Origin of the sequence: Streptomyces sp. NPDC005774 (genome assembly GCF_042871645.1) — a bacterium.
In the GTDB taxonomy this organism is placed as follows: domain Bacteria; phylum Actinomycetota; class Actinomycetes; order Streptomycetales; family Streptomycetaceae; genus Streptomyces; species Streptomyces pratens.
Genome location: NZ_JBIAIV010000043.1, coordinates 1 through 57,671, shown reverse-complemented (window position 1 = coordinate 57,671; position 57,671 = coordinate 1). Strand labels below are relative to the sequence as shown.

Sequence of the window (57,671 nt, the reverse complement as noted above, 5' to 3'; positions counted from 1 at the left end):
GGTGCCCGCGACTCATCCGCCCGGGCACCACAGCCGCGCGTCTGCCGGATGGCCGGGGAGGAAGCGACAACTGTCGAGCGGCGAGCGTGGCTCCGTCGGCCAGAAGGGGCGGTTACCTCCTCGGCGCACTCGTCATCACATGGGTCTGGCCCATCAGCGTGGGGCAGCACATATCCAGCACATATGAGGCCGGGAAGCCCGGTGAACAGGTGAGAACCACACAGGGGAGTTTTCCCAGGCCAGACGCCACACCTTTGATGTTTACGCAGGTCACGGCCCCGCCCGGGGAAAACTCCTCAAGCGGGTGTCGCAGGTTCGAATCCTGCCGGGGGCACAGAAGAAAGGAACAAATCAGGACGGAGTGCAGCGACCACCGCGACCGTAGTCGACTGTCAGAAGCCGTCGATGGCTGGTTGACCAGACCACCAGTCCTGAATGACTGCTCAGCCGAGAGTTCGGGACGAAGAGGTCGTGAGTTCGCATCCCGCCACCCCGACGCCGGGCAGGGGGACAATCGCATGATCGCGACTTCCCCCTGTCGGGCTCGGGAGCCAAAAGGGCCGAACGAAGTTGATCAGGCCCGCGTCACCCTCTTCCCGGTCTTCGGCGCCCTTCCCCCGCTCTTCGGTGTGGAAGCTGAGGAGCGTGGTGGGCAGGGAGCGGGGCGGGTACCGGCGGACGAACCGGCCCCGTGACTGGACCGTCACCACATTTGACGCGGCCTCACGCCGTGGTGCGCGGCGAAGTCCCACGGCCGGCACACACGAGCTGATCCACCGGCTGCGCCTGACGGTCGAGGCTTGCGGACGGGCACCGCAGACCAGAACGCGAGAAGACCAGTGAGCGACGAGGCGTGGCCGGTCAGCCGCGTGCGAATTCGAGGAGGTCGGCGTCGAACCGTCCCGCGAACTCGGGAACCATCGACAAGCCGTGCGGAGCACCCGGGTAGACCTTAAAGGTCACGTCCTTGACGAGCTGCGACGATTTATTCGCGGATGCCACGATGGGAACGATCTGGTCGTCGTCACCGTGAATGATCAGCGTGGGGATGTCGAACTTCTTGAGGTCCTCAGTGAGGTCGGTCTCGGAGAACGCCTTGATGCAGTCGTGGGCGCCCACGATGCCCACCGTCATGCTCCAGAGCCAGAACTCGTCGCGGGTTCCCTGCGAGACGGTCGATCCTTCGCGGTTGGCGCCGTAGAAGGGAGCACTGAGGTCCTTGTAGAACTGGGAACGGTCCGTCAGCACGCCTTTTCGGAGCTCGTCGAAGACGTCGATCGGCAGCCCCTGCGGGTTCGCTTCCGTCTTGAGCATCAACGGGGGGATCGCGCCGAGCAGAACCGCCTTGGTGACACGACTGGAGCCGTGTCGGCCGATGTAGCGTGTGACCTCTCCCCCACCGGTCGAGTGACCGACCAGGATGACGTCACGAAGGTCGAGGGCCTCGATGACCGAGGCCAGATCTTCAGCGTACGTGTCGAGGTCGTTCCCCTTCCAGGACTGGCCCGAGCGTCCACCCCCGCGCCGGTCGTGGGCCACAACCCGGAAGCCGTTGTCCGCCATCAGCTTCAGCTGCGGATCCCACGCGTCCGCGATCAGTGGCCAGCCGTGGGAAAAGACCACCGGTGGGCCCGACCCCCAGTCCTTGAAGTAGATCTGTGTGCCGTCCTTGGCAGTGGCAAAGGCCATGATTGCCCCTCTAGCACTTGTCCGGAAATCCGCACTTCATGGGAATTCAGTGCCCGAGCCGCACTTGGAATGTCACGCCACGACCAACAGCGGACGCACGTGGGGGGGGCGACGGAGAGGCCTGCAGCGGAAGGCGGCCGATGAGCACGTCGTGCGTCCCACCCTACTCGGGAAGCTCCACCCCCGCTCACGGGTCAGCTTCCTACGGCCCTGAGCCACCGTCCGGGTCTTGCGGATCTCGAACATCGCACCCCTTGAGCTGGGGTGTTGCAACGATCGCTAGAACTCAAGGTTCGAACGGAGGGCCTGTTTCATGATCGGTGCCGCATGGATGCCATGGTCTCGGAGCCTTTGGCGTCCATGCCTGACACCAACGGGGGCGAACGACGGCACCTCACACGCCCCTGCACTGTGGAGCCGGCTTCTCCGAGGCGAGCAGGGCGCGCCGCACAGACTATGCCATACTTGAAGTATGGCAACCCGGAAGATCACCATCACCGTGCCGGAAGAGCTGGTGGAATCAATCAAGGAGCGCGTCGACGCACGCGGGGTGTCCGGCTACATCGCGGCCGCCGCCGCCCATCAGGACGCGATGGACCGACTGTGCGAGTTGGCCGACCGTCTCGAGGAAGAGCACGGCGCCGTGACGGACGACGAGCAGCAGGCAGCGCTGGACCGCATCGCCGCCATCGACGGCTGGCACGACGAACAGCGGTCGGCTTCGGGCGAGGTCGCGTGAGCCGCACCGTCCGAGCGAAGCTGCCCCGGCCACGGCAGCGCGTCTTCGTGTTCGACTCCGAGGCTCTCTCCAAGGCAGTTCAGGGCGATCGGGAGATGGCTGCGCTGATCAAGACGGCCCCGCGGCTCGACATCCCGATCGTCACCTCGGCCCTCACCACCCTGGAGGCATGGGACCCGCGCGAAGCGTCGAGGCAGGCACTGTGGAACTGGACGCTGTCCCGGATCCGCGTCGTGCACACGGACGATCAGGTGACCGCCATGGCACGCGACATGCTGAAGAACGCCGGCCTGCACGGGCACAAGCACGCCATCGACGCCGTCCTGGCGGCTGTGGCCGGGCGAGAAGCCGCACAGGGAGCCCAGGCAACCCTCTTCACCTCCGACACCGACGACATGAATCAACTCCTCGCGGGACACTCCGTGCGAGTCGAGAAGATCTGACGAGACGCCCGCACCCCACTCCGGCCACTCGTCGGCTCCCCGAGCAACCCATGTCTTCGTCGGGCGGCATCCACCGCACGTATTCAGCACACACGGGAATGGGAAGCACCGTGAACACGTGAGAACCACGGAGGAGCCTTTCCCCTGGTCAGACACCCTGCGGCCGATGAGATCCGCGTACTCCTGAAGGAGCGCCTCGACCTCCTCGTTGGGCCGGACCACGTCTCACAGTCTAGGAACCGACCTGTCCGGCATGCCAGTTGAGGGCATGCCCGGCGGCACTGCGACCGGACGGAGGCGGCCGCACCCTGAAGTGCCCTCCATGTCTCCAGGCCCCTCCGGCGCGCGAAGCCGTCGGCTCGAGGGTGTACTGGAGGTCAGGAGGATGCGCTCAACGAGAGGTCCGAGGCGCGCGCTGTCAACGACGACGTGGCGCGCGCACAGTGCATCGATCCCGATGAGCCGGCGGGGTCCGGGCCCGTGACCCGGAACTCCTTCCCACAGGTGGTGGTGTTTCCTTCGCGCCGATCCGTTGCACTGCCAGGGGGATCGGGATCTGTGCGCTCGCGTCGGCCGACGGTACCGCGGGCGACGGTGAAACGGGCGGCGGTGAAACGAAGCGGTGGCCGGAGTGGGACGGCTGTCTTTCGGGTGACGGCTCGAGCAGGGGAGAGCGCTGTGAGGGCGACGTTCGTTCTGGGACGGATCGCAGGAGTCCGGGTCGGCGTGCACTGGAGCGTGCTGCTCATCTTCGGCATCATCGTGTTCGGCCTGTCGCAGGGCCGCCTCCCGGAGACGCATCCGGGGCGGGCCTGGGCGCTGTACTGGGCGGCCGGCCTCTGTACCGCCCTGGTCTTCTTCGCCTCCCTGCTCGCACATGAGCTGGCGCACGCCGTCGTGGCCCGGCGCAACGGGGTCGAGGTGGACGACATTGTGCTGTGGCTCTTGGGCGGAGCGGCCCGGCTCAGGACCGAGGCGTCCAGTCCCGGCGCGGAGCTGAGGATCGCCGGCGTCGGCCCCCTCGTCAGCCTCCTGCTGGGCGGGCTCTTCGCACTCGGTGCCTGGCTGCTCGACCTGGCGTCCGGGCCCGGGATCGTGGTGGGGATGGTGGCGTGGCTGGCGGGCATCAACGTACTGCTCGCCGTCTTCAACGCGCTGCCCGCCGCCCCGCTCGACGGCGGCAGGCTGCTGCGCGCGTTCCTGTGGTGGCGCACGGGGGACCGGCTGCGGGCGACAGCCGGCGCGACCGCGGCAGGGAGGGTCCTCGGGTGGCTGCTGGTGGTCCTCGGGCTGATCGCGTTCATGCGGACCGGTGCGTTCGGTGGTCTGTGGCTGGCGCTGATCGGCTGGTTCCTCATCGCGGCCGCCACCGCCGAGGGGCGGCAGGCCCAGCTGCGCGGGGTGCTCGCCGGTGTCCCGGTGCGGGACGCCATGACGCCCGGCCCTCTCACGGTTCCCGCGGACACCACGGTCGCGGGCTTCCTCACCGGCGCGCGCTACCGCTACCGGCACTCGGCGTTCCCGGTGATCGACGACGGGGTCCCGGTCGGGCTGGTGACTCTCGACAGCGCCAGAAAGGTGCCGCAGGCCGAGGACCGCGCCGTGACGGTGAGGGAGGTGATGATGCCGCTGTCGCAGACCACCGTGGTCGGGCCGGACAGCCCGCTGGCGGATCTGCTGCCGCGCATGGCGCCGGGCGCCGGGCACCGGGTCCTGGTCGTGGATGACGGCAGGCTCGTCGGAATCGTCTCGCTCTCGGACGTCAGCCGAACGATGACCTGGCTGATGCGTACTGCCCCTGGGCGGCACGATGGTCTGTGACCGCGGGCCGGCACCTGGGCGGGCCGTGTCGCAGTACGCCGTATCGCTCATGCGGCGCACTGCGACGATTCGCGACTGCTCGTTGGTCGGGGCGTGGCAAGTCGGAAGCCACCGGTCCCGAACGAGGCCGGCAGGACAACCGCGTCCGCGGGCTACGCGGATCTACGAGACGGGCTGCGTCGTGCACTGGCGCGCAGCGAGGAGGCGTTCGCGCGGCGTCCGGGCTTCGCGGCTGCGGCCGGCCGGGGTGACGGGCTTCTCCACCCGCCGACGAGGGCGGAGGCTCACGGCGGGGACCTCGCCGCGGTCGTCACTTCGGCGCGTGTGCGAGGGCCGAAGACTGGCGCTCGTCAGCGGCGACCGTCGTCCCCGGCCCGACCCACCTGACCCAACCCGAATCGAAACGGCTCCGGCACCGCGGCTGGTGGCTGCCGTGACGCGCGCACTCCGCTGCGGACGTCACAAACCTCGGGTGCCTGACCACGTGCGCGGATGCCCGAACGCAGCGCACCGCGTTGAGCCGGGCTGGGCGGATTCTCCGGACTGGTGCTCGGCTCGGTCAGCCAGGGCCTCATGCACCATGCACCTTGCCCGGTCGTCATCGTGCCGCAGCCTGCCGGAGACGGTGCCGCCTGACCATCCTGCTACGGCAGTACCCGTCGGTGCGGCGGATACGTCAGCCCGCCCGGACACCGTGATCCGGGCTTGTCCGTCCCTTCCCGCGGCGCGCGCGGGCCGGCCGCACCGTCGATTCACGTGCTGCGGAGCGCCTGTCCGGCCTCGGGTGGCCTCCGGCGGCGGCTGGTCGGACGCGGCGTGCCGCCACAGCTTCGACGAAGCGGCCGGCCTCGTTGTCGGGGAGGCTTCGCGCGAGGTCGGCTTCGCTTCCCCGGGCCAGTGCATCAGCCGTCCTCCTCGGGTCGCCGTCGGCGGCCAGGCCGGAGCGGATCGCGTGGCAATGCGCATCTGTTCGCCGCGGGGGTGAGGATGGAGGTATGGGGCGGGTGTCGCCCGCCGTGTTCCTCCGGGACGAGGAGGTCGGATCGTGTTCTTCAGGGATCGTCGTGATGCCGGCCGGCAGTTGGCCGCCCGGCTGGAGCATCTGAAGGGGACCGAGGTGGTGGTGCTGGGGCTGCCCCGCGGAGGGGTGCCCGTCGCCGCGGAGATCGCGGAGGCGCTCGGCGCGCCGCTCGATGTCTGCCTGGTGCGCAAGCTGGGCGTGCCGTTCCAGCCGGAGCTGGGGATGGGAGCGATCGGCGAGGGCGGCGTGCGTGTGATCAACGATGACGTGGTGCGCACCGCGCGTATCACCCCGGATGAGCTGGCCCAGGTCGAGGCTCATGAGCGGGAAGTGCTGGAGAGCCGCGCCCGGCGCTACCGAGCAGGACGGGAGCTGGTCGGCACGGAGGGCCGCACGGTGTTGGTGGTCGACGACGGGGTGGCCACGGGGTCCACGGCGCGTGCGGCCTGCCAGATCGCCCGTGCCAGGGGAGCGGCACGGATCGTGCTCGCCGTCCCCGTGGCACCGCACGACTGGACCGCGCGGCTGGGCGAGGACGCCGACGAACTGGTATGCCTGCACACCCCGCGGGACTTCTATGCGATCGGGCCGTTCTACGCCGACTTCTCCCAGACCGACGACGATGAGGTCGTCGCCTGTCTGGAAGAAGCCGCGGCCCGTCCGCTGAGCACCCGCCGGACTGAGCCGCCTCACGCGGTGCCGGAGGACCCGGAGGTGGATGTGCAGGCCGGTGCGATGGTGCTGCGCGGGCAGCTGACGTTGCCCGAGAGCGCGGCCGGGGTGGTGCTGTTCGCGCACGGCAGCGGCAGCAGCCGGCACAGCCCGCGCAACCGGTTCGTCGCGCTCGGGCTGAACCGGGCCGGGCTCGGCACTCTCCTGTTCGACCTGCTCACCGAGGAGGAAGAGACAGACAGGGCCAACGTGTTCGACACAGGTCTGCTGGCCCGGCGGCTGGCGGACGCCACCGGCTGGTTGCGCGGTCGGCCGGAGACCCAGGGGCTGGCTGTCGGCTACTTCGGTGCGAGCACCGGCGCGGCCGCCGCGTTGTGGGCGGCCGCCGAGCCCGGCGCGCGGATCGCCGCAGTCGTCTCCAGGGGCGGCAGGCCCGACCTCGCCGGGCCACGGCTGTCGGCCGTGACAGCGCCCACGCTGCTGATCGTCGGGGGCCACGACGAGTTGGTGCTCGACCTCAACCGCGATGCACAGGCCCGGCTGCGCTGCGAGAGCCGGCTCGCGGTCGTCCCCGGCGCGACCCACCTCTTCGAGGAACCCGGTGCCCTGGAGAAGGTCACCGATCTGGCCTGTGACTGGTTCACCGACCACATGGCCCCGGTCCCGCATGCGGCAGGCTGAATCCTGAACGCGTGCTCCGGCCACGGGCGGGTGCTCGAGCGCAGCGGCACGATCTCTCTGATGACAGGCGAGCACCTGGTCACCGACCTCGGATGGGCAGCCCTCGCGCCTGCCGGAGTGCTCGTGTCAGTGCCCGCGCCCGCGAGGGCGATTCCGGTACGGATTCGACTACCGACAGCGCACACCACGCCACCATGACGGCGCGCGGTGCCTCGGTGCGTCGACCGGTGACGTCTGGTTTGCCTTCCCTCGCAGCGGCACCGGGGCCTGGCTGCCGTTTCGCGTTGGGCGGCGGTACCCCCGGCCACCGTCTCCGACAGCAGCCGGCGGTACCCCCGGCCACCGTCTCCGACAGCAGCCGACGGCATTCCTGGATGGCCGCGTCCTCGTCCAGGACTCCGAGCAGCGGGGCGTGCCATACGCACAGGGCCCGCACGACCGCGGCACGCAGGACGGCCTCCTCGAACGCGAAGTCGACGGCGGCGGCGGAGTGAGGGCTACCGTCGACCCCGACCACGAAGTACGGCGGCTGCTGGGTGATGTGCTCCGGCTCCGGTAGGACCACCACGGGGCAGGCGCGTGGGCGATGAGCGGCAGGGCGACGGCGGCGGACCCCGACCGTTCCGGGAAGCGTTCTCGTGCGCGCAGCGGCAACGAGGGCCGCGGAAATCCCGGGCAACGCCCTGGAGAAGCGCGACCAACCGGGCCGCGCATCGAGGCCCACAGCTCAGAGCGAGGTGTGAGGGGCCTCGCGTTTTTCGAACAGGGAATTCGACCGTCTCATTCACGCCGCGAGTCGCAGACCCTCGAATTCGGCATGCACTTCGCGTGGGCTACGGAAGCGCGTGGACGCGGCGTGCGACGGGTGTCATGATCACGCGGCGTCCGGCGTGCAGGGAGGGGAGGCTCTGCTGATAGGCGGGGTGAGTGGCCTGGACGGAGTTCAGGTAGGGCAGTACCACGGTCGGGGTGCCCATGCCGTACGCCTCGCACAGGATGCTCGGGGAGCGCCGGTCGTAGGAGCCGGTGAGCTGGTCGGCGGTGTGCCGGACAGGGGTGACGGCTTCGGTGGTGTGCTTTTCGTGAACCAGGACGTGGGCCTGGACACGGACGCTGGAGGCGAGGACCACCGGGTCGAGCGGATCTGCGCGACGGGGATCGTCGGGAATAGCCTGAAGAAGAGCGGCACCGGGAGGGGCGGACCCTCCCGGTGCATTCCCCTCGCCGGAGGGGACGCGAAACAGGGAGGAAGAGTCATGCCCTGGAACCTGAACGGCACGTACCTGGAGAGCTGCAACTGCGACGTGGTGTGTCCCTGCACCACCTCGGGTTTCGCCGCACCGGCCGACCACGAACGTTGCCAGGTGACCTTCGCGTTCCACGTGGACAGCGGGAACGTGGACAGCGTGGACGTCTCCGACCGCAGCGTCGCCGTCTTCATCGACGGGCCCCGGGTGATGGCCGAGGGCGGCTGGCAGGTGGCGTTGTACGTCGACGCTTCGGCCGACGACGGTCAGGCGGAGGCGCTGGGGAAGGTCTTCTCCGGTCAGGCAGGCGGGCCGATGGCGGCGCTCACTCCGCTCATCGGCGAGGTCCTCGGTGTGGAACGCGTCCCCATCGATTACCGCAACGACGGCCGCCGCCACGCCGCGCGGGTGGGCGACGCCATCGACATCGAGATCGAGGACCAGGTCGCCCCGCAGTTCGGCGAGGACGGTCCGGTGATGGGCCTGACCGGCATATTCCACCCGGTGAACAGCACGCTGACGATCGCCCGGTCCACCCGGGCGACGGGCGACGGCGTGTACGGCCGGTCCTGGGACTTCACCGGCGGCAACGGGCACTCGGCACCCTTCACGTGGTCCGCGTGACCGGTGGGCCGGTCACCGGCCGCCGCAGGGCGGGCCCCGCCGGGCTGCTGCTGGTCGCGGCGGCCGCCGCCTGGGTCTGGGTGGTGACGCGCTGGGGCGGCATGCAGGCGATGCCCGGCACCATGGGCCTGGGCCTGTCCGCTTTCCTGGCCGTGTGGACGCTGATGATGGCCGCGATGATGCTGCCCGCCACGGCGCCCGTCGCCGCGCTGTACGCACGCACCATGACCGTGCATCGGGCGCCGCGCATGGTCGTTTTCACGGTCGCCTACTTGCTCGTCTGGGCCGCGGCCGGGCTGCCGGCGTACGCGCTGGCCGTCGGCCTGAGCCGGGCCGCGAGCCTCCCCGCTGCGACGGGGACCGCAGTGGCCGCGGCCGTGTTCGCGGTCAATGGCGTCTACCAGCTCACGCCCCTCAAAGACCGCTGCCTGGCGAGATGCCGCTCGCCGATCGGGCTGATGCTGCGCTACGCCTCGTACCCGGGGCTCTCGCGCGATCTGCGTGCCGGAGCCCACCACGGGGCCTTCTGCCTGGGCTGCTGCTGGTCGCTCATGGTGCTGCTGGCGGCGTTCGGTCTGATGAACCTGTGGGCCATGGTGGTCCTGGCCGCCGTGATCACCGCCGAGAAGCTCGCTCCGGCCGGCCGCCTGGTGGCCCGTACCGTGGGTATCGCCTCGATCGCCCTGGCCGTCGCCGTCTTCTGGGTCCCGACGCTGGCTCCGGGCCTCACCGGTGGCGGTATGGCCGGGATGTGAGGACGGGCCGCCTCTCGGCTCCATCCCGCAGTAGACGTGGTGGTCCTGCTTTGCAGGTGGAGGCGGACCACCACGTCACACGTCGCCGTCTCTCAGTCGGACACGTACGCAGAACGGATTCGGCACACATGCGGCCGGGAAGCCGCGCGAACACGTGAGAACCACGGAGGGTTGATTTCCCGGGCCAGACACCGTGCGGCCAACGCTTCAGCAGGTCACAGCCCCGCCCCGGGAAAACTCCTCAAGCGGGTGTCGCAGGTTCGAATCCTGCCGGGGGCACCAGGAAGAAGGCCCCAGACCTATCAAAGTCCGGGGCCTTTCGGAATCAAGGCCGGCATGCCCTCAGCCAGCGGCCTTGGCGATGATGCGATCCATCTCCTCTCGGCCAAAGGCCCGCAGGGTCGTCGTACGGACGCTGCCCACTCCGCCAAGCTGCAGGAGCACCGCGGTGGCGGTTTCGTCGTCGGGTGCCTCGACAACGGCCACGAGGTCGTACGAACCGACGGTCCAGTAGAGGTTCAGGATCTTCGCCTCGAGCTTCTGCGTCGCTGCAGCGAAGGCCTCGGCACGCTTTGCGGTGTCCTTGTAGTTTCGGATCCCTTGATCGGTCCAGTTCAGCAACGTGACATACGTCGGCATGGTCTTTCACCTTCATGAGGGAACACATCGCGAGGTCAATCCTGAACATTGCGACCGAAACGCGCACAAGGTGTGCGCCCGAATGAGCAACAGCAGCCGATCACAAGTGGTTGATCACGGTGGCTGGAACCGGCGAAATTGCACTGTCCATGACACGCGCCATCCCCCTGTCGGGGCCACCCTCGACCGGCGTGAGCAGGTCCCGGGCGACACCCACCGGGGCTGCCCCGAGGTAAGCCGTCGAGTCGCGCCTCGGACGGTCAGCCCCCGTCGGATCGCCGCGTACGGCTCGACCTTGCACATCTGCGGCATGACCAGGACCTTTCACCAGGAACACCCCGATGCTGCCCTGGCAAGTACCCCAGTGCTGTCAAATTTCGTGAACATCACCCGCCCGTTCATTTGGGGTGCTTCCCAAACCCGTGAACAACTGACAGTGCTACTCGTGAACAGAGCCCCTCCCCCACCGTCTTGGATCATGGCCCCGAATGTCCTCGAGACGATCGGCGACGGCCCGGTCCCGGCCACTGGTCATGTGCTGGTGGATCAGCGCGGCCCGGAACTGCTGTGCCCCCTCCTCGTCATCGGCTCCCGCGTGCCGGCCCCGGTCGTGGAGGCCGGCGTGTCACCCGTGTGCCGAAGACTCGTGGAGGTGCCGCTCGGCCGTGACGCCCGCAGCTCCGGGCCGGCCTCCAAGGCGACTCGGCCCGGAGCTGACCAGCACGCGCTGCCGCTCACTGTCGGGACGGCGTGTTGTGGGTGACGAACACCGCCGTGGGCCCGGCGGCAGGGGAAGGCACAAGGGCAGGTGAACGGGCCGATGGCTCGGTGCGCCGCGCGACTGGGCAGGAAGACTGGGATGCTGAGTGAGGGAGCGCTGCCCGTGACGTGGTACTGACGGATAGGGGCGGTGAGCGCCATGCCGGATACCTACGAGAACGCTCAAGAACCGATTGTTCCCGTTGTTCCCGTCGTTCCCCTGGTTCCGGACGTCACGGACGTCACGGCTGTTCCGGATGTTCCGTGCGCCGATCCTCTGGGAGACCCGTTTCTGCGCACCAGGTTCGCCCTCCCCGCGAGACCCGCCACGTTCCTGCGGCGGCAGCGGCTCGTCGACCACCTCGACCAAGCTCTCGGGACGCCGTTGACACTGATCAACGGCGCGGCCGGGGCCGGCAAGACCCTGCTGGCCGCCGACTGGGCCTCCGGACTGCGGTCGCCGGTCGCCTGGCTCACCGTCGAAGTGGGGGACCGGCGTCCCGGGGTGTTCTGGGCGTACATCCTTCAGACGCTGCGCGCCTGCGGTGCACCGGCATCCGACGCGGTCGGAGCCCCTGCGGACGCTTCCGGGGTGGACCGCAGGCTGCTGGCAGCGCTCGCCGCCGAGCTGAACGATCGCGACCGGCCCGTGGTCCTCGTGCTCGACGAGTACGACTGCATGACCGCTCCGGAGATCACGGAGCAACTTGCGTTCGTCCTGCACCACGCCGGGCGGGGTCTGCACCTCGTCCTCGTCACCCGCACCGAACCACTGCTTCCGCTGCACCGTTACCGGGCGGCCGGCGAGCTGACGGAGATCCGCGCCGCCGAACTTGCCTTCACCCCCGAGGAGGCCGTCGCACTGCTGGAGCTGCACGGTCTGAGCCTTCCGGTCCACGCCGCGCGGGCCCTGGTGGACCGCACCCGGGGCTGGGCCGCCGGCCTGCGCCTGTCCGCCCTGGCCGCTCGGGAGAGCGCCGACCCCGAGCTCTACCTGAAGGAGTTCGAGGCGGACCACAGTACGGTCGCGGACTTCCTGCTGGCCGAGGTCCTCAAGGGTCAGACGCAGGAGACACAGGACCTCCTGCTGCGCGTCAGCGTCCTGAAGCGTTTCTGTCCCGATCTGGCCGACGCACTGACCCTCCGGACCGATGCCGAGCCCATTCTCGCCGGACTGCACCGCGAGAACGCGTTCGTCGAGCATCTCGGGCACTCGTGGTACCAGCTCCACCCGCTGTTCGGGGAGATACTCCGGGCCCATCTGCGCGTACGCCTGCCCGGGCTGGAGCCGGAACTCCACCGGCGGGCCGCGCGGTGGCTGCGTCGTTCCGGATTCCTGCCGGAGACACTCGCCCACAGCGCCGCCGCGGACGACTGGGATTTCGCCGCCGGTGCCCTCATAGACGACTTGGCGATCGGCCGGCTCTTCACCGGCCTGCGCTCGGACGACCTGGCCCAGTTGTTCTCCGCCATGGGGCCCGAGGCCAGGAGCCCCGCGGCGGATCTCGTGCGCGCCGCCCACGACCTGTCCCGGTACGACCTCGATCGTGGTCGGGCACACCTGCGCCACGCCGAGGAGCAACTGGCGGACGACGCGCCCGACCTGGCGGCCGCCCAGCTGAGCTGTGCGCTGCTCGAGGCACTGGCCGCCCGGCTGACCGGATGTCCTTCACGGGTCGAAAAGGCCGCCGAAGCAGCCGATGAACTGCGGCAGGAAGTCCCGGCGCACCTTCTGGACGAGCATCCCGAACTCACCGCTCTCCTGCTGACCCATCTGGGCTCGGCACGCCTGTGGGCCGGGCGTTTCGAGGACGCGCGCGCTGTCCTGACCACCGTGGCCGGAACTCCCGGCGGAGCCTCCACCGTGCTGCCCCGGGAGGAGTCGATGGGGCACCTGGCCCTGCTCGACTATCTGAACGGCTGGCTCGGCCGGGCGGAACGCAAGGCACTGGCGGCGCTGTCCGAGGCGGAGCGGGCCGGCCCGCCCCAGGCATCCGGCTCCGGCATCGGACGGCTGGTTCTGGCCGCCGTGGCTGTCGACCGCCATGAACTGGGCCGGGCCCAGGCCCTCCTCGACGAGACGGCCCAGCTCCCTTCGGTGACGCGCGACCCGGTGATGGCGGCAGGGCGAGCCCTCGCCACAGCCCGCCTCCTGCTGGCCAGGGGCAAGGCACGAGCCGCCGTCGAGGCGGCGGACCCGGCCGTCTCCACCGCCGTGGCCTCGCCCTGGGCGGCAAGCCATGAAATGCTCGTCGCCTCCGCCGCCCACCTGGCCGAAGGACGGCCGGACAGAGCCGCCGAGGTGCTCCAGGGAGTCTCCGGCGACCAGCCGGTGTGTGCCGTGGAGGCCGCGGCGATCCAGCTCGCCGCAGGGCGTCCCGGGGCGGCCGTCGACCTGCTCGACAGCATCCGCGCCGAAGGCCTGACCGGTCCGGTGGTGACCGTGGGGGCAGCACTGGTCAGGGCTCGGGTCGCGGAGGAAGCGGGGGACACCGCCACCGCCCACAGGCTCGTGGCACAGGCACTCCTCGGCGCCCGGCGGGAGCGGTTGCGGCGTCCGTTCCTCGATGCCGGAGCGTGGATCCGGCCTCTTCTGGCCACGGCTCCGTTGCACGCGCTGGCAGCGGGCTGGCTCACGCCCGGCCCGCCGCGACGCGGTGAGCCGCCCCGGACGGAGCCGTTGCCTCCGCTGCTCGTCGCGGCGGAGCTGAGCGGACGCGAGCACGACGTCCTGGAACGGCTGGCCCGGATGATGTCGACCGAGGAGATCGCCGCTGACCTCTACCTGTCGGTGAACACGGTGAAGACCCACCTCAAGAGCGTCTACCGGAAGCTGGCGGTGAACCGGCGCAACGAAGCGGTGCGCCGCGCGCGCGAACTCCGGCTGCTGTGAACGCGCGCCGGTGAAACCCGTCGGTGAAAGAAGCCGGCGCCCGTCCTCCCCACCGGCAGGACGTCACGGGGCTCGGCCCTTCCCCCGTGGCGGGTGAGGCACGGGGCGCGTACTTCGGATGCGATGGGAGGAGCGGTGGGACATGCGCCGGCCCACGGCCGGCCGACTCCACCGGCGTACCGGCCGACTCGGCGAGGTGGACACCGTGAAGCACTGGCGGGCTCTGATCGTCCTCGGTACGGCCCAGTTCCTGATGGTCCTCGACACCTCCGTCATGAACGTCTCCATCAGTCAGCTGGTCGAGGACTTCGACACCGAGGTCACCGCCATCCAGGCCGTCATCACGCTGTACGCGCTGGTCATGGCCGCTTTCATGATCATCGGCGGTAGGTTCGGGGACATCCTGGGGCGTCGCCGCATGTTCCTTCTGGGGCTGGTCGTCTACGGCGTGGGGTCGGCCCTGACCGCTGTGGCCCCCACGCTGTGGGTCCTCACGCTGGGCTGGTCCGTCATCGAGGGGCTCGGAGCCGCCATGGTGCTGCCGGCCATGGTCGCCCTCATCGCGGAGTCGTACCGCGGGAAGGACCGGGCTGTCGCCTACGCGGTCATCGGCGGGCTCGCCGGCGCCGGGATCGCGGTCGGCCCGCTGTTGGGCGGCTGGGTGACGACATATCTCACCTGGCGGCTGGTCTTCGCCGGCGAGGTCGTGGTCGTCGTGGCCGTCCTGCTGTGCCGTCGGGTGATCGCGACGCCCGTCCGGACCGGCTCGCCTCCCCGGCTGGACGGCGTCGGTGCCGTGCTCTCGGCGGCCGGACTGGGGCTGGGTGTGCTCGGCGTGCTGCAGAGCAGCACGTGGGGATGGGTGCAGCCCCGGAATCCTCCCTTCACCGTGTTCGGCTTCGCCCCGACACTGTTCGTCGTCGGCGCCGGAGTGGCCACCCTGGCCGTCTTCCGGTCCTGGGAACGGCGACGCGACGGTCGAGGCGCCGACCCCCTTGTGCATCTGTCCCTGCTGGGCAGGCCCGTGCTGCGGTCCGGCCTGCTGATGCTGCTGAGCCAGAACCTCATCCTGCTGGGACTGTTCTTCACCATCCCGCTGTACTTGCAGGTGGTTCAGGGGTTCGACGCCTTCCAGACAGGGCTGCGCCTGCTCCCGGTGTCCGCCACCATGCTCGTGACCTCCCTGTGCGCGTCCTCGCTGGGGCCGGTGGTGGGGCCGCGCCGGGTGGTCCGGCTGGCCCTGGTGATCCTGACGGCGGCCATCGTGTGGCTGCTGGCCACCATCGACCCGGTCATCGACGACGCGCAGTTCGCCGGTGCCATGGCCCTGCTGGGCGTGGGCGTCGGCCTGCTCGCCTCGCAGCTGGGCAACGTCGTCCAGTCCAGCGTCGGCGACGAGGAACGCAGTGAGGCCGGAGGGCTTCAGTTCACGGCACAGAATCTGGGTTCGGCGCTGGGCACCGCGCTCATCGGGTCGATCCTCATCGGTGCGCTGGCCCACGTCCTCACCACACAGGTGGCGGACAACCCGCGGCTGTCGGAAGAGACCCGTGAGCAGGCCGGTGTCGCTCTCCAGGCCGGAGTCACCTTCGTCTCCACCGATCAGGTGCGCTCGGCGGCCGAGCGTGCCGGGTTGCCGCCGTCCGAGGTCGACGCCGTCGCGGACTCCTACGCCTCCGCGCAGCTGGACGGTCTGAAGGCGGCGATCCTGGCCACCGGCGGCATCGCGCTCGCCAGTTTCCTGGTCACACCGCACCTCCCGACCGCCCGGGAAAGCCGCCCGCGACAGCCGGATGCCGACGCTCCGGCCGGAGCGGCCGGAGCGATGCGCTGAGTCCGGAGGGAGTCACCGGTGTCCAGAGCAAGGACCGGCCCGGCCACGGCCCGCAGAGCGCGCCGGGCCGAGCACCGAGCCCGCGCGGACTACACGGGCGGCGTCTACGGATCCATGCTCGCGGCCTCCGTGGTGATCGGCGCCGGCTCCCTGGGCTCGTTCCCCCGCGCCGAGCTGGTGCTGTTGCTGCTGCTCACCGGCGTGGTGTTCTGGGTCGCGCACGTGCATGCCCAGTTGTTCGGGGCGCGCCTGGCACAACAGGCGCCCGACCGCCGGGTCGTGCTGCACGTGTGCCGCGACGAGTGGCCGATCGTCAAGGCCGCCGTCCCGCCGGCCGCCGCGGTGGCCGTCAGCCCGCTCCTGGGCCTGGACGTGCAAGGTGCCTTCTGGCTGGCTCTCTCCGTCGCCGTGGCCGGCCAGGTGGGCTGGTCCGTGGCCGCGGCGCACCGCGCCGGTGCTTCGCGGCGGCTTGTGGCCGTCACCGCGTCGGTCAACCTGTTGCTCGGTCTGCTGATCATCTCCTTCAAGATCGTTCTGAAGCATTGATCCGTGGCGTCCGTCGCCCGGCGGCGGGTCACCTGTACCAGGTGAGGCCCGAAGCGGCACGGAGGCGGACGATCGCAGGGAAAACGCCGTCCGCCTGTCCCAGGGAGTCCGTGGGAGGACAGCTCGTGCGCTACGAGATCCGAGTCGAGGGACACCTGTCGGAAACGCTGGCCAAAGCCTTCCCGGAGCTGGGCCACGTCGTGATGTCCGGCCAGACCGTCCTGTTCGGACCCGTCGTGGACGAGGCGCACCTGTACGGGCTGCTGGCGCGCTGCCGGTCACTGGGACTGCGTGTCGTGGAGATGCGGCAGCTACCGGAGTGACGGGACCCGGCGGTGTGCGGTACCGGATCGGCCTCCGGAGGACCGTGAAGCAGCTCGGAGCGGCGGGTGGCTTCCAGCGCCTCGAAGTCCCGCTCGTTCCGGTCGGCGCAGGCCGGTCGGCGCAGGACTGGGCGAACTCGGTGAGCGCGCGTCGAAACGGTCGCCGCCGCCCAGGTGGGCGGCGAGGTGGGCGGCGAGGGTGAGGGAATCGCCCGAGTGGGCGTGGGCCCGTGTCGGGGATGCCCCGCACAACCGGACGAAGGGGGAGAGCCGACCCGGCCCCGTGGTCTTCTCCGTTCGGCCGGAAGGCCGAGGGGACAGGCGCCCGGAGATTCCCACCCCCGCCGCCACGTCGGCGCCGACGGATCACCCGTGGGGGGTGAACCGGCACCCGGTGACAGGCGTAACCCTGGAGCGATCAGGTCCCTTGCACAACGCCCCTTCACACCCGGCCCTCCCGGGCCACCTGACAACTTACGGAGGAGCCATGACCATGCCGCGTGGTCCGGCATCGCGCACCGGAGAGGAACACCGACCCGACGGGACGGGCCCCGGCCCGAGAGACGATTCCACGTACGTACTCGCGCGGCTCGGCCGTTCATGGACCTGGCTCCTCGGCTCGGCCGTCTCGACACTGGTACCGGGCGTCCTGGTACTGGTCTGGCCCGAGGGGACCCTGCACGTCCTGGCCGTCCTCGTCGGCCTGTACCTGCTGGTGACCGGGGCGTTCCGGTTCGTGGCCGTCTTCGGCCGGGAGGAGCACGGTGAACGGCTCCCGGGGCTGCTCCTGGCCGTGCTGTACGTCCTGGCCGGGGTGCTGTGCCTGCGAAACCCGCTGCAGACCGTCGCCGCGCTCTCGCTGATCGTCGGCGTCGTCTGGCTCGTGTCCGGCATCCTCACCCTCTACACGGCCATCACCGCCCAGGACCTGCCGCACCGCGGCGTCGTCCTGGGTGCCGCGGTGCTCGGCATCGTCGCGGGGATCGTGGTGCTCGCCCTGCCGGCGGAGTCGGCCCTCGCCCTGACCCGGCTGCTCGGCCTGTGGCTCGTCCTGCTCGGCCTGGCCGAGGCGGCGGTCGCTCTCGCATGGCGGGCCGCGCTCCGAAAGGCACACACCACGGGGCCCCGCGCTCCCGCCGGGGCGGCCTAATGGGAGCTACGGAACCGGGGAATGCTCGGTTCCGTAGCCGCCGGCAGGTGAGCACTATCGCGGCCGGAACCAGTTGAGTTCTGGTGTCAGACCGTGCCCCTGCTGGTCGTCTCGGTGATCACGGCGTCGGTGGCGTACCTGTACGGTCCCGGACGCCCAGCCTGCGCCGTCCGCACGACGGCGCAACGGGGCACGACGGCCGCCGGCCGGGCGCCGCGCCGCGCCGGAATGCGCACCGGGTCCACCGGGCGCCTGCTGGCGGACCATCGGGCGTGGACCACCGGCTGCGCCTTCGCGGCCGGGGCGCCGGCGCTCTGGAACCACCCCACGGTCGGAGCGGTGGTGCTCGTCGTCGGCGTCCTCCTGGCGGTCCTGGCGGTCCTGGCGGTCCTGGCGCTCTTCTCGGCCACCGCTCCCCGTGGCCACGGGGAGTCCGCCCCCTGATCCGATGAGCCGAGGGCGGGAACCCGTCCGCCGAGGGCGCCTCACTCGGCGCGCACACTCACCCGCACCGGGTGAGGTCGCCCGGTGCTTGCCGTGGGCACGCTGAGGACGGCACAGAGCCGCTGCCGGGCGAGCGCCCGGGACGGAGGACGGACATGAGCGCACAGACCTACCTGGCGTACGACTACCCGCTGCTGAGCGCTTTCTGGACCATGTTCTGGTTCTTCCTGTGGATCATGTGGTTCGTCCTGCTCTTCCGGATCATCACCGACATCTTCCGCGACGACCGGCTGAGCGGCTGGGCGAAGACCGGCTGGCTGGTGTTCTGCATCGTCCTGCCCTTCCTGGGCGTGTTCGTCTACGTGATCGCCCGTGGCCGGAACATGGGCCGCCGGGAGGTCTCCCAGGCACGCGCGCAGCAGGAGGAGTTCAACGCCTACATAAGGAAGACCGCGACCGACGGCCGGCCCAGCAGTGTCGACGAACTCGCCAGGCTGTCCGAGATCCGCGACCGCGGCGCCCTCACGGACGAGGAGTTCCGCCGGGCGAAGGAACTGGTCCTGACCGGCCACGGCCCGGCGGAGCACGCGGACTCCACCGCCCGCACCCCCGGTCGCTGAGCACCCGCACACCACGAAACGAGGCGCGGGATGACCACGACGCACACCCGGCCGACACACCCGGCGAGGCAGGAATGGGCGACCGGCCTGACCGTCTTCGCGGCCGTGATGCTCTTCCTCGTCGGCCTGCTCGACCTCCTCCGGGGCATCATGGCCATCGCCGAGGACGACGTCTTCGTCACGACCCCCCACTACGTGTTCGAGTTCGACCTGACCGGTTGGGGCTGGATCCACCTCGTTCTGGGCGTGATCGCCGTGATCGTCAGCATCGGACTGCTCCGGACCGCGACATGGGCGCGCGTCACCGGCGTGGCCATCGCCGGACTCGTCATCATCGCCAACTTCCTCTCCATGCCGTACTACCCGTTGTGGTCGATCGTGATGATCACCATCTCGGGCTTCATCATCTGGGCCCTGTGCGTGGTCGAGCGCGGCAACCTCTCCGACCTGTCGGGGGAGCGCACACCGCGCAACGGGTGAGGCGGCCCCGGCACCGCGCGGACGGCGTGAGAGGACAGAGCCGGTGCGTGCCCGGGAGCGCGAGGAGAAGGGCCGACAGGTGGAACGGAACAGAGGTGACACGAGGAGACCGGACGAGGCAGGGGCCGCGACCGCACGCGAAGGCGGTGCCGGACGGGCCCGCCTCGCCCTGCTCGCCCTCCTGGGAAGCATCCTGGTGCCGCTCGTCGCCGCCGGTCTGCGGAGCGTGCTGTGGGTACTGGTCGGCATCGCGGGACTCGCGCTCGCCGCCGTCGGCGTGTGGTGGGCCCTGGCCCACACGGGGGCGCTCCGTGTCCTCGGGGCAGTCCTGTCAGTGGCGGCTCCGGCCACCGTGCTCGCCCTGTACGCCGCGTTCGGCATACTGGGGCCGGCTCTGTTGTCCCTGGCCCTGTGGGCACTGGCCGTCACCGCGGCACGTACGGCCCCGGCACACGGGCGAACCCTCTCCGGACAGGCTGTCGTCAAGGAACCCCACGCCCCCTGGATCCTCATGAATCCGCGCTCCGGCGGCGGCAAGGTGGGCCGTTTCCATCTGGCGGAGAAGGCGCGGGCGGCGGGCTGCAAGGTGGTCCTGCTCGGCGAGGGCCTGCCGGGCCAGGACGTCGCCGAGCTGGCCCGGCAGGCCGTCGCCGAGGGAGCCGACCTGCTGGCGGTGGCGGGAGGCGACGGCACCCAGGCATTGGTGGCCGAGGTCGCGGCGCGCCACGACCTGCCGTTCGTGGTGATCCCCGCGGGCACCCGCAACCACTTCGCCCTCGATCTCGGCCTCGACCGCGACGATCCGGCTGCAGCTCTGCAAGCCCTGACCGACGGCGTCGAACTCCGCATCGACCTCGGGTACGCCGCGGACCGGGTCTTCGTCAACAACGCCTCGTTCGGAACGTACGCGTCCGTCGTCACCGACCCCGCGTACCGGGATGCCAAGGCCCGCACGACCCTGCGCGCCCTCCCCGGCCTCCTCACCGGCGAGGCCGCGCTCAGGTTGCGGATACGGGCCGGCCGAACACGCATCGACGGGCTCCAGGCCCTGCTCGTCAGCAACAACCCCTACGGACGTGCCGTCGACGCGGCCCGTCCGGGGCGCAGGGAGCGGCTGGACTCGGGGCTCCTAGGCCTGGTGTGCGTGCGGGTCGGCAACACCGCTGAGGCGGCGCGAATCGTGCGCGGTCCGCGCTCCGGGGAGCTCGTCCGGCTGAACGCCGAAGAAGTCGTCGTCGAAGCCGGCACGGACACCCTCCCGGTCGGCATCGACGGAGAACACGTCGTCCTGCCGTCACCCGTCGTGTGCCGCAGCGCGCCCGGTGCACTCCGGGTCCGCGTGCCGCGCCGCCGCCCGCACACGCTGCGGGGCGGCGGAGCGACGGCCGACTGGCCGCGCGTGGCACGGTTGGCGCTGGGCCGTCTGTTCCCGGCCCAGGGACAGCACCGGATTTCCGGCCCAGGGCCGGCTCATGGCGTCCGCGACAGCTGACTCGGTGTCGAGGGGCTTGATTCCTCAGCCTTCGTGGGTCGTCTTCGGGCGGCGCGGCGATTCCTGGAGCGCTCGACCTTCCAAGCCGGTGATCACAGCCGTGCACCCCTACTCCTTCGCCTGACCCCACGCACGCTCCCGCCTCTCATATCGTTGCGAATGCGGCCACGCCAGGAAAGGCACGACCGGCCGCGGTGCCCCATGGCGCCCTCGGTGGCGCGCCATGTACGGAGAGAGGACGCTGGACGCGAGGGCACCCTGAGGGAGAGGCATCCCATGACCCGGACCAAAGACCACAAGGCCCATACGCCGTTCTTTTCCCGTCCCGGCGTCCGCCGCCTCGCACCGTTCGTTCTGATCACCGCGATCGCTCTCGTCTTCATCTTCGAGAACCGCGCGAGTGTCGAGATCCGCCTTCTCATTCCGATGGTGACCATGCCCCTGTGGGGCGCCCTCCTCATCGCCTGGGGCCTCGGCATGCTCGCCTGTGTCTTCACCGTGCGTCGACGGTCGGACCGGCGCTGACGACAGCCGGGGCAAGTCCCTGCGCCGTCTCGCTTTCCGCCGGCCCTCGCCGGAACGGATTCAGCGCACATGAGGCCGGGAGACCCCGCGAACACACGAGAACCACGGGAGGATGTTTTCCCAGGAAAGATTCCCCAAGATTGACGTTTCCCCAGGTCACAGCCCTGTCCAGAGAAAGCCCCTCAAGCGGGTGTCGCAGGTTCGAATCCTGCCGGGGGAACAGGGAAAAGGGCCGGTCCAGGAGGGTTTCCTCCCAGGCCGGCCCTTCGTCGTTCCGGGCGCCGCGCCACGCACGTGCCACTACGTCCGCTCGGCGCCCTCTCCGGAGGAGCCCGATGCCGCTCCCCCACCGCCCCGGACCATCGCACCGAGCCGGTCGGCGATGGCCCGGTCACGGTCACTGGTCATGTGCTGGTGGATCAGCGCGACCCGCGGGCTGCTGTGGCCCGTCCGCGTCATCAGCTGCCGCGTGCCGGTCCCGGCCGTGGAGGCCAACATGTTGCCCGTGCGCCGCACGTGTGGAAGCGCACGGTGTTGCCCCGTGTGCCGCAGCCGGGGAAGTGCAGCTCCCGTGGTGGGACAGCGCCCGTAGCCGCATGCCGGAGGAAGGGGCCCTTCCCCGTGGTCATCGCGCCGGTGTTCCCCGAAGACGGGTCCCGGGCCGCCGCGGCCCCATCGGTCAGCAGGCGCCGGCCGGTTCGGAGGTCTGGCAGATGTTGTTGATGAACTTGTTGTCCTTCCCCTTCTCGTCGCGGGTGACCAGGTCCGCCGGGAGGTTGCCCAGCACGAGGTTGTCGCGGACGACGTTCCTGTCGTTGGAGACGCCGTCCATGCTGCCGAACACGACGATCCCGCCGGAATACGGCGAGTCACCCACGTTGTCGCGGACCATGTTCTGCGTCACCAGCGCTTTCTCCGTACCGACGAGGACGATGCCGACCCCCTGGAGGTGGGGCAGGCGCGCGGCGGCAGGGCAGTATGCGTTGTTCTCGTAGACCGCGTTGCGGCGGACGGTCAGGTCGCCCGCCGTGCGCGGCAGCACGACGAAGACACCTGCGCAGTTCTCGGTGATGACGTTGTGTTCGACGGTGAGGTTCCCGAGCCGGCGGGTGGTCATGCCGACCCGGTTGCCCGTCAGTCGGTTGCCGCTGATCACCGTGCCACGGGTGTCGAGGGTCTTGCTCTCCGCGTCGGCCTCGAACACGTTGGCGGTGTAGAGTCCGGCGTCGCCGTTGCCGCTTGCGGTGTTGTAGCGGAACGAGCCGCGGGTGGAGCGATCCTGCGCGATGCCCCACTGGCCGTTGTCCCGGGCGGTCACCCGGTGGACCTGCAGTTGGTCGGTGCGCGTGGCCGAGACACCGTTCTTCTTGAACCCTTCGACGGTCAGCGACTGGATCCGCACCCCGGTGACGGGGTGTTCGTCCGTGCCGGTGACACAGATGCCGTCCCCCGCCTTGGCGCACGCACTCCCTGCCTCCTCCTTTCCGGGCACGATCACGGTCTGCTCGCCCGCGCCCCGGAGGGTCAGCGGCTTGGTGATCGTGACGCTTCCGCGGTAGGTGCCCCGCGTCAGGACGATGGTGGCTCCGGGGGTGGCCGCGTCAACGGCCTTCTGGAGGGACTGGCCCGGACTGATCATTTGCTCGGGTCCGCTACGGGCGGAGGCGGCCGGAGCGAGGGCACCCATGCCGATGACGAGGGGTGCGATGGCGCAACTGAGGCATGTGGCCTGGTATTTCCTCATGAGCCCGACGTTATGGGCCACTCCCGTAACATTTCCACTCTTAGCAACCATATGGACGTGAAAAGTCACCGATCGGACTTACTTCCCGGCTCCGCCGCCGGCCGCCCGGCCGAGACAGGGACACGACAGGGGCCGGGACCCTGAGTGGGTGTCACCCGGTATCAGGACGCCCTGGAGACAGAGACGGCCCGCCACCGGCCGCAGCCCCGGCGACCTCTCCGGCCGCGGCGGCAGCAACGGCTCGATCAGCACCCACACGTCATCGTCCACGATCCACGGCCGAGTGGTCACACCCTCACGAACAGCCGAGTGGTCACACCGGTCATGGCCGACCAGGACGTTTCAGCAAGATCGTGTTACGGACTCTGAGGGGCGAGGGCCTGGCTCAGGTCGGGGTAGCAGGTGATGAGGTCGTCGACGCGGACGAGTTGCAGAACGCGCAGTACAGGGGCGGTGGGTGCGGCGAGTCGGATCCAGCCGTCGGCCGCGGTGACGTTCTTGTAGGCGACGATGAGGGTGTTGATGCCGCTGGAGTCCATGAAGGTGACCCGGCTCATGTCGACGACCACGCGGGGCCGGTCGGCAGTGAGTGTGTTCAGGGCCTGCCGCAGTGGTTCGCAGGTGTGGTGGTCGATCTCCCCGGTCAGGTGGAGCACCCGGACGCCGTCGATGGCGGTGGTCACGACCGACAGTCCGCCGCGCTGTCCGGCTTGTTCGCTGCCCGGTACTGGTTCCTCGGCCATGTCGGTGATACTTGCACACCAGACCTTCCGCCCGAAGTGCTGCCTGCCCAACGGCCGAAACGATGCTCCGGCGCCGGGAAAGGGAGCCCGGCAGGGGGCGCAGGGCGTGTACCGGCGCAAGCCCGGGTATGCGCGGAGGTGTGAGCCGGGAAGCGAAGGCGGTCGGATGGAACCCGTGCCTATGGACGAGGACGGAGCCGCGCTGGACCGGCCGGCCCTGCAGACCACAGTGGCCCTGGACGGGGAGGGCACGTCCATCGCCCGGGCCCGCCACCTTGCCACGGACTTCCTCGCACGAGTACAGGCCGAGCACGGCCTGCGCGTCCCGCAGCGCGCCCTGGACCTGACACAGCTGGTGGTCAGCGAGCTGGTCACCAACGCACGCAAGTACGCGCCGGGCCCCGTCCTGATGGACCTGCGCATCGCGGGCGACACGGTCGAGGTGGTGGTGTGGGACTCCGAGCCGGCGCTGCCGGCGGCCCGGGCCACCGACGCCGAGCGGGTGGGGCAGCACGGGCTGGAGATCGTCATGGCCGTCGCGCGGAGTCTCGTGGTCCAGCGCGAGCCCGTCGGCAAACGCGTCACCGCCCGCATCGCCCTGCTCGACGACCCGGCCGGCAGCATCGCCGGGCAGGGCCCCGTCTGACGGTTGCGCGATGCTCAGGGTGGTCTCCCAGCGCACCGATGTCACACCGACCGCCGTCGCCGAGCAGGCCCGCCTCCTCGGCGAGCGAGATGAACCGCCCGACGACGCCGGGACGGCGCTCGTCGTTCAGGTGCTCGGGGAAGCCGGCGCGGCGAGTTCGTTCTGCCGGCCCTTGAACGGCTGGAGCTGTTACGCGTGGTCGGCCTCCGGGGCCTGCCCGCGGCTGAACCGCTACGCGGGCTCCGCCTTCACCGGTCCGGGCCGTCGTCCTCGTGGCCGGAGTCGGGGATTTACGGACCAGCGGGTCTGGACGACATTATATCTGCATCCGCGGAGTGAGAGTTTTACGGAACCGTGCAGGCAGTTTCCTTGCAGTAACGATCGGAGTGGAATTCTTCAAGGCACACGGACCGCCGCGACGTGCTACTGTCTATCCCAGTTGCAGTTGTGGTTCCCGAAATTCCAAGTTCTTCTCAGTCGGCTTCTTCGCCACTGGAAGTGCCTTTTGGCACCGGTTCTTTTTCCGGCGGGGTGATCATCGCGGCGACACGGCATCCGTACAGTGCGGGTGCCGACTCACTGCCCCGAAGGAGACAAAACATGGCTACTGGCACCGTGAAGTGGTTCAACGCAGAAAAGGGCTTCGGCTTCATCGAGCAGGACGGTGGCGGCGCTGACGTGTTCGCCCACTACTCGAACATCTCCGCCCAGGGCTTCCGTGAGCTGCTCGAAGGCCAGAAGGTCAGCTTCGACATCGCGCAGGGCCAGAAGGGCCCGACGGCCGAGAACATCGTTCCCGCCTGACGTCGGCGCACACTTACAGCTGGGGCCCGCATCCTTCGGGGTGCGGGCCCCAGCTGTACGCACTTTCCGCGCTTTCCGCAGTGATTTCGCCTGCGGGACGACTATGAGGAATCCGCGCACTTACGCACACGGATTCCGCTTCGGGGATACCAGAGCATCCCCTCTCGATCACATCATGGCGCACGATTCATCTTCGTGTTCCATTCGGCCCGTTCTTGCAATTCTCCATGCTGCTCACTGCTGCGGGAATTCCTTGATATGTGCCGTATCAAGGAAGGTCTCGTAATGAACCGCACACGCACGAACGACCGCTTCGGCCGCACCCGGAACGGCGGCGGCGCCGCCCCCGCGAAGAACGGCAACCGGTTCGGCTCGTCGTCCCCGAACCGCTCCGGCGGACCGGCTCGTTCCAACGGTCCCAGCCGCCGCCCCGCCGCGTTGCAGGGCGAGTTCGCCCTCCCGAAGACGATCACCCCGGCACTGCCCGCCGTGGAGAGCTTCGCCGATCTCGACATGCCCAAGGAACTGCTGGCCTCGCTCGGTTCGCAGGGCATGACCGTCCCGTTCCCGATCCAGGCCGCGACGCTGCCGAACTCCCTCGCCGGCCGTGACGTCCTCGGCCGGGGGCGTACCGGTTCCGGCAAGACCCTCGCCTTCGGACTGGCCCTGCTGGCCCGTACGGCCGGGCAGCGCGCGGAGCCCGGGCAGCCGCTGGGGCTGATCCTCGTACCGACGCGTGAGCTGGCCCAGCAGGTCACCGACGCGCTGACGCCGTACGCCCGCTCCGTGAAGCTGCGCCTGGCGACGGTCGTGGGAGGGATGCCGATCAGCAGGCAGGCCGGCGCGCTGCGCCGCGGTGTCGAGCTCGTCGTCGCCACCCCCGGACGTCTCAAGGACCTCATCGAACGCGGCGACTGCCGACTGGACCAGGTGTCCGTCACCGTCCTCGACGAAGCGGACCAGATGGCCGACATGGGCTTCATGCCGCAGGTCACCGCCCTGCTCGACCAGGTCCGTCCTGAGGGGCAGCGCATGCTGTTCTCCGCCACGCTCGACCGCAACGTCGATCTGCTCGTGCGCCGCTACCTGAGCGACCCCGTCGTGCACTCCGTCGATCCGTCGGCCGGCGCGGTCACGACGATGGAGCACCACGTGCTCCATGTCCACGGCGCCGACAAGCACGCGGCCATCACCGAGATCGCCGCACGCGACGGCCGCGTGATCATGTTCCTGGACACCAAGCACGCCGTGGACCGCCTCACCGAGCACCTTCTGAACAGCGGGGTGCGGGCCGCCTCCCTGCACGGGGGCAAGTCGCAGCCGCAGCGCACCCGTACGCTGACGCAGTTCAAGAACGGGCACGTCAGCGTGCTGGTGGCGACCAACGTCGCCGCGCGCGGCATTCACGTCGACAGCCTCGACCTCGTCGTCAACGTCGACCCTCCGACCGACCACAAGGACTACCTCCACCGCGGCGGCCGTACGGCCCGCGCCGGGGAGTCCGGCAGCGTCGTCACCCTGGTCACCCCGAACCAGCGCCGCGCCATGACCCGTCTCATGGAAATGGCCGGCATCGTCCCGCAGACCACCCAGGTCCGCGCGGGCGCGGAGGCCCTGCACCGCATCACCGGCGCCCAGGCCCCCTCCGGCATCCCGGTCGTCATCACCGCACCGGTGGTCGAACGCCCCAAGCGCGGCGCCACCTCACGCGGCCGGCGCCGCTCCGTTCCGGCGGCCCGGCGCGCGCCCGCACGGCGGTCCGTCTCCGACGCGGCAGCCTAGAAACCCGGAAGCCGGGACCCGGGGCCCAGAAGCCGGGTCCCGGTCTCCAGAACCCGGAACCGTCCTGATCAGGAAGCTGAACCATCTCTGCAGGAGGCACCTCTTGACGCTGGTCCAGACGCGTTCCCGCTCAACGAGCGGCAACGCCGTGCACAGGACGGTTGCCGATGCCATGGGCGCGGCCGGGCCCCAGGTCTGGAACGACATGACCATCGAGGTGGCGCTGTCCGTCATGGCCGCCGCCCGCACGGATCACCTCGTCGTCTGTGACGAGGACGGCCAGTACACCGACCTGGTCACCCGGGCCCGGCTCACCTCCGTACGGGACAGTTCCGGATTCACCGACCGGGTCCGCCTGCGTGACATCTCCGACGACGGCGGGCTCTTCGCCTCGCCGCTGACCACGGTGGCCGAGGCCGAGCACGCGATGCGGCACCGGCGGCTCGGGATCCTGCCCGTGGTCGACGCCCACGGCAACGCCCTGGGCGTTCCCGCCCTCTCCCGCTGAACCGCCTCACCGCGGTCGCCCTCTTCTTTTCCCCTCTCTTCTCCTTGTGAGGCATCGTGCGTTGTGTTATTGCCCGCTTCCCGTTCGAGCTCACCAAGGCCGGCGTGCTGGAATCGATGAAGGGCGTCAAGCCCGAGCCGGTCACCGGCGACTCCGTGATCATCGGGCGCCGTCACTACCCCGCCAAGCAGGTCGGTCAGGTCATCACCCGCCAGGACCGCCGTGACTTCAGCGGCGGCGAAGTCCTCCGGGCCATGGCTCAGCTCGGCTTCACCTGCCGCACCGCCTCCCAGGCCGCAGAGACCGCGGAGACGGCAGCCGCGAGGATCGTCGACCCGCTCCAGCGGGCTTCCGCGATGCTTGGCGCCCCCATGTCCATCTGACCGACGGGAGAACCGCGAGCCCCGGTACAGGACAGCGGTGAGGGCGCAGGGGGCGCCCGGTGAGCCGCGGCATGCGCGACCGGCACATCGGGTGCGGATCATTCGGTGGCACTCGACTGCCGGTCCGAGGGCCGACACGGCAGCACCGGCCACGCGGCTTTCGGGCTGCCGCCCCAGGCCGGACTGCGACGCCCGGCCTGATCGGCTGCCGGCCACGGGCCCGGTAGGGCTGCCGTTCACTGTGAGGTGCAGGTCAGGCGTCCGCCTTGTGGCCAGCCCCGACATCACCGCGTCGCAGTTCGTCGTTGATGCGCTGGGCCTCTTCGAGCTGGTCCTCCAGGATGATGATGCGGCAAGCCGCCTCGATGGAAGTCCCCTGGTCAACCATTTCCCGGGCTCGGGCGGCGATACGCAACTGATAGCGGGAGTAGCGGCGGTGGCCGCCCTCGGAGCGCAGGGGCGTGATCAACCGGGCTTCGCCGAGGGCCCGCAGGAAAGCGGGCGTGGTACCAAGCATCTCCGCTGCTCGTCCCATGGTGTAAGCGGGGTAGTCGTCGTCATCGATGCGGTCGAGCGGTGTGTCTGCGGTCATCTGCACCTCTAATGGGGGAATGCGTCGAGGGGCCTTGGTGCCGTACGGCACCAAGGCCCCGAGGGATTTGTAACACCATCGACCGGCTTACTGCGAGGCCGGCCTTCTGTTTCCGCACCGGCCCCCGACAGGGGGCGGAGAGTGCGGGGATCGCGGATGCGTGACCGTGGGACCACCTTCCGTTCCGGTGCCTGCGGTACCCGAGCGAACCGTTCTCGCCCGGGCGATCCTGATGGCGTCCGCCTCCTTTTCTCTTCCTTCTGTCCAACCTCTTGATGCTGCGGGTCCTGCGTACTGTCGGCGGCCCTCATGAGGCCACCGGGCCCGGCGATCAGCGAGGGGACCCAAAGCCTACTCCGGCCCCACCACTCCACCGCCGTGCCACAACCTTTGTTCCGCGCGGGCAGTCCATGTCTGCCACGCCTCACCGACTTCCTGGCTACAGCAGACACGTTAACTCCCTCGCGGATGCATGTCTACATCAGTCATGACAGGTTTTGGCCCGCGCGAGTGAAAGGTTCTCCACCGGTGCCCCTCTGCCGCGGTCGCTCGGCTTCGGCCGGGGCATGACGCGCCGGAGCCGCGGCCACCCCGGCCGGCGTCCCCGCACTCACGTCACCAGGTTGGCCCCGGCCCGCACCGCCGAGCTCGTCGGCCACAACGGGCTTCATCCCACGGACGGACGCGCACTGCGTTGGTTGCCGACTAGAGTCGTCCCATCACTGCTGGTTATGGGGTCGGGGTCTGGCGCATACATGCCAGGTCGCCGGGGGGAGGGCCTGTAGAGCATGAGTCGTCGCTCCAACCAGTTGGTCGCCGTCTGGGCCGAGGCGCAGCGCCAACAGCAACGTCAGCAGGAGGCGCAAGCCAGATACCAGCGGCAGCAGGAGTGGCAGCAGCGCGCCCACCAGCGGGAGATCACACGCAGTTACCGTGAGCAGAAAGCGGCGTACCGGGAGCAGCGTGAGGCGGAGGCCCGGCGTCGTACGCAGGAGCTCGACGCGCAGATCGATTCGTTGCAGGGCCTGTTGGCGACGGGGTGCCGGGCTCCGGCGTTCAGGGCTGACGCGCTCACCCGGCCGGAGCAGATCGAGGCGTTCTCCCCGGGGCAGCTCGCACACCCCATCCGCATGCCGGACCCCCACCGGTACCAGCCGCAGCAGAGCGGCTGGACCGCCACGCGGCGAGCGCAGGCACAGGCGGAGGCCCGCTCCAGGTTCGAGCACGACTGGCAGGCCGCGCAGGCCGCTGAAGCGCAGCGTCAGCACCAGTTGGCCACCTATCAGGAGCAGTACCAGCAGTGGGCCGAGGCCCGGTTGGACGAGATCCGTCGGCACAACGCCGGCATCGCGGAGATGGCGACGGGGCTTCGCAACGGAGATCCCGAGGCCGCGGTGGAGTACTTCTCCGCCGCCCTCTACGCCTCGACCGGTTGGCCCCAGGACCTGCCCCGTCGGCTGTCCGCGGCGTACGACTCGGAGGCGCGCCAGTTGGTACTGAACTGGGAGCTGCCCAGGTACGACATCGTCCCGGAGACGAAGTCTGCGCGCTACATGATCAACGCCGATCAGATGAAGGAGTCGCCCCGGCCGGTCACGCAGCGCCGCGCCCTGTACCGGGACGTACTCGCGCAGTGTCTCCTGCTGGTTCTGCGGGACCTGTTCGCAGCCGATGAGTTCGGCGCGCTGGAATCGGTCGCGCTGAACGGGTTCGTGGACGATCACGACCCGACGACCGGCAGACGGACACCCATGTTCCTCGGCACTGTCATGGCTTCGCGTTCGACGTTCGCCGCGCTGCATCTGGAACAGGTGAACGCGGTCAACTGCCTGGTGGACGGACTCCGGGGGCAATTGTCCTCGCGCCCCGACCAGTACGCGCCCGTGCGACCCGGCCGGCTTCCCGAAGACGTCGGCAACGGCGTCGTCACGCATGGAGACGGCGAAGAGCCGGATCTGTACGAGATGGATCCCGTCGCCTTCGAAACGCTGGTCGCCGATCTGTTCCGGGCCATGGGCATGCAGGCCGTGACCACCCAGCGCTCGAACGACGGCGGCGTCGACGTCGATGCGCTGGACCCGGCCCCGATCCGCGGCGGCAAGATCGTCGTGCAGGTCAAGCGCTACCGCAACACCGTTCCCCCGACCGCCGTCCGCGACTTGTACGGCACCGTCCAGGACGCCGGCGCCAACAAGGGTGTCCTGGTCACGACGTCCGCGTTCGGCCCCGGCTCGCACACCTTCGCCAACGGCAAGCCCCTGGAACTGGTGGCGGGCTCCGAACTGGTCGACCTGCTGCACCGCCACGGACTGCGCGGACGGCTGGGCAGCGGCGGGCGCCCGGTGCCCGCCCAGCGGACAGCACCGGACAGTGAGACCGGCAGCGACACAGGCAGTGACAGCAGGAGTGGCGGCAGCGGCGGGGCCGGCACGGACGACCACAACGTGTTGGGCATGTACTGGTCGGGCAGCGTCGCCCTGGACGTGTGCGCGCTGGTCTGTCACGGCAACCAAATCCTGGACGACGACCACTTCGTCTTCTACAACAACCCCCGCACACCCGACGGCACGGTCCGCGCGCTCGTCCCCGTCGCACCGGACAGAGCCGCCGTCCAGGTCTCCTTCGACGCCCTGCCGGCACACGCCGACCGCCTCGTCGTCATCGCCGCCATCGATCCTGTCGCCAACCCCGCGGCCGACCTCTCCGGGTTCACCGACGCCGGCATCCGACTGCTGGACACCGAGGGCTCCCCACTCGGCCAACTGCCGGTCTCCGACGGCCGCCCGGAGGAAACCGCGCTCGTACTGGGGTCCTTCCGCCGTCGCGCGAACGGCGACTGGGACTTCGTCACCGGAGGCAGGGGGTACCGGGGCGGCCTGGAGGAACTGGTCCGGGACTACGGCGTCGACGTGGAGTAGTCGACGGGGAACAGCAGCCCTTGAGGGAACGACCGGCCACAGCCGAACGGCCGGACCCGCGGCGCCCCTGCCATACGGTCCGGCACGCCCGGCATACCCGGCATCGACTGCGGCTGACGCGCCGGGCTCAGAGCAGGTCCTGTGCCTCGCCGCGCAGCACCGACAGCGCGTGCCGTGCGGCCGCCGTGTCCGGCAGCACGGCGAACAGCAGGGGGCTGCCCGCAGCCGGTTCCTCGGCCAACATCCGGCGGATCCACTCCATGCCTTCCTTGAGCTCGGCGTACGCGTCCGCCGTCCCGCCGCTGCGGGCGAAGTTGCCGAGCGCCGACCGATGCATCGCGTCGATCAGCGCGGAGAGCGCCACCGGCAGGAACGCCGGACCGTCCGCGGGCAGCCGGTCCCGCAGATACGCCCGTGTCAGGGCGACATAGCGCTCGTTCTCGAGCACCTCACGCCTGCGCAACTCGGGCACGACCCGGGTCAGCCGGTAGCGCTGGAGCACCAGTTCGGGCCTGCTCAGGAAGTCGAGCATCACCACCTCGGTGGCCGCGACGACGACGTCCACCGGCGACCGTCCCCCGGTCGGCTTCACCAGGTGGCGCGCCAGCAGCTCCAGTCGCGCGGAGTGATCGGGGAACGCCAGCTCGTCCTTGCCGTCGAAGTGCCGGAACACCGTACGCCGTGACACCTGCGACGCGTCCGCGACGGCCTCCACGGTGACGCTCTCGTAGCCCTGCTCCAGGAACAGCGCCATCGCCGTCTCCGCGATGCGGTACTTCGTCTCCAGCCCCCGTTCGGCCACGGCCCCTCCCCTCCTCGACTCCTCGACGTCTTCGCGCGAAGTCGTCGTGAGTCTATGACCACGGTCGCGGGGGGAGGCCGGGCCGGCTGTCTCCCCCCGCGTGTGGTCGGCGCCGCCTACCCGCCGAACAGGCCGGGCCTGGCGGTCGCCCTTCTGTCCCCGGCGTCGAGGTCCATGGTGTGCGGCCACTGACTCCACTGCGCGCCGAGGCCGGAATGCTGCGGACTCCCGGTGCGTACGAACGCGCGCACACTGGCGATCATCATGTCCGACAACTGCAGACGCCCCGGCTCGTTCCTGCGACTGAACGCGAAGGCGAAGAACCCCTCGTCGAAGGTGTGGAACAGGAACGGCAGGTCCATGGCGTGGACCGAGCCGTACACCTCGTCGAACGGAGCGGGCTCCTGGTTCCAGCCGAACCGGTAGTGGAAGAGGCGGTCGTTTCCGGCCGCCTTCAGGGAGTTCATGGAGTCCAGGACGATTCCGGTGAAGACGGCGTCGGTCAGCCGGCCGGCCTCCTCGTTCCATCCGCCGGGACCGTCGACCGGCAGATAGCGGTCGACGATGAAGTCGTCGACCTCCCACCGGGACGGCCGGTCGGGATCGAACCGGTACTGCCACGTGAAACGCTGGTAGTCGGTCGGGCGGTACGCGCCGATGACCGACCCGAACAGCTTTCCCTCCTCCAGGGTGTTGCCGGCGAGTACCGGGATGTCACGGTACTGTCCGGACGCGATCGCGGCGTGGTAGTCGGTGGGCAGCACCGAGCCGTCCGCGATCACCCGGGGCGGATCTCCGACTTCGGCGCCCAGACGCACCTGCGCGCGGATGAGCGCGTCGGCGGACATCGACCTCAGGCGGCGCACGGCATCGCCTCGGTCGCGAGCCGAACCCGCCGCCTCGTCCACGAACTTCTCGGCGTAGGCGCGCGCCGACGCCGGCGTGGCGAAACTCAGACCGCCGCTGAGCGGGATCGCCTTGTCGATCAGACCCTTGCTGAGCGGCGAGACCATGAGCGCCCACACGTTGACCGCGCCGGCGGACTCGCCCATGACGGTCACGTTCGACGGGTCGCCGCCGAACGCGTGCGCGTTGTGGTTGACGAAGCGAAGTGCCTCGACCTGATCCAGCGTTCCGAAGTTGCCCGAGTCGTCGTCCGGCCCCCGGTTCTTGAGCCCGGGCAGGTCGAGCCATCCGAAGACACCCAGCCGGTAGTTCACGGTGACCACGACCGCGTCCGCCTTGCGCGCCAGCGCCCGCCCGTCGTACATCGGATCCGCCGCGTAGCCGACCATGTTGCTTCCGCCATGGAGGAACACGATGACCGGGAGGTTCTTTCGCACGGTCGACGGCCGGAACACGTTGAGCGTGAGGCAGTCCTCCGAACCCACGGGTTCCTTCAGGCCGTCACGGATGTCGAGCCCGTAGTGCGGACCGCTCGGCGCCGGGCTGAAGAGCCGCCCCTCCTGGATGCAGCCGTCCCCGAAGCGGCGTGCGTCGCGCACTCCGCGCCAGGGGCGGTGGGTCACCGGAGCACGCCAGCGCAACCGTTCGACGGGGGGCTCGGCGTACGGGACGCCGAGCCAGGCGAGGGTACCGGTGGGCCGGCTCTGGTCGACGCCCCTGACGGACCCGAGACTCGTGTGCCGCACGACGGACGTCTCGTGGGCACTCGCGGGCGACGTCACGCCCAACGAGGTGGCTGCCAGCATGATGCCGAGCAGGACGGCGATGACACGGTTCCGCATGGTTACTTCACCCCTTCCGCGCCGGCCGGAGAGCCCAGGCCGGCATCACGAATGGACCGCCTGTCCTCGGAACGTACGGTGCGACGCAGCACCGGCAGGAGCAGCACGCCGAGGACAGCGGCTCCGACGAGCACGGCGTGCCCGGCGGACTCACTTCCCCGGCTCTCGGCGAGCCCGTACAGGTAGGGGCCGACGAACCCGCCGAGCAGCCCGACCGTGTTGATGAACGCGAGCCCGGCCGCGGCCATCAGCCCGGACATCCTCGCCATCGCGACCGACCAGTAGAGCGGGAGGATGCCGACCAGCAGCAGCATCGCGGCGTCGATCAGCAGAATGCGCAGGACGGCGCCGTCGGAGACGCTGTACGCGAGCGCCACCGGGACCGTGGCGACCGTCACGTACGTCAGGACCCGGATCTCGTTCCGCACGCGGCGCTGGATCCACGAGATCACGAGCACGCCGACGAACGCGGCGATACCGGCGCTGCCACTCACGACACCGATCAGGAAGGACCCTTCGACGTCGAGGCTTTCGACGATGGACGGGAAGTTGTACTGGATCGCCACGCTGTTGACCTGGTTCGCGAAGTAGATCAGGGACAGGGCGAGGATGAACGGCCGGGCGAAGGCGATCCTGACGTTGCCCTTCAGGGTGCCGTGCCCCGGAGCGGTCCGCATGACCGCGCGGTCCGTCAGCACCGCGGCCTCCCGCGCCGTCAGCCACGGCGCGTCCTTTGGCCGGTCGGGGACGAGACGCCACACGAAGTAGGCGACGACCACGGTGAGCAGGCCCTCGACGAGGAACATCCACTGCCAGCCGTACAGTCCGCCCGCTCCGTGGAGCTCCATGAGAGCGCCACCGAGGGGACCTCCGAGCGCGAAACCGGCACACACGGCGAGGTAGAGGATCCCGACCACGGTCACCCGCTGCTTCTGCGAGAACCAGATCGTGACGGTGTACATGAGCGCCGGGTACAGGCCGGCCTCGGCCGCGCCGAGCAGGAACCGGACGACGTAGAAAGACAGTTCGTCCTGCACGAACATCATGCAGGAGCACAGCAGACCCCAGGTCACGGCGATCCGGGTGATCCAGCGCCGCGGCCCGACGCGGTACATGATCAGGTTGCTGGGCACCTCCAGGCACGCGTAGCTCAGGAAGAAGATGCCGGCCCCGACGCCGTACGCCGCGGCGCTGATGCCCACGTCGGCTTCGAGTGACGTCTTGGCCATACCGACGTTGGTGCGGTCCACGAACGCCATGAAGTACGTGAGGCACAGGATCGGCAAGAGACGGAAGGCCGCTTTGCGGCTTGCCATGGCGTGCAGGGCGTCGGTGCCGTCCTGCACGGTTCGCTGCTGGTTCACGAGGGGGCTCCCGGAACGTATGGCACTGGATGTCATTTTTTGACACTCGGTGGCGCTGGACTGTGCCACACGTCACATGAGGGCACAAGGCCTCCAACACAAGTTCGGGTCACCACCCCTGAGCGTGGGTGGCAGAGCGACATCGCGGGCCCAGTTGGCTCGCACCTGGGAAGCCGTTTCGGCGCCTCCTGCGAGAACCCTGCACGGAGTCACCCGGATCCGACCGGAGGAAACCGCCCTCGCACTGGGGTCCTTCCGCCGCCGCGCGAACGGCGGCTGAGGCTTCGTCACCGGAGGCAGGGGATACCGGGGCGGCTTGGAGGAACCGGTCCGGGATCACGGCATTGACGTGGAACAGCTCCGCCGCCGAGCAACCCCTTGCGCAGCAGCTCCCCACAACGCCTGCCGCAGTACGGCAAGGCGTGCGCGCACCTCTACGTCAACGGGGTGCAGCGGGTCGGTCAGTGTCACCACGTCACGAAGTGAGCGCCTCATGACCGAGCAGCATGGGCCGGAGACGGCTCCGGGGTACGCGGCGCGTCGACGCCGGGGCGGGATCGTGGCGTTCGTCGTGGGGCTTGCCGCCACGCTGGCGTTCTTCGCGTTCTTTCCCGGGATGCCGCATGTCATCGACTGGGGTGCCGTCCTCGTCTCCCTGGCCGTGGGAACTCTGGCTCGAGCGGGTTGTCGGGCGTGGATGGCGAAGGAAGCGGAGAGGAAGCGGAGCAGCCATTTGTGACCTCGGGGGCCGTTGTGGTCCGGGGCCGGGCAGCAGCAGCCGAGAGCTTCGATGGGGTCGGCGGTGCGAGGTGTTCGGCGTGTCGTCGGATCCACGGGAGAGGCGGATGTGGCGGCGAGGAAGGGAGCGACCGTGCAACACGGGAGCGTCGCGTTGCGTATGCGTCGCGTATGCCACTCCTTGTTATGCCTTGTCACGTGCCGGAGCTAGCATCCGGGTATGACGACTGTAGAGACCAACGGTTCTTCCCCCCTCGATGTTGAGATCGCTGCTCTGAGCGGCGGTTCCGCCAGGCTGGCGCAGTATGCGGGCCAGGTCGTGCTTGTCGTGAACGTGGCCTCCAAGTGCGGGCTGACCCCGCAGTACGCCGGGCTGGAGCGCCTGCACGAGCAGTACGCGGCGAAGGGCTTCACGCTGCTCGGCGTGCCCTGCAACCAGTTCATGGGGCAGGAGCCGGGCACCTCGGAGGAGATCGCCGAGTTCTGCTCCGCGACGTACGGCGTGACCTTCCCGATGACCGAGAAGGTCGAGGTCAACGGGGAGGGGCGGCACGCGCTGTACGAGCGGCTGGTCGGCTTCGCCGACTCCGAGGGGCACAGCGGGGACGTCCGCTGGAACTTCGAGAAGTTCCTGATCGGGCGGGACGGCAAGGTCGTCGCCCGTTTCTCGCCGCAGACCGAGCCGGAGGCGGCGGAGGTCGTGGCGGCGGTCGAGAGCGCGCTCGGTTAGGGGCGGTCGCTCCGTCCGTTCCGGGTCTCGTCCGGGGCCGGTTCCGGGTTTTCTCCGGGGCCGGTTCCGGTGGCTGCGTTGACCTTGTCCCTGGGGCAGGGTCCAGCCTTCGTGTCGTCGGGCGGACGGGCCGCCCGACGGCGGAGGAGGGCGCGGTGGACGAGGAACTGCTCGGGATCGGCGCGTTCGCGGCGCGGGCGCGGTTGTCGGCCAAGGCGTTGCGGTTGTACGACCGGCTGGGGCTGCTGGCTCCGGCGCGGGTCGATGAGGCCACCGGGTACCGGTTCTACCGGGCGGGCCAGGTCGAGCGGGCCCGGACGGTGGCGCTGTTGCGGCAGCTGGACATGCCGCTCGCCCGGATCGCCGAGGTCGTCGACGCGGACGACAGTGCTGTGGCGGCCGACCGGCTCGCCGCCTACTGGGCGGATGTCGAGGCGCGGATCGCCGGGCAGCGGACCCTCGCCGAGTACCTCCGTGGACGACTCTCCGGGAGGAGTTGCGAGATGTACGGAAAGTTCATGGGCATGGGCCGAGCCCTCTCGGCAAGGACGGCGATCTCGTCGAGAGGGCTCTTCAGTCATGCGGGGAGGGGCGGGACGGCGGGACCGGGCTTGTGGTGGGTGCCACCGGCAGGTGTCCCGTCGTGGCGGGGCTGCCGGCGGCCCTCTGCCTGCCTCTGTCGTCCGTCCCTGGTTGCCCGTCCCCGTGTGGTTGTGGCCTTCTCAGGCCTTCACCGAGGCCACGAAAACGCTCCACGCGCCTGTGGGGAAGGCCAGCTTCGGCCCCTCGGGGATCTTGGTGTCCCCGAGTTCCAGTGCTTCCTCGGTGGTCGACCTGGCCATCACGCACGCGCCGTTGTTGTTGGTGTAGGAGGACGTCGTCCACGTTTCCGTGACGCCCAGACGAATTGTCATTTTCGCTCCGTAGCCAGTTGCCGAGTTGCTGTCACCGGGCTGCGCATTCCAGCAGGGACCCGCAGAACGGATTGCGCCAACCGTCACTGACGGCTGGCGTGATCGACGCTACTCGCCACTCTCTCCCCTCGGAGCAGCCATTCACTCGACCGGGTGGCATATTCCAGGAGAGACATCCAACGAGACATGTCAGCGGTGTACAGTGCCGCCCCTTTGCCTGCCGGAGAGCCTTGATCGTCTTACCGGGACGTCAGCGCGCGTACTCCTTCGCGACCCTCTCGACCAGTTGGCGGGACTGCTCCACGTTCAGGGACTGGGCCCGCAGGTGCTCGTACATCACGGTGTACTTCTGCACGTCGTGCGGCTTCTCCAGGTACAGGTCGCTGGTCACGCCCTCGATGTACACGACGCTCGAATCGGCCGCGTCCGCGAACTCCAGGATGGAGTACTGGCCGTTGATGCCCGAGTGCGCGCCCACCTCGAACGGCAGCACCTGCACGGTGATGTGCGGCTGCTGCGACAACTCCATGACGTGCTCCAACTGTTCACGCATGACCTGCCGGCTCCCGACGACCCGGCGCAGCGACGCCTCGTCCAGGACCACCCACAGTCGCAGCGGATCCGTCTCGGCGGTGATGCGGCTCTGCCGACGCAGGCGCACCTCGACGCGCTTGTCGTTCTCCTGCTCCGACGCCTCCGGCGAACCGCCCCGGATGATGGCCTCCGCGTACGCCCCGGTCTGCAACAGGCCGGTGATGATCTGGGGTTCGTAGACCCTGAGCGACTCCGCGTCCGTCTCCAGGCCGATGTAGACGCTGTACGGGATGTCGCCGAAGGCGTGCCACCAGCCCTGCTGGCGTGAGTCCTTGGCCATCTGCATCAGCGACTCGACGATCCGCTGGTCCTCGACCTCGTAGACGCCGCAGAGGTCGCGGACGTCACGCTGGCTGATGCTGCGTCGGCCGTTCTCCAGCCGGCTGATCTTCGACTGCGACACCAGCAGTCGTTCCGCCACTTCCTCCGCCGTCATGCCCTTGAGCTCACGGAGCCTGCGCAGCTCCTGGCCCAGCCGGCGTCGCCTGACGGTGGGATTGACATTGGACGCCACGGGACGTGCACCTCCGGCTGCGTGCCTCGTACTTACTCGTACTTGCCACTTTGCGTATCTGGTGTTGAGCAGACTGCCACCAAGGTGCTTCCCGCCGCTGGAGAACAGCGGATATCCAGCGCGTACACCCCCGTTCGTGGGGGGCGAGGGCGGCGGTGGCACGGAGCGGTGCGGAGTCCGCACGGTGGCCGTTTTCCGGCACGCCGAGCGGGGCGGAGAGAGTTCGCACTCTCTCCGCCCCGCTCGGACAGCGGCTCCCGTGACCGGGTCTGCGGTGCCGTGGCCGGTCAGTGGTCCTAATGGGCCACGGCGCGCGCCATGGATCCGTGGCGCGGTTGGGCCGGAACGCCACGGGCGGGCTCCGGTCCACCCCTGCCACCGGCGGTGGCGGCCTGACGGCCTCCTGCCGGGGCCGGGTTACGGCGTGGCTGGGCCGCCACACCGTTCTGCACGTCCATCACGGCATGCGCCACCAGTCCGCCCATCGGGTCGTGCCTGATCAGGTCCCGCAACCGGGAACGTGAGGAGCGACCCTCGTTCCCCGGGTACAGGTGCTTGCCGAGACCCACGGCGTGCGCCAGTGCGGCGAGCGCCGCGGTCCGTGGGTCCGGTGGCACGCCGGTACGGATCGCGGAGTCCAGCCGGGCCTTGATCTCCCGGCTGATCTCGTTGTCCGTCGCCTGGTAGCGAGTCGTCGGCAACACCCCGCACATCTGACCGGCCACGGCATGCACCATGCCGCACCGCTCCAGATGCGAGAGGTAGGTCTGGCGGAGCCCTAGACGCGGCCCGCCAATCCAGTTGACCGCCCGGACCGGAGCGCCGCGCCTTCGCAGCAACTCCAACGCGCAGTCCAATGTCGGATCTCCAGTCGGCCGTGGTACCACCACGGCGATACGATCCCCGTCTGGGGCTATCCGTCCGGCCAGCGCCAGCTCCACTAGCTGTGCTCCGGCCAGACCGAGGTCGAGCGACTGCGGCTGTGCGGTGGTACCCGTGGTCGGGTCCAACGCCAGCAGCAGAAGCTCTTCCGGAAGTGTTCTGCGGCTCCTGCCCATCCATGCCTCCCCGCGTGGATGAATGACAGGGTGACCCCTCTCACATTGGTCTGTCGAGAGCACGTGACTGGTTTGTAAGGGAACCGATAGGTATGTCGTTCTCGTCTACCACGTGGGGGAAGTCCACACACAGGACACTGGTAGATGGTTCGGACAGCGCCGTGAAGCGCTGTCGTGGGTGGCGGAACGGTTTCACGGTTCGGTTGGCGTACGCGCGACGCGCGGCGCAATGGAGGAGGCATCGGTGGCGGGCGAGTCCCCCGACAGTTCGAAGCAGCGCGAGTCGTCGGCAGAACCGACGCCGGGGAGCGCGGGTCCGGTTCCCGAGGCCAGGAGCGGGGGAGGCGCCGCCGGCAGGCGGGACCCTCGACTGGCGGTGACCCAGGAGACTTCGTCACCGTCGTCGTCAACGACTTCGGCTTCGGCTTCGGCTTCGGCTTCGGCTTCGGCTCCGTCCACGTCGTCGAAGGCCACGGCCTCCGCGAGCAATCGCGGAGGCGTGGACACGGCCACCCGGGTGCTGTCGGCGCGTGACGCGCAGACCGACGACGAGGAGGCAGAGGACTCCGCCAAGGCCGCGGAGTCCGACTCCGTGGATTCGGACCCCGAGTCCGAGTCCACGGGCGGGACGACCGGCAGGCGTGACGATTCCGCTACGGACAGTGGCGAGCAGCTGCACGCCGTCGCCGCGACGTGGGTACGGTCCGCCGAGGAGGTGGATCAGGACGAGGACGGCGAGGGCGCCAAGGGCGCCCAGGAGGCCGAGGAGGCCGCCGACGGCGCCGCGGGTACCGAGAGCGGCCCGGAGGACGGCCAGGACGGCAGTGCGAGCCGGGACGAGGGCTCCAGCGGGGCTTCCGAGGCCGGGTCGACCGACGACACCGGTACGACCGAGGAATCCGACGGGGCCGACACGGGGGACGAACCCGAGAACGCGCACGACACCGACACCGACACCGGCGCCGACTCGGACACCGAGACCAAGGCCGAGGCCGAGCCGGAGGCTGACGCCGACACAGCTCCCGAGGACGACAGCGACGACACGGACGCGAGCCCCGAGCCGCAGCCCGAGGGCGAGGACGAGGGCCCGAAGGCCACCGCCGGGCCGAGCGTGGACAAGGCCGACGGCACCGACGAGGGTGAGGGCACCGGCGGCGCCAAGCCCCCCACCGATCAGCCCACCGCCGTCTTCAAGGCCCCCCGCCCCTCCGCGCCCGCCGTCGACCAGCCCACCACCATGCTCAAGCTGGGCGACGCGGCCAAGGACGAGGCCGACAAGGCCAAGAGGGGCGACGGGTCCGGCTCCAAGGCCGAGGCCGAGTCCGCCCCCGAGGCCGCACCCGACGCGGACCCCAGATCCGCCCCCGAGCGCGCCGGCACGTTCGTGCCGCTCAAGGACCTGGACGCCCCCGAGACCCGTACACCCCCCAGGCGTCGGGACTCCGCCACCACCTCGCTGCGGCTGCCGCCTTCGGCTCAGGCACGGCCCGCCGCGCCCCCGGCCGAGGGCACCCGTGCCGTCCCGCAGGTCGGGCCGGAGCTGACGCGGCAGCAGCCGCTGCCGCCCAAGCCGCCGCTGGACCTGCTGGCCGAACTGACCAACACCCCGCCGCCGCCGGACACCCCGCTGCGCACGACCCTGCGGCGGGTCAAGGTCTGGACACCGCTGGTCGCGCTTCTGGTGATCGTCTTCGCGGTGGTACAGAACATGCGTGCGCTCCCCGCACCCACGCTCGAACTGACCGTCGAAGACACGTTCACCTTCGACGGCGGCAAGGTCGACATCCCGTGGCCGGCCGACGGGCAGGCCGCACTGGACGTCCAGGGCATCGGCACCTTCGGCTCCTCCGGCGAGCAGAAGCCCGTGCCGATCGCCAGTGTCGCCAAGGTCATGACCACGTACCTGATCCTGCGCGAGCACCCGCTCAAGAGCGGCGCCGAGGGTCCGATGATCGAGATCGACGGCCCCGCCGAGGAGCAGTCCGACGCCGGTGATGAGTCGACCGTCAACGTGACATCCGGTGACGAGATCTCGCAGCGGGAGGCCCTGGAGGCCGTGCTGATCGCGTCCGCGAACAACGTGGCGCGGCTGGTCGCCCGCTGGGACGCGGGGTCCGAGGAGGCGTTCGTCGAGAAGATGAACAAGACCGCGGAGGACCTCGGCATGACGAACACGACCTACACGGATCCCTCGGGTCTGAACAACACCACGGTGAGTACGGCCGTGGACCAGGTGAAGCTGGGCAGGGCCGCGATGAAGCAGCCCGCCTTCCGCGAGATCGCCGCGATGATGTCGTACGACGACTACAAGGGTGTCAACCACCCCAACTGGAATCAGCTGGTGGGGTCCAACGGTGTCGTCGGTATCAAGACCGGAACCACCACCTCGGCGCTCGGCAACCTCACCTTCGCCGCGAAGAAGGACGTCGACGGCGAGACCCGGACCATCGTCGGTGCCGTGGTACGCCAGCCCGCGGGCGGTGCCGACAACACGATCCTGGCCGGTGCGCTCTCCGCGGGCGACCGGCTGATCCGGGCGGCGCAGGACGTGCTGCAGACGGTGACGGTGCTGAAGAAGGGCAGCGTCGTCGGGTATGTGGACGACGGGCTGGGCGGCCGTACGCCCGTCGCCCTCACCGAGGACGTCGAGGCCGTCGGCTGGCCGGGGCTGAAGGTGAAGCTGACGTTCGCCGGCGGGGAGCTGCCGCACCAGGCGAAGGCCGGTACGGAGGTGGGCTCGCTCACTGTGGGCGACGGCTCGGACAGCGGTGCCGTCAAGGTCCCGGTCGCCCTCCAGGAGGACCTCGTGGAGCCGGGCTTCCCGGACAGGCTGACGCGTCTGACCTGACCGACGGAGCGCGGTGGGCATCGCACCCCGCCAGCCGGTGCCCACCGCGGGCGACGGTCGGCGGGGTGCGTGCTAGCGTCACGAAACAGGCAGGTCACCGGTGACCGCGCCGTTACCGTGAGCAGAAGACGCGCTACGACGACGCGCACACGAAGACGCGATACGAAGACGCCATACGGGGAGTGCCTTCAGGTGGCCACAGCGGAGCCGACACGCGCCGACGACGCCGAGCCGGGCCCGGAGTCCGGCCCGCGAATACCCCTGCCGGGAACGGACGGCCGGCCGCCGGGCACGGGCACGCCCGAAGCACCGCCCTCTCCCCCCACCTCCACCGCCCCGACCGCGGCCCCCGGCACCTCGGCCCGCGACTCCCGCCCCAAGGCCGTCGTCCGCGCGGTGCGCGCCCGGATGCTGCGGCATCCGGTGCTGTCCGTCACCGTGCTCGCCGGCGTCCTGCACATCGTCTGGTTCTTCACGTTCGCGAACAGTGGCGGCGATCTCGCGGCGCAGGACGCCTGGGCCGAGTTCGTCGGTCGGCACCCCGACTCCGCGTACAACATGGCCTGGTACGGCGGTATGCACGCGGTGTCGTACAGCGTGGTGTCGCCGTACCTGATGGCGGTGCTCGGTGTACGGACGACGATGATGCTCGCGGGGACGGTGTCGGCCGCGCTGCTGACGATGCTCCTCATCCGCAGCCGGGCGGTACGCAATCCGCTGTGGGCCGCGCTCGCGGGGGTGTTCGGGCTGCTGGGCAACGCGGCTTCGGGACGGGTGACGTTCGGACTGGGCATGATGTTCGGGCTGGCCGCGGTCGCCGTCGTGTTCTGCTGGCCGTACCGCTGGCGCTACAAGCGCTGGGCGAAGGCCCTGTGCGCGGCACCACTGGCGGCGCTGGCCACCATGTCCTCGCCGGTCGCGGGCCTGTTCGTCGGGCTGGTGGCGGTGGCGTTGTTCCTGCAGAAGCGCCGGCCGGGGGCGTGGGCGCTGGGACTGGGTCCGGCCGCGGTGGTGGCGGTGTCGGCCTGGATGTTCCCCTTCTCGGGGACGCAGCCGATGGGGTTCGGTTCGGTGGTCCTGCCGCTGGTGTTCTCGGTCCTGGTGTGCGTCCTGGTGCCCCGCGAGTGGATCACGGTCCGGATCACGGCCGCGGTGTACGGGCTGGGTGTGGTGCTGGTCTGGCTGGTGAGTTCGCAGATCGGTTCCAACATGACGCGGCTGTCGATGCTGTTCGCCGGGGTGGCGCTGGTGGCCGCGCTGCCGTTCGCGGTGCCGAAGAGCCGTAAGTGGTACGCGATCGTCGTCGCGTTCGTCGCGTTCGTCGGGTGGATCGGCTTCAAGTCGGTCGACGACGTCGTGAACACGACGCCCGCCGCGTCCTGGGCGCGCGAGCTGGCGCCGCTGGTGAACGAGCTCCAGGAGGTCGGCGCCGACAAGGGCCGGGTGGAGGTCGTCCCGGCACGTTCGCACCGCGAGGCCTCGGCGCTCGCGCCGTACGTCAACCTGGCGCGGGGCTGGAACCGGCAGGCCGACATGGAGCGCAACCCGCTCTTCTACGACGACACCCTCAACTCGGCGAACTATCACGAGTGGCTCAAGCGCTGGGCCGTGCACTTCGTGGTGCTGCCGAAGGACACGCCGGACGGTGACGGCGGTGAGCGGGAGCGGGAGCTGGTGCAGCGGGGGCTGCCGTATCTCCAGCAGATCTGGGGCGACGCCAACTGGCAGCTGTTCGCGGTGCGGGACCCGTCCTCGCTGGCCGAGCCGAACGCGGTCGTGGAGCGGTCCAGTCAGAGCGAGATGACGATGCGGGTCGAGAAGGCGGGCCGGGTCGTCGTGCGCATCCCGTACTCGCCGTGGCTGAGCGTCGTCGACGCGGAGGGCAACAAGCTGGAGGGGCCTCGGGAGACGGAGGAGTCCAGGAACCGTTCCGACGGCGGCGGGGCCTCGGACGACGGGCCGAAGACGTACGACAACCTCAACGGCTGCCTGATGGAGACCGAGGAGGACGAGAACGGCGACAAGTGGACGGTGCTGCTCGCGCCGGAGCCGGGCACCTACCGGCTGGCGGCGCCGTACGGCGTACCGCGGGGCACGCCGTGCCCGGAGGAGCTGCACTGACCACGGCAGCCGGTCCTTGCCGCCGACCGCCGACCGCCGACCGGACCTGAACGGCTGCCCGGCGGAACGGGCCGATGCGGCGTCCCGGCCGTCTTGACCGTCCCGGCCCTCGTGATCCTCCCGGCTCTGCTGTCCTCCCGGCCTCCCGACCCTCCGCTGAATGTTCAACTTCATGAACGTCGGCCATCAGCGTGAACATTTTTGCGCGCTCTTGACTCTCCGCTTTCTTGTCGTGCCCACGCCTACGCGCTCACGATGAGCGGGCACTTCGCACCCTGCCGCAAGCGCACCTCGGACCCACCGCACACTTACCCCGCTCGGGCGAAGTGCCAACCAGATGAGCAGAGTTCATAAGGCGGACCCCGGAAGGGGGGACATGAACAGTCTCGACTGGGCGGTGCTCATCGGCTACTTCGCGGTGATGATCGCCATCGGTGTCTGGTCGCACAAGCGGGTGGACAACGTCAGCGACTTCTTCACGGCCGGCGGCAAGATGCCCTGGTGGCTCTCCGGCATCTCCCACCACATGTCGGGTTACAGCGCGGTGATGTTCACCGGCTACGCCGGCATCGCATACACCTACGGCGTGACGTCCTTCGTCACCTGGTCCTTCCCCATCGCCCTCGGCATCGCCATCGGGTCGAAACTGTTCGCCCCGCGGATCAACCGGCTGCGCTCCCGGCTCCATGTGGCATCCCCGCTGGAGTACCTCAAGAACCGCTACGACCTGAAGACCCAGCAGGCGCTGGCCTGGTCCGGCATGCTGCTGAAGATCGTGGACGTGGCTGCGAAATGGGCGGCGATCGCCACCCTGCTGGCGGTGTTCACCGGCGCCTCACTCAACGAGGGCATCCTCATCACCGGCGTGGTCACGGCGATCTACTGCACCATCGGTGGCCTGTGGGCGGACGCGCTGACGGAGTTGGGCCAGTTCGTCATCCAGCTCCTGGCCGGTATCGCCATGTTCATCGCGGTGGTGTCCGAACTCGGCGACCACGGCGGCTTCTTCGGCGTGTGGGACGAGCCCGAGCTCCAGGGGCACGCGGAGCCGCTGGTCGGGCCGTACGGCACGGTCTTCCTGCTGGCGTTCCTCTTCATCAAGCTGTTCGAGTACAACGGCGGCATGCTCAACCAGGCCCAGCGGTACATGGCCACGGCCACGCCCCGCGAGGCGGAGCGCTCGGCGCGGCTCTCGGCGGCGCTGTGGCTGGTCTGGCCGCTGGTGCTGTTCTTCCCGATGTGGATGTCGCCGCTGCTCGTGGAGTCCCAGAAGGCGGACGGTTCCGACTCGTACGCCCTGATGACCGAACAACTGCTGCCGCACGGCCTGTTGGGACTGGTCATCGTGGGCTTCTTCTCCCACACGATGGCGATGTGCTCCTCGGACGCCAACGCCATCGCGGCCGTGTTCACCCGGGACGTCGCCCCGGTGCTGTCCGCGAGGGCACGGCGGTGGAACGACCGGTCGGGGCTGGTCGCGGCCCGGGTGACGACCGTGGTCTTCCTCGGCCTGTCCATGGCGGTGGCGACACAGGTCGACTCGCCGACGTTCAAGGACATCATCACCGTGGTCATCAAGTGGGTGGCCGGTCTGATGGGCCCGATCGCCATTCCGATGATGCTGGGTCTGCTGCGTCCGTTCCGCCGCTCGGGCCCGACCGCGGCGCTCTCCAGCTGGTCCATGGGCCTGCTGGCCTTCTGGCTGGTGAACTACCCGATCAACTGGGCCGTCGAGGGGGGTGTGCCCCTGGAGTACCAGGTCTCGATCCCGCTCGCCGTCTCACTGATCCTGTACGTCCTGATCGGCTACGCGAAGCCGGAGGACACCCCGGAGCGGATGGCGGTCATCGAACGCATCAACACCGACAGCGACGACGGTTCCACCGCGGCGGCGGTACCGGCCCCGGCAAAGGCCCCGGACGTGGCATCCACCCGGACGCCGGACAACCCATAGCCCTGGGCGTTCCATGGGTCACCCGGTCAGGGCGCCTCCCGCGCCACGCGGGTAGCGCGCCAGCCAGGCCGGGGACGAGCCGGCCGGGCCGTGCAGGGCGGGGCCCTGGGTCATCTCCATGGCGAAGTCGTCGGCGAGTTCCAGGATCGTGGGACGGCCCTCCAGTTCGGCCAGCCAGGCCGGCGGGAGGGCCGTCTCGCCGTGCAGGGCCCCCAGCAGCCCGCCGGTCAGCGCACCGGCCGCCGCGCTGGGCCCGTCCATGTTGACGGCGAGGCACAGCCCGTGCCGTACGTCCTCCCCCACCAGCGCGCAGTACACGGCGACGGCGACGAGCCCCTCGGCCGTACCCGCCCCGGCGAGCCCCGCGATCCGCTCCGGTGTGGGCATCCCCTGCCGTACGGCCCCCAGCGCCTGCTGCAGGGCGTCCGTCACCGGCTGGTGCCCCGGCCGTGCTGCCAGCAGCGCCAGCGCCCGCTGCACCGCCGTGTCGAGGGTCTCGCCCCGGGCCAGACCGTGCACGATCGCCGCGTACCCGCCGGCCGCGAGGTAGGCGGCCGGCCGGCCGTGGGTCTGTGCCGCGCACTCCACGGCGAGCTGGGCGACGAGCTGCGGCTCCCAGCCGACGAGCAGTCCGAAGGGCGCCGAGCGGGCCGCCGCCTCGGGGCCCGCCTCGGCGGGGTTCTTGGGCGCCTCGGGCGTGCCCATGGTGTCGTCCCCGAGTCCGGCCAGCAGCGCGCGGGCCGGGTCGCGGCGGGCGTAGAGCCACTCCTCGCGCGCGAGCCACCCGTCCTCCTTGCGGCGCTCGTCGGGCCCCCAGTCCCGCTGGGTCGTGGCCCAGCGCAGGTACGCGCGGTGCAGATCGGTCGGCGGGTGCCAGGCACCGGTGTCGCGCCGCACCTGGGCGCGGATGAGGCCGTCCACGGAGAACAGGGTCATCTGGGTGAGATGGGTGACGGCGCCGCGCCGGCCGTGGGCGGGGGCGGGTCCGGTGATCCCGGCGGCGCCGTGCGTCTGCCGGATCGCGTCGACGCCCTGCCCGTCCACGGGCGCGCCCAGCGCGTCCCCGAGGGCCACGCCGAGCAGCGTCCCGCGCACCCGGCTGCGGAAGTCCTGCTGCTCGCGGCGCCCCCAGACGGGCCCGGAAGTCGCATCCACCCAGACCTCCCGGACACCGTGCGTACGTGCGACGCCAAGCACTGTATGCGAACAGGGACGGTCGGTTCAGGGCACGGAGAGGTATGGGAACGGTGACCGAAGTGACCGACCTGACCGCACCTGGTCACCTACGCCCGGCCCAGTACGGCACTCCGGGCGGATTTCGCCAGGTGTACGTCGAGCCGGGCGGCAAGCCCGCACCGGGAGCACGGGGAGGAGCAGCCAGGGCGCTTATGGCATTTGCAATGCCATAGTGAGTCCATGGCAGACGACGACACCGATTTTCCTCCCGGCGACGGTCCCAGCAGTGGCGTCTCCGTCACCCTCACCGCCGGTACCCTGCGGGCGATCCGTGAGCGGGTCGGCCGGCGGGGTGTCTCGGCATATCTGGAGAGAGCGGCTCAGCGGCAGATCGAGCGGGATCAGCTGGACGAGCTGATCGCCGCCTTCGAGGAGGTGCACGGGCCTGCGGACCCGGAGGCCGTGGCGGCCAAACGCGCCCGGCTCACCGGAGAGGGTTCCGGAGCGGGGGCCGCCGCGTGAGCGGTGCTCTGGTCCTGGACAGCGAAGGGCTGGCAAAGGCCGTGCAGCGGGACCGGGAAGTGCACGAGTGGCTGGCGGCCGCCCGTGACGCCGATCTGCCCGTGATCACCTCCTCCGTGGTGCTGGTCGAGGTGATCCATCCGAAGATCAACGAGGCGGCGCTGCGGTGGACGCTCTCACGTGTACGCGTGGAACCGGTCGCCCAGGCGCTCGCCCGGTCCGCCGCCGCTCTGCTGCGTGCCGCCGGCCTTCACGGCCACAAGTACGCCATCGACGCCATGCTCTGCGCGACCGCCCTGCAGTATCCCGGTCGGGTGACCATCCTGACCTCCGATGTGGAGGACGTCGGCCTGCTCACCGCCGGGCACCCACGTGTGATGGCCGAGAAGGCCTGACCTCACACAGTCACTCGACGACCCTGACCGTCGTGCCCGTGGTGCCGAAGGTCCACAGGGCCTCGCCGTCGGCCTTGGCCACGCGGATTCCGCCGGTGCTGCGTCCTTCGGCGGGCGGGGGTGAGGAGCCGTCGACGGCGTTGGAGAAGGCGATGGAGACGCCGGACTTCGCCGCGAAGTAGACGATGTGCTCGACGTCCACGCCGTCGCTGCCGGTCGTGGCCTCGGTGCGGGTGCCGATCGTGTACGTGCCGGGGTCGGGGGCGACCGTGCCCGGCCAGACCGCGAAGGAGCGGCGGGGGGCGTCACTGGCGTCGACCAGCCACACCTGCCGGGTGTCGAGGGAGTAGACGACACGGCGGCCGGTGCCGGAGTCGGCCGGGACCGCCGACGCGTCCACCCCCGCCCCCGTTTCCTTCTCCTTCGGTTCGGCGGGCGGTTTCGCGTCCGCCGTCGCCGGCGTGCTGGGGCGGCTCGTGGACGCGGTGGGCTGCGCCCCCTGGTCCGCCTGGACACCCAGGACCGCCACTACGGCTATCGCCCCCGTGGTCAGCCCGGTCACCCAGGCCCACGAAGGAAGACGGGCAGGCACCGGTACGCATCTCCTAGGTGTGGCGGAGTTCCGCCCCCTCGAACCGGAGGCCAGATCATCGTACTGCCCGGCCTGCCTCGAGTCCTCCCTCGAGCCCCGTCCCCGTCCGTCCCCGTCCTTCCCCGTCCGTCGCCGCTCGTTCCCGGCCTCAGTCCAGCACCGGCAGCAGTTGCGGCAGGTGGCCGTCCGAGGCGCGGGCCGCTTGCCGCCGTTCCTCCGGGACCTCGCCGTACAGGGTGGTACGGGGCCTGGCCGGGCGGCCCGCCGCCTCCGCCACCGCGATCAGGTCCTTGACGGACTTGTACGAGCCGTAGGAGGAGCCCGCCATGCGGGAGATGGTCTCCTCCATGAGGGTGCCGCCCAGGTCGTTGGCGCCGGAGCGGAGCATCTCCGCCGCGCCCTCCGCGCCCAGTTTCACCCAGCTGGTCTGGATGTTGGGGATGTGCGGGTGGAGCAGGAGGCGGGCCATCGCCGTGACCGCGCGGTTGTCGCGGGTCGTCGGGCCGGGGCGGGCGATGCCGGCCAGGTAGACGGGGGCGTTGGTGTGGATGAAGGGGAGGGTGACGAACTCCGTGAAGCCGCCGGTGCGCTGCTGGATGCCGGCCAGGGTGCGCAGGTGCCCCAGCCAGTGGCGGGGCTGGTCGACGTGGCCGTACATCATCGTCGAGGAGGAGCGGATGCCCAGCTCGTGGGCCGTCTCGATGACCTCGATCCAGGTGGCCGCCGGCAGCTTGCCCTTGGTCAGGATCCAGCGGACCTCGTCGTCGAGGATCTCCGCCGCCGTGCCGGGGACGGAGTCCAGGCCGGCCTCCTTGGCGGCGGTCAGCCATTCGCGGATCGACAGGCCGGTGCGGGTGGCGCCGTTGACCACCTCCATCGGGGAGAAGGCGTGCACATGCATGCCGGGGACGCGTTCCTTCACCGCTTTCGCGATGTCGAAGTACGCCGTGCCGGGCAGGTCGGGGTGGATACCGCCCTGCATGCAGACCTCCACCGCGCCCACCTCCCACGCCTGTTGGGCGCGGTCGGCCACCTGGTCCAGGGAGAGCGTGTAGGCGTCGGCGTCCGTGCGGCGCTGCGCGAAGGCGCAGAAACGGCAGCCGGTGTAGCAGACGTTGGTGAAGTTGATGTTGCGGGTGACGATGTAGGTGACGTCGTCGCCGACCGCCGACTTCCGCACGTCGTCCGCGATCCGGCACAGGGCGTCCAGCGCCGGGCCGTCGGCGTGCAGGAGGGCGAGGGCCTCGTCGTCGGTCAGCCGGGTCGGATCGTCGGCCGCCGTCGCCAGGGCCTGGCGTACGTCGGTGTCGATGCGCTCGGGCCGCATGCCGGGGATGGCGGCCTCGCGCAGGGCACCCCAGTCGCCGTACACCTCGTCGAAGTCGTCGCGGCGGTCGGTGGTGCGGCCCTCGGTGTCGATGGTGCGGTGCAGGTCGGTACGGCCGGTGGCGGTGAACGCCTCGTCCGGTTCCTGCCAGGGCAGCCCCTCCGGGAGGACACCGGAGCGCGCCAGGCCCGTGGCCGGGTCGGCGAGCGCCGCCACGTGCGGGCGCAGCCGCGGGTCCAGCCAGGGCTCACCGCGCCGGACGAACTCCGGGTAGACGCAGAGACGTTCCCTCAGCTCGAAGCCGGCCGCGCGGGACCGTTCGACGAGTGCGTCGATCTGCGGCCAGGGGCGTTCGGGGTTCACGTGGTCGATGGTGAGCGGGGAGACACCGCCCCAGTCGTCGATGCCGGCCGCGATCAGCCGCTCGTACTCGGAGTCGACGAGGTTGGGCGGGGCCTGGATGCAGGCGGTGGGGCCGAGGACGTGCCGGGCGACGGCGACCGCGGCGATCAGCGCGTCGAGTTCCGCGTCCGGCATACCGCGCATCGCGGTGTCCGGCTTGGCGCGGAAGTTCTGGATGATCAGTTCCTGGATGCCGTGATGGGCCCGGGAGATCTTCCGCAGCGCGAAGAGGGACTCGGCGCGCTCCTCGTACGTCTCCCCGATGCCGATGAGGACGCCCGAGGTGAAGGGGACCGAGGAACGGCCGGCGTCCTCCAGGACGCGCAGGCGGACGGCGGGTTCCTTGTCCGGCGAGCCGTGGTGCGGGCCGCCGGGCTCGGACCACAGGCGGGTCGCGGTGGTCTCCAGCATCATGCCCATGGACGGCGCGACCGGCTTGAGGCGCTGGAAGTCGGTCCAGGTCAGCACGCCCGGGTTCAGGTGGGGCAGCAGGCCCGTCTCCTCCAGGATGCGGATGGAGATGGCGCGGACGTACGCGATCGTGTCGTCGTAGCCGTGCGCGTCGAGCCACTCGCGCGCCTCGGGCCAGCGGTCCTCGGGCTTGTCGCCGAGGGTGATGAGGGCTTCCTTGCAGCCGGCGGCGGCGCCCTTGCGGGCGACGTCGAGCACCTCGTCCGGCGACATGAACATCCCGTGCCCGGCGCGGCGCAGCTTGCCCGGCACGGTGACGAACGTGCAGTAGTGGCACTTGTCCCGGCACAGCCGGGTCAGCGGGACGAAGACGCTCTTCGAGTACGTGATCACTCCGGGCCGGCCCGCGGCCAGGAGGCCCGCGTCCCGGACCCGGGCGGCCGAGGCGCACAGGTCCTCCAACTGCTCTCCGCGCGCCTGGAGCAGCACGGCCGCCTCGGTGACGTCGAGGGAGACACCGTCCCGTGCTCGTCTGAGGGCGCGGCGCAGGGAGTTCTGGGTCGGGCCGGTTCCGGAGGTCACGGATGCCGAAGTCGTCATTCCTCGAGGATACGTTCGGTGCGATCAGGGCAAAGAGGGGCCGTGCGGGGCGGCCCGAAGGTACTCCTCGGGCGTCGTCGACGAACGTCGTCGACCAGCCTCGCCATCGGGCGTCGGCGTCGGGCGTCGCCATCGGCCGTCGGCATCGGGCGTCGTCATCTGGCGTCGACGAACGGCTGGTACGCGTCCAGCGATCGCAGTACCCCCGCCTCCCCCTCCGGCGGCAGCTGCACCACGACCTCCTCGATCCCCAGTCCGGCGTAGTGGGCGAGCTTGTCCGGGGTGGGCCGGACCGCGTACGGGACGACCTGGAGGGCGCCGGGGTCGCGGCCGGCGTCGGCCCAGGCGGTGCGCAGCGCGGGCAGGGACTCGGACAGGCCGCGTCCGCCGATCGGCAGCCAGCCGTCGGCGTACGCGCAGATGTGCGTGAACAGTTTCGGCCCGGCCGCCCCGCCCACCAGGGTGCGCGGTCCGACGACCGGGCCGCGCGGCTTCTGGACCGGCTTGGGGTGCGCGAAACTGGCCCGGACGCTGCCGAACTCGCCTTCGTGCGCGGTCGGTTCCTCCGACCAGAGGGCCTGCATCAGGCCCATCCGGTCCCGGACCAGCTCACGCCGCGTCCGCCATTCCACCCCGTGGTCGGCGGCCTCCTCGACGTTCCAGCCGAAGCCCACCCCGAGGGTGAACCGGCCGCCGGAGAGGTGGTCGAGGGTCGCGATCTGCTTGGCCAGGTCGATCGGGTCGTGCTGCGCGGCGAGCGTGATGCCGGTGCCGATGCCGAGCCGCTCGGTGACGGCCGCGGCCTGCCCGAGCGCGACGAACGGGTCCAGGGTGCGGGTGTACTCCCGGGGCAGCTCGCCACCCGCCGGGTACGGGGTGCTCCGCTCGACGGGGATGTGCGTGTGCTCGGGCAGATACAGCCCGGCGTACCCGCGCTGCTCCAGCTCGGGGGCGAGCCGGGTGGGGGTGATCGTCTCGTCGGTGAGGAAGATCGTTACGGCGATGCGCATGAGCGGCCTTTCGTACGCGGACGACGACGTCATCAATACCCGGGCCCGGCCCATCTGTCCATACCGACCGGTCGGAATAGGCCCCGCGGAGGGAAGGGCCGGGCCGGAAGGACGGACGTCGAGCGGCGGATCACCCCGCCCCGCCACACCCCACTCCGCCACACCCCGCCACGCCCCGCCCGCGTCCGCGTCCGCGCCGACCGCGGAACGAGGCGCCGGCGAGCCCGCACCACCGCTCCTCGGCCGTCCGGGTCACTGCGGGCGCGCGCACGCGCCACGCACGGGGCGAGTCGGCGGGGCGTGGACGACACGGGGCACCGCAGCACCTTCCCGACCCTCCGTCGACACCACTGGAACGGTGGGGGAAACGGGCCAAAGGCAGGCCCATGGCGGTGACGTGCCCGCGAACGTCCGCGCAACACGCGTGCGCACGCGTGCGCAGAAGATGTGTGGATCCCGTGGACCGTGCGCGCGCCCATGTGATCGCCGTCTCGCACGGCTGCCGCATCCGTCACGGACAAGGCAGACTGGCTTGGTTGTTGAGGATGCATAGGGGGACTGCATGGACGGTGCACCGCGAGTGCCGGAGCAACGGCGTCCCGGTTCTCCGGCGGAGCCGTCGACATCGCCGAAGTCGTCGGCGGAGTCAGAGGCGTTGGGGTCACCGGAGTTGTCGGTGCTGCGCTTCAGCATGCTCGGCCCGGTCCGCGCCTGGCGCGACGGCGAACCCGTCGGCACCGGCAGCCCGCAGCAACGCGCCCTGCTCGCAGCCCTGTTACTCCGCAGGGGCCGTACGGCGACGGCGGCCGAACTGATCGACGCCCTGTGGGGCGAGGAGCCCCCCTCGCAGGCCCTGGCGGCGGTCCGTACGTACGCGTCCCGGCTGCGGAAGGCGCTGGGGCCCGGCGTCCTGGTCAGCGAGTCCGGCGGATACGCGGTGCGCGGGACGGGCGAGGACGCGCTGGACGTCGCGGTGGCGCAGGGGCTGGCCGCCGATGCCGAGCGCGCGAAGAACGCCGGGGACCTGTGCACGTCCCGTACCCTCCTGAACCGCGCCCTCGCACTGTGGGACGGCGAGACACTGGCAGGCGTACCGGGCCCGTACGCCCAGGCGCAGCGGGTGCGGCTGGAGGAGTGGCGGCTCCAGCTCTCCGAGACGCGGCTGGACATGGACCTGGAGCAGGGCTGCCACGCTCAGGCCGTCTCGGAACTGACGGCGCTCACCGCGGCGCACCCGCTGCGCGAACGCCTGCGCGAGCTGCTGATGCTGGCGCTGTACCGCAGCGGACGCCAGGCGGAGGCACTGGCGGTGTACGCGGACACCCGCCGCCTGCTCGCCGACGAGCTGGGCGTGGACCCGCGCCCCGGCCTCCAGGAGCTCCAGCAGCGCATCCTGCGGGCGGATCCCCAGCTGGTGGAGCTCTCCTCCCCCGCGCCGCCCGAACCGGCGGCCGCCCCGGTCCGGCCCGCCCAGCTCCCGGCCACCGTGTCCGACTTCACCGGCCGTTCGTCCTTCGTACGCGAATTCGGCGCGATCCTCGCCTCGGCCGAGGGCCGCGTGATGGCGGTGTCCGCGGTGGCCGGGATAGGCGGCGTCGGCAAGACGACCCTCGCCGTGCACGTGGCCCATCAGGTGCGGACCGTTTTCCCCGACGGCCAGCTGTACGTCGACCTCCAGGGCGCGGGCCCCCGGGCGGCCGAACCGGAGACGGTCCTCGGCTCCTTCCTGCGGGCCCTCGGCACACCGGCCTCCGCCGTGCCGGACTCGTTGGAGGAACGGGCGGCGCTGTACCGCTCGGTGCTGGACGGCCGCCGGGTGCTGGTGCTGCTGGACAACGCGCGCGACGCGGCCCAGGTACGCCCCCTGCTGCCGGGCACGGAGGGCTGCGCGGCGCTGGTGACGTCCCGGGCGCGGATGGTGGACCTGGCCGGCGCCCATCTGGTCGACCTGGACGTGATGTCCCCGGACGAGGCGCTGGCCCTGTTCACGAGGATCGTGGGCGAGGAACGGGTCGCGTCGGAACGCGAGGCCGCGCTGGACGTCGTGGCCGCGTGCGGTTTCCTCCCGCTGGCCATCCGTATCGCGGCCTCCCGCCTCGCGGCCCGCCGCACCTGGACGGTGTCCGTGCTGGCGGCCAAGCTCGCCGACGAGCGCCGCCGCCTGGACGAACTGCAGGCCGGCGACCTGGCGGTGAAGGCCACCTTCGAACTCGGCTACGGCCAGCTGGAGCCCGCCCAGGCCCGCGCCTTCCGCCTGCTCGGCCTGGCCGACGGCCCCGACATCTCCCTGGCGGCGGCCGCGGCCGTCCTGGACCTCCCGGCACACGACACGGAGGACCTGCTGGAGTCCCTGGTGGACACTTCCCTGCTGGAGTCCGCAGCGCCCGGCCGCTACCGTCTCCACGACCTGGTCCGCCTCTACGCCCGTGCCTGCGCCGAGTGCGACGAACAGCCCCCGGGCGAGCGCACCGCCGCCCTGTCCCGCCTGCTCGACTTCTACCTGGCGACGGCCGCCGGCGTGTACGCGATCGAGCGGCCCGGAGACCGGCTGGTCGACCATCTGGCCGTCACCGACCACCCCGGACTGCGCTTCCCCGACCGCAAGGCGGCGCGGGACTGGCTCTACACCGAGGCGAGCTGCCTGCTCTCCTTCGCCCGCCAGTGCGCCGACCTGCCGGACATGCTGCGCCGGAGCATCGACCTGCTGTGGACCGCTGTGGACCTGTCGGAGTCGGGGGCCAACTCCAAGGAGTACGAGGCCACCGCACGGACCCTGCACGACGCCGCCCGGAAGGCCGGCGTCGCCCGGCTGGAGGCGCGGGCGCTGATGACCCTGGCGCACGCGCATATCGACGGCGGCCGGTTCGACCTGGCCGACGAGGAGGCCGAACAGGTCGTCCGCCTCGCACGGCGGGCCGACGACCTGCTGCCCGTGTGCTGGGCCCACAACGCCCGCGGCGTGATCGCCCTCTACCGAAGCCGCACCGAGGCCGGCGAGGAACATCTGACGCACGCCCTCACGCACTTCCGGACGCTGGGCGACCGCCCCGGTGAGGCGAGCGCGCTCTGCAACCTCTCGCGGGTCCGGCTCGCCGCCGGCAGCACCGGCAGCGCCGTGGCGCTCGCCCAGGAGGGCATGGAGATCTACGACGCCATGGGCAACTCCCTGCGCGGCGCGAACGGCCGCTACGCCCTCGGCATGGCGCTCACCCAGAGCCACCGGCTCGTCGACGCGGCCGACCGGCTCCTGGAGGCGCTGGAGGTCTTCCGCGACAGCAGGCAGCGGCTGTGGGAGGGCATGACCCTGTTCCGCCTGGCGGAGGTCGACATCGCCGGGCGACGGTACGCCCAGGCCGCGGCGAACGCCGAGACGGCGCTGACCGTACTGCGCGGCATCGGCGGGCAGTGGCGGCGCGGCAACGTCCTGACGGTGCTGGGGCACGCCCTCACCGGCGTCGGCCACCTGGGGCGCGCCCGCGTCTGCTGGGAGGAGGCGGCCCGCATCTACGAGGCGCTTCGGGCGCCGGAGGCGGCGACGGTACGGGCCCTGCTGACGCCGGTCGAGGAAGCTGCCTGAGGGACGGCGCGGCGGGGGCCGCCCGGCGCCCTCGACGGGGTCCTCGAGAGTCTCGAAAGGTCCTCGACGGGGTGCCCCGAGGCCCGTCGTCGCGGCGTTCATCGTTCGTTTATCGCCGGGCGCGATGGTGGTGCCAGTCGATCCGTCGCGTCGGGGGGCAGGCGGGTCGTCAGAAGAGGCCGCAACATCGGCCCACCAGGGGCTTTCGTTCGGATCAGGCCGGGTCAGGGGGAACGCGAGCCCCGCATGATCCGGACGGGAGGTCCTGGGGCCGAGCGGCCGAAACGGTCCGTCCGGTCACCCTCGGGGGAGTGTCCGGACGGGCCGGACGACAGGAACACCACACAGGGGAGCAGGAAGAATCATGAGCGACGAGCAGGTCGTCAAGCCGCAGGGTGACATCCACGCCACGTCCGAGCCGCTCGGCACCAAGGCCGAGGACGGCGGGACCGAGGACGGCGGCGCCACCACCCAGGGCGACATCCACGCCACGGACGAGCCGTTGGAGACCAAGGACATCCACGCCACGTCGGAGCCCTTCAAGCCGGCCCGGTAGAGCGCGCCCACACGGGGAGACGCGGGGGCCGCGGCGGTGCGGAGGGGGAACCGTCACGGCCCCGCGGAGGTTGCGCGGGAGGGGGGGGGGGGGGGGGGGGGGGGGGCGGGGGCCGGCCCCCCGCCCGGGGGGGGCGGGGGGGGGCGGCCGGCCGCCCCCCCCCCCCCCACCGCCGGCGCGCAGACGCAGGGGCGGGGCCGC

49 protein-coding genes, 1 tRNA gene and 4 pseudogenes are annotated in these 57,671 nt (G+C 70.4%); 34 read left to right on the top strand and 20 right to left on the bottom strand.

The genetic code is table 11. The features are described from left to right. Positions 1-861: 861 nt before the first annotated feature. The gene (locus tag ACFYQA_RS29905; protein ID WP_388924323.1) at positions 862-1,689 is read right to left on the bottom strand and encodes an alpha/beta fold hydrolase; all 828 of its coding nucleotides are present in this window, start codon (positions 1,687-1,689) and stop codon (positions 862-864) included. A gap of 472 nt (positions 1,690-2,161) precedes the next feature. On the opposite strand from ACFYQA_RS29905, the gene ACFYQA_RS29900 reads away from it, so the two are divergent. The 5 genes from ACFYQA_RS29900 (at position 2,162) to ACFYQA_RS29880 (ending at position 7,066) form a co-directional block, all read left to right on the top strand. Beyond that, positions 2,162-2,428 carry a hypothetical protein gene (locus ACFYQA_RS29900; protein ID WP_388924320.1) on the top strand — a complete coding sequence of 89 codons (267 nt, stop codon included), beginning with the start codon at positions 2,162-2,164 and terminating at the stop codon, positions 2,426-2,428. Beyond that, on the top strand, positions 2,425-2,871 hold the full coding sequence (locus ACFYQA_RS29895) for a hypothetical protein (protein ID WP_388924317.1): 447 nt from the start codon (positions 2,425-2,427) through the stop codon (positions 2,869-2,871). The genes ACFYQA_RS29900 and ACFYQA_RS29895 overlap by 4 nt, the downstream gene beginning before the upstream one ends. Before the next feature lie 678 nt (positions 2,872-3,549). Further along, positions 3,550-4,692, top strand: coding sequence for a site-2 protease family protein (locus ACFYQA_RS29890; RefSeq protein ID WP_388924314.1), 1,143 nt, complete (start codon positions 3,550-3,552; stop codon positions 4,690-4,692). A 525-nt stretch (positions 4,693-5,217) separates the two neighbouring features. Next, on the top strand, positions 5,218-5,328 hold the full coding sequence (locus ACFYQA_RS29885) for a universal stress protein (RefSeq protein ID WP_388924363.1): 111 nt from the start codon (positions 5,218-5,220) through the stop codon (positions 5,326-5,328). A gap of 409 nt (positions 5,329-5,737) precedes the next feature. Then, positions 5,738-7,066, top strand: coding sequence for a phosphoribosyltransferase family protein (locus tag ACFYQA_RS29880; RefSeq protein WP_388924312.1), 1,329 nt, complete (start codon positions 5,738-5,740; stop codon positions 7,064-7,066). A gap of 325 nt (positions 7,067-7,391) precedes the next feature. On the opposite strand, the pseudogene ACFYQA_RS29875 reads toward ACFYQA_RS29880, so the two are convergent. The 3 pseudogenes from ACFYQA_RS29875 to ACFYQA_RS29865 form a co-directional block, all read right to left on the bottom strand. Beyond that, positions 7,392-7,678 (bottom strand): annotated as a pseudogene (locus ACFYQA_RS29875) (universal stress protein); the annotation flags it as partial. Positions 7,679-7,959: 281 nt separating this feature from the next. Next, a pseudogene (locus ACFYQA_RS29870) lies at positions 7,960-8,067 on the bottom strand (flavoprotein); the annotation flags it as partial. Continuing rightward, positions 8,059-8,202 (bottom strand): annotated as a pseudogene (locus ACFYQA_RS29865) (transcriptional regulator); the annotation flags it as partial. The pseudogenes ACFYQA_RS29870 and ACFYQA_RS29865, both read right to left, overlap by 9 nt. A 120-nt stretch (positions 8,203-8,322) precedes the next feature. On the opposite strand from ACFYQA_RS29865, the gene ACFYQA_RS29860 reads away from it, so the two are divergent. After that, entirely contained in the window at positions 8,323-8,937 is a 615-nt protein-coding gene (locus tag ACFYQA_RS29860) for a DUF1326 domain-containing protein (protein ID WP_388924308.1), read from the top strand. Beyond that, entirely contained in the window at positions 8,934-9,692 is a 759-nt protein-coding gene (locus ACFYQA_RS29855) for a DUF2182 domain-containing protein (RefSeq protein WP_388924305.1), read from the top strand. The genes ACFYQA_RS29860 and ACFYQA_RS29855 overlap by 4 nt, the downstream gene beginning before the upstream one ends. 342 nt (positions 9,693-10,034) lie before the next feature. Here ACFYQA_RS29855 and ACFYQA_RS29850 read toward each other — a convergent pair whose 3' ends face one another. Continuing rightward, on the bottom strand, positions 10,035-10,331 hold the full coding sequence (locus tag ACFYQA_RS29850) for a GYD domain-containing protein (protein WP_388924302.1): 297 nt from the start codon (positions 10,329-10,331) through the stop codon (positions 10,035-10,037). Between the two features lie 919 nt (positions 10,332-11,250). Here ACFYQA_RS29850 and ACFYQA_RS29845 point away from each other — a divergent pair. The 11 genes from ACFYQA_RS29845 (at position 11,251) to ACFYQA_RS29795 (ending at position 21,617) form a co-directional block, all read left to right on the top strand. After that, positions 11,251-13,983 (top strand): LuxR C-terminal-related transcriptional regulator, encoded by a 2,733-nt coding sequence (locus ACFYQA_RS29845; RefSeq protein WP_388924299.1) that lies wholly within the window; start codon positions 11,251-11,253, stop codon positions 13,981-13,983. Positions 13,984-14,188: 205 nt separating this feature from the next. Continuing rightward, a complete protein-coding gene (locus ACFYQA_RS29840; protein ID WP_388924360.1) occupies positions 14,189-15,817 on the top strand; it encodes an MFS transporter in 1,629 nt (542 codons plus the stop codon). Between the two features lie 18 nt (positions 15,818-15,835). Next, entirely contained in the window at positions 15,836-16,363 is a 528-nt protein-coding gene (locus ACFYQA_RS29835) for a hypothetical protein (protein ID WP_388924296.1), read from the top strand. 125 nt (positions 16,364-16,488) lie between these two features. Then, positions 16,489-16,686, top strand: a complete 198-nt coding sequence (locus ACFYQA_RS29830) for a hypothetical protein (protein WP_055607124.1) — start codon at positions 16,489-16,491, stop codon at positions 16,684-16,686. A 487-nt stretch (positions 16,687-17,173) separates the two neighbouring features. After that, a complete protein-coding gene (locus tag ACFYQA_RS29825; protein WP_388924293.1) occupies positions 17,174-17,836 on the top strand; it encodes an HdeD family acid-resistance protein in 663 nt (220 codons plus the stop codon). A gap of 93 nt (positions 17,837-17,929) precedes the next feature. Further along, the gene (locus ACFYQA_RS29820) at positions 17,930-18,280 is read left to right on the top strand and encodes a hypothetical protein (RefSeq protein WP_388924290.1); all 351 of its coding nucleotides are present in this window, start codon (positions 17,930-17,932) and stop codon (positions 18,278-18,280) included. A 155-nt stretch (positions 18,281-18,435) separates the two neighbouring features. Beyond that, entirely contained in the window at positions 18,436-18,900 is a 465-nt protein-coding gene (locus ACFYQA_RS29815; protein ID WP_388924287.1) for an SHOCT domain-containing protein, read from the top strand. A gap of 30 nt (positions 18,901-18,930) precedes the next feature. Further along, positions 18,931-19,380, top strand: a complete 450-nt coding sequence (locus tag ACFYQA_RS29810; protein WP_388924284.1) for a hypothetical protein — start codon at positions 18,931-18,933, stop codon at positions 19,378-19,380. 79 nt (positions 19,381-19,459) lie between these two features. Continuing rightward, a complete protein-coding gene (locus ACFYQA_RS29805; protein WP_388924281.1) occupies positions 19,460-20,872 on the top strand; it encodes a diacylglycerol/lipid kinase family protein in 1,413 nt (470 codons plus the stop codon). 276 nt (positions 20,873-21,148) lie between these two features. Continuing rightward, entirely contained in the window at positions 21,149-21,397 is a 249-nt protein-coding gene (locus tag ACFYQA_RS29800) for a hypothetical protein (RefSeq protein ID WP_388924278.1), read from the top strand. Positions 21,398-21,545: 148 nt separating this feature from the next. Beyond that, a tRNA-Leu gene (locus tag ACFYQA_RS29795) sits at positions 21,546-21,617 on the top strand. An 80-nt stretch (positions 21,618-21,697) separates the two neighbouring features. Here ACFYQA_RS29795 and ACFYQA_RS29790 read toward each other — a convergent pair. From ACFYQA_RS29790 to ACFYQA_RS29780, 3 genes are all read right to left on the bottom strand, one after another. Next, positions 21,698-21,856 carry an integrase gene (locus tag ACFYQA_RS29790; RefSeq protein WP_388924275.1) on the bottom strand — a complete coding sequence of 53 codons (159 nt, stop codon included), beginning with the start codon at positions 21,854-21,856 and terminating at the stop codon, positions 21,698-21,700. Positions 21,857-22,076: 220 nt separating this feature from the next. Further along, the gene (locus ACFYQA_RS29785) at positions 22,077-23,141 is read right to left on the bottom strand and encodes a nitrous oxide reductase family maturation protein NosD (RefSeq protein ID WP_388924272.1); all 1,065 of its coding nucleotides are present in this window, start codon (positions 23,139-23,141) and stop codon (positions 22,077-22,079) included. 356 nt (positions 23,142-23,497) lie between these two features. Then, positions 23,498-23,884 carry an STAS domain-containing protein gene (locus ACFYQA_RS29780; protein WP_388924269.1) on the bottom strand — a complete coding sequence of 129 codons (387 nt, stop codon included), beginning with the start codon at positions 23,882-23,884 and terminating at the stop codon, positions 23,498-23,500. A 166-nt stretch (positions 23,885-24,050) separates the two neighbouring features. On the opposite strand from ACFYQA_RS29780, the gene ACFYQA_RS29775 reads away from it, so the two are divergent. The 5 genes from ACFYQA_RS29775 to ACFYQA_RS29755 all read left to right on the top strand — a co-directional run bounded on the left by ACFYQA_RS29775 (position 24,051) and on the right by ACFYQA_RS29755 (position 28,007). Beyond that, entirely contained in the window at positions 24,051-24,530 is a 480-nt protein-coding gene (locus tag ACFYQA_RS29775) for an ATP-binding protein (protein ID WP_388924266.1), read from the top strand. A gap of 600 nt (positions 24,531-25,130) precedes the next feature. Further along, on the top strand, positions 25,131-25,334 hold the full coding sequence (locus ACFYQA_RS29770; RefSeq protein ID WP_030730357.1) for a cold-shock protein: 204 nt from the start codon (positions 25,131-25,133) through the stop codon (positions 25,332-25,334). Between the two features lie 285 nt (positions 25,335-25,619). Next, a complete protein-coding gene (locus ACFYQA_RS29765) occupies positions 25,620-27,116 on the top strand; it encodes a DEAD/DEAH box helicase (protein WP_388924263.1) in 1,497 nt (498 codons plus the stop codon). Between the two features lie 103 nt (positions 27,117-27,219). Further along, positions 27,220-27,624, top strand: a complete 405-nt coding sequence (locus ACFYQA_RS29760; protein ID WP_388924260.1) for a CBS domain-containing protein — start codon at positions 27,220-27,222, stop codon at positions 27,622-27,624. A 56-nt stretch (positions 27,625-27,680) separates the two neighbouring features. Then, complete coding sequence (locus tag ACFYQA_RS29755) at positions 27,681-28,007, top strand: SCO5918 family protein (RefSeq protein WP_388924256.1); 327 nt, start codon at positions 27,681-27,683, stop codon at positions 28,005-28,007. Positions 28,008-28,260: 253 nt separating this feature from the next. Here ACFYQA_RS29755 and ACFYQA_RS29750 read toward each other — a convergent pair whose 3' ends face one another. Beyond that, complete coding sequence (locus ACFYQA_RS29750) at positions 28,261-28,599, bottom strand: MerR family transcriptional regulator (RefSeq protein ID WP_388924254.1); 339 nt, start codon at positions 28,597-28,599, stop codon at positions 28,261-28,263. Between the two features lie 788 nt (positions 28,600-29,387). On the opposite strand from ACFYQA_RS29750, the gene ACFYQA_RS29745 reads away from it, so the two are divergent. Then, complete coding sequence (locus ACFYQA_RS29745) at positions 29,388-31,517, top strand: restriction endonuclease (protein WP_388924251.1); 2,130 nt, start codon at positions 29,388-29,390, stop codon at positions 31,515-31,517. Positions 31,518-31,644: 127 nt separating this feature from the next. On the opposite strand, the gene ACFYQA_RS29740 is transcribed toward ACFYQA_RS29745, so the two are convergent. The 3 genes from ACFYQA_RS29740 to ACFYQA_RS29730 all read right to left on the bottom strand — a co-directional run bounded on the left by ACFYQA_RS29740 (position 31,645) and on the right by ACFYQA_RS29730 (position 35,431). Next, positions 31,645-32,319, bottom strand: coding sequence for a TetR/AcrR family transcriptional regulator (locus ACFYQA_RS29740; protein ID WP_388924248.1), 675 nt, complete (start codon positions 32,317-32,319; stop codon positions 31,645-31,647). A 116-nt stretch (positions 32,320-32,435) separates the two neighbouring features. Beyond that, positions 32,436-34,067 (bottom strand): carboxylesterase/lipase family protein, encoded by a 1,632-nt coding sequence (locus ACFYQA_RS29735; RefSeq protein WP_388924245.1) that lies wholly within the window; start codon positions 34,065-34,067, stop codon positions 32,436-32,438. 2 nt (positions 34,068-34,069) lie between these two features. Continuing rightward, positions 34,070-35,431, bottom strand: a complete 1,362-nt coding sequence (locus ACFYQA_RS29730; RefSeq protein WP_388924242.1) for an MFS transporter — start codon at positions 35,429-35,431, stop codon at positions 34,070-34,072. Between the two features lie 493 nt (positions 35,432-35,924). Between ACFYQA_RS29730 and ACFYQA_RS29725 the strand changes: the two genes are divergently transcribed. From ACFYQA_RS29725 to ACFYQA_RS29715, 3 genes and pseudogenes are all read left to right on the top strand, one after another. Next, positions 35,925-36,170, top strand: coding sequence for a hypothetical protein (locus ACFYQA_RS29725; RefSeq protein ID WP_388924357.1), 246 nt, complete (start codon positions 35,925-35,927; stop codon positions 36,168-36,170). A 219-nt stretch (positions 36,171-36,389) separates the two neighbouring features. Beyond that, positions 36,390-36,899 (top strand): glutathione peroxidase, encoded by a 510-nt coding sequence (locus tag ACFYQA_RS29720; protein WP_388924239.1) that lies wholly within the window; start codon positions 36,390-36,392, stop codon positions 36,897-36,899. 155 nt (positions 36,900-37,054) lie between these two features. Next, a pseudogene (locus ACFYQA_RS29715) lies at positions 37,055-37,420 on the top strand (MerR family transcriptional regulator); the annotation flags it as partial. A 201-nt stretch (positions 37,421-37,621) separates the two neighbouring features. Here the strand turns inward: ACFYQA_RS29715 and ACFYQA_RS29710 are convergent. The 4 genes from ACFYQA_RS29710 to ACFYQA_RS29695 all read right to left on the bottom strand — a co-directional run bounded on the left by ACFYQA_RS29710 (position 37,622) and on the right by ACFYQA_RS29695 (position 40,453). Continuing rightward, a complete protein-coding gene (locus ACFYQA_RS29710) occupies positions 37,622-37,813 on the bottom strand; it encodes a DUF397 domain-containing protein (protein WP_388924236.1) in 192 nt (63 codons plus the stop codon). Between the two features lie 250 nt (positions 37,814-38,063). Next, positions 38,064-38,921 (bottom strand): helix-turn-helix domain-containing protein, encoded by an 858-nt coding sequence (locus ACFYQA_RS29705; RefSeq protein WP_381206935.1) that lies wholly within the window; start codon positions 38,919-38,921, stop codon positions 38,064-38,066. Positions 38,922-39,217: 296 nt separating this feature from the next. After that, positions 39,218-39,979: a GPP34 family phosphoprotein gene (locus ACFYQA_RS29700; RefSeq protein WP_388924232.1), complete on the bottom strand. Its 762-nt coding sequence runs from the start codon at positions 39,977-39,979 to the stop codon at positions 39,218-39,220. Between the two features lie 192 nt (positions 39,980-40,171). Next, positions 40,172-40,453 carry a hypothetical protein gene (locus tag ACFYQA_RS29695; RefSeq protein ID WP_388924229.1) on the bottom strand — a complete coding sequence of 94 codons (282 nt, stop codon included), beginning with the start codon at positions 40,451-40,453 and terminating at the stop codon, positions 40,172-40,174. 25 nt (positions 40,454-40,478) lie between these two features. Between ACFYQA_RS29695 and ACFYQA_RS29690 the strand changes: the two genes are divergently transcribed. The 3 genes from ACFYQA_RS29690 (at position 40,479) to ACFYQA_RS29680 (ending at position 46,902) form a co-directional block, all read left to right on the top strand. Then, positions 40,479-42,827 carry a D-alanyl-D-alanine carboxypeptidase gene (locus tag ACFYQA_RS29690; RefSeq protein ID WP_388924226.1) on the top strand — a complete coding sequence of 783 codons (2,349 nt, stop codon included), beginning with the start codon at positions 40,479-40,481 and terminating at the stop codon, positions 42,825-42,827. 192 nt (positions 42,828-43,019) lie between these two features. Next, on the top strand, positions 43,020-44,948 hold the full coding sequence (locus ACFYQA_RS29685) for an MFS transporter (RefSeq protein WP_388924223.1): 1,929 nt from the start codon (positions 43,020-43,022) through the stop codon (positions 44,946-44,948). A 376-nt stretch (positions 44,949-45,324) separates the two neighbouring features. Then, the gene (locus ACFYQA_RS29680) at positions 45,325-46,902 is read left to right on the top strand and encodes a sodium:solute symporter family protein (RefSeq protein ID WP_388924220.1); all 1,578 of its coding nucleotides are present in this window, start codon (positions 45,325-45,327) and stop codon (positions 46,900-46,902) included. Between the two features lie 18 nt (positions 46,903-46,920). Here ACFYQA_RS29680 and ACFYQA_RS29675 read toward each other — a convergent pair whose 3' ends face one another. Further along, entirely contained in the window at positions 46,921-48,057 is a 1,137-nt protein-coding gene (locus tag ACFYQA_RS29675; protein WP_388924217.1) for an ADP-ribosylglycohydrolase family protein, read from the bottom strand. A 261-nt stretch (positions 48,058-48,318) separates the two neighbouring features. On the opposite strand from ACFYQA_RS29675, the gene ACFYQA_RS29670 reads away from it, so the two are divergent. Both ACFYQA_RS29670 and ACFYQA_RS29665 read left to right on the top strand, forming a co-directional pair. Beyond that, positions 48,319-48,600 carry a hypothetical protein gene (locus tag ACFYQA_RS29670; RefSeq protein ID WP_388924214.1) on the top strand — a complete coding sequence of 94 codons (282 nt, stop codon included), beginning with the start codon at positions 48,319-48,321 and terminating at the stop codon, positions 48,598-48,600. Further along, positions 48,597-48,995, top strand: coding sequence for a PIN domain-containing protein (locus ACFYQA_RS29665; protein ID WP_388924211.1), 399 nt, complete (start codon positions 48,597-48,599; stop codon positions 48,993-48,995). Before ACFYQA_RS29670 ends, ACFYQA_RS29665 begins: the two co-directional genes overlap by 4 nt. Before the next feature lie 10 nt (positions 48,996-49,005). On the opposite strand, the gene ACFYQA_RS29660 is transcribed toward ACFYQA_RS29665, so the two are convergent. From ACFYQA_RS29660 to ACFYQA_RS29650, 3 genes are all read right to left on the bottom strand, one after another. Further along, entirely contained in the window at positions 49,006-49,587 is a 582-nt protein-coding gene (locus ACFYQA_RS29660; RefSeq protein ID WP_388924208.1) for a hypothetical protein, read from the bottom strand. A gap of 148 nt (positions 49,588-49,735) precedes the next feature. Continuing rightward, on the bottom strand, positions 49,736-52,327 hold the full coding sequence (locus tag ACFYQA_RS29655; protein WP_388924205.1) for a bifunctional FO biosynthesis protein CofGH: 2,592 nt from the start codon (positions 52,325-52,327) through the stop codon (positions 49,736-49,738). 155 nt (positions 52,328-52,482) lie between these two features. Then, entirely contained in the window at positions 52,483-53,337 is an 855-nt protein-coding gene (locus tag ACFYQA_RS29650; protein WP_388924201.1) for an LLM class F420-dependent oxidoreductase, read from the bottom strand. Positions 53,338-53,899: 562 nt separating this feature from the next. Here ACFYQA_RS29650 and ACFYQA_RS29645 point away from each other — a divergent pair. Both ACFYQA_RS29645 and ACFYQA_RS29640 read left to right on the top strand, forming a co-directional pair. Continuing rightward, positions 53,900-56,914 (top strand): BTAD domain-containing putative transcriptional regulator, encoded by a 3,015-nt coding sequence (locus tag ACFYQA_RS29645; protein ID WP_388924198.1) that lies wholly within the window; start codon positions 53,900-53,902, stop codon positions 56,912-56,914. 364 nt (positions 56,915-57,278) lie between these two features. Beyond that, positions 57,279-57,470, top strand: coding sequence for a hypothetical protein (locus ACFYQA_RS29640; protein WP_388924196.1), 192 nt, complete (start codon positions 57,279-57,281; stop codon positions 57,468-57,470). Positions 57,471-57,671: the final 201 nt, after the last annotated feature.

Bases quoted from the DNA above. Each gene is read 5' to 3' on its own strand.
- ACFYQA_RS29905 (WP_388924323.1), bottom strand. From the start codon at position 1,689: ATGGCCTTTGCCACTGCCAAGGACGGCACACAGATCTACTTCAAGGAC.
- ACFYQA_RS29900 (WP_388924320.1), top strand. From the start codon at position 2,162: ATGGCAACCCGGAAGATCACCATCACCGTGCCGGAAGAGCTGGTGGAA.
- ACFYQA_RS29860 (WP_388924308.1), top strand. From the start codon at position 8,323: ATGCCCTGGAACCTGAACGGCACGTACCTGGAGAGCTGCAACTGCGAC.
- ACFYQA_RS29850 (WP_388924302.1), bottom strand. From the start codon at position 10,331: ATGCCGACGTATGTCACGTTGCTGAACTGGACCGATCAAGGGATCCGA.
- ACFYQA_RS29845 (WP_388924299.1), top strand. From the start codon at position 11,251: ATGCCGGATACCTACGAGAACGCTCAAGAACCGATTGTTCCCGTTGTT.
- ACFYQA_RS29825 (WP_388924293.1), top strand. From the start codon at position 17,174: ATGACCATGCCGCGTGGTCCGGCATCGCGCACCGGAGAGGAACACCGA.
- ACFYQA_RS29815 (WP_388924287.1), top strand. From the start codon at position 18,436: ATGAGCGCACAGACCTACCTGGCGTACGACTACCCGCTGCTGAGCGCT.
- ACFYQA_RS29810 (WP_388924284.1), top strand. From the start codon at position 18,931: ATGACCACGACGCACACCCGGCCGACACACCCGGCGAGGCAGGAATGG.
- ACFYQA_RS29800 (WP_388924278.1), top strand. From the start codon at position 21,149: ATGACCCGGACCAAAGACCACAAGGCCCATACGCCGTTCTTTTCCCGT.
- ACFYQA_RS29790 (WP_388924275.1), bottom strand. From the start codon at position 21,856: ATGACGCGGACGGGCCACAGCAGCCCGCGGGTCGCGCTGATCCACCAG.
- ACFYQA_RS29785 (WP_388924272.1), bottom strand. From the start codon at position 23,141: ATGAGGAAATACCAGGCCACATGCCTCAGTTGCGCCATCGCACCCCTC.
- ACFYQA_RS29780 (WP_388924269.1), bottom strand. From the start codon at position 23,884: ATGGCCGAGGAACCAGTACCGGGCAGCGAACAAGCCGGACAGCGCGGC.
- ACFYQA_RS29775 (WP_388924266.1), top strand. From the start codon at position 24,051: ATGGAACCCGTGCCTATGGACGAGGACGGAGCCGCGCTGGACCGGCCG.
- ACFYQA_RS29770 (WP_030730357.1), top strand. From the start codon at position 25,131: ATGGCTACTGGCACCGTGAAGTGGTTCAACGCAGAAAAGGGCTTCGGC.
- ACFYQA_RS29765 (WP_388924263.1), top strand. From the start codon at position 25,620: ATGAACCGCACACGCACGAACGACCGCTTCGGCCGCACCCGGAACGGC.
- ACFYQA_RS29750 (WP_388924254.1), bottom strand. From the start codon at position 28,599: ATGACCGCAGACACACCGCTCGACCGCATCGATGACGACGACTACCCC.
- ACFYQA_RS29745 (WP_388924251.1), top strand. From the start codon at position 29,388: ATGAGTCGTCGCTCCAACCAGTTGGTCGCCGTCTGGGCCGAGGCGCAG.
- ACFYQA_RS29735 (WP_388924245.1), bottom strand. From the start codon at position 34,067: ATGCGGAACCGTGTCATCGCCGTCCTGCTCGGCATCATGCTGGCAGCC.
- ACFYQA_RS29725 (WP_388924357.1), top strand. From the start codon at position 35,925: ATGACCGAGCAGCATGGGCCGGAGACGGCTCCGGGGTACGCGGCGCGT.
- ACFYQA_RS29720 (WP_388924239.1), top strand. From the start codon at position 36,390: ATGACGACTGTAGAGACCAACGGTTCTTCCCCCCTCGATGTTGAGATC.
- ACFYQA_RS29710 (WP_388924236.1), bottom strand. From the start codon at position 37,813: ATGACAATTCGTCTGGGCGTCACGGAAACGTGGACGACGTCCTCCTAC.
- ACFYQA_RS29700 (WP_388924232.1), bottom strand. From the start codon at position 39,979: ATGGGCAGGAGCCGCAGAACACTTCCGGAAGAGCTTCTGCTGCTGGCG.
- ACFYQA_RS29680 (WP_388924220.1), top strand. From the start codon at position 45,325: ATGAACAGTCTCGACTGGGCGGTGCTCATCGGCTACTTCGCGGTGATG.
- ACFYQA_RS29670 (WP_388924214.1), top strand. From the start codon at position 48,319: ATGGCAGACGACGACACCGATTTTCCTCCCGGCGACGGTCCCAGCAGT.
- ACFYQA_RS29655 (WP_388924205.1), bottom strand. From the start codon at position 52,327: ATGACGACTTCGGCATCCGTGACCTCCGGAACCGGCCCGACCCAGAAC.
- ACFYQA_RS29650 (WP_388924201.1), bottom strand. From the start codon at position 53,337: ATGCGCATCGCCGTAACGATCTTCCTCACCGACGAGACGATCACCCCC.
- ACFYQA_RS29645 (WP_388924198.1), top strand. From the start codon at position 53,900: ATGGACGGTGCACCGCGAGTGCCGGAGCAACGGCGTCCCGGTTCTCCG.
- ACFYQA_RS29640 (WP_388924196.1), top strand. From the start codon at position 57,279: ATGAGCGACGAGCAGGTCGTCAAGCCGCAGGGTGACATCCACGCCACG.